This is a genomic window from Sphingomonas sp. 179-I 2A4 NHS (genome assembly GCF_045369135.1).
Lineage (GTDB): Bacteria > Pseudomonadota > Alphaproteobacteria > Sphingomonadales > Sphingomonadaceae > Sphingomonas.
In genome coordinates this window covers 336,250-393,127 of sequence record NZ_JBIQFL010000002.1, presented here as the reverse complement: position 1 = coordinate 393,127, position 56,878 = coordinate 336,250, and the positions used below count along the sequence as shown (strand labels likewise).

The following is a 56,878-nucleotide window of genomic DNA, read 5'->3' as shown; positions in this document are numbered from 1 at the left end:
ATACTGGCTACGGCTGAGAATGGCCGACGCATTTGCGGCCTGCAGCGCGACAGCGAATTGCCGCTCGCGTTCCTCGGCCGTGCGGAGCGCGACCACGGCATTCTCCACATCCTCCAGCGCGGTCAGCACGGTCTGCTTGTACGCCGCCAGCGCGGCATCGGTCGCCGCTTCCGCGCCGCGCACCTGGCTGCGCAGCCGCCCGCCGTTGAAGATCGCCTGCGTCAGCCCGGCGAACAGGCCGCCGGTGATCGTCTCGAACAGGCTGCCGACGGTGCCGGCCCGCGTATCGATGCTGCCGCTGATCGCCAGCGCGGGATAGAGCTGCGCCTTGGCGACACCGATCTGCGCCGTTGCCGCCGCCAGGTTTCGCTCGGCGGAGCGGACGTCCGGTCGCTGCCGCAGCACGTCCGCCGGAATGCCGACGCCCACCGTGTTCGGCCCGCGCGGGATTGGCTTGGTCGCTGCCAGCATCGGCTTCAGCGTGCCGGGCGCCTCGCCCACCAGCACACCCAGCCGCGACACCGCGGCATTATACTGCTGCTCGATCTGCGGCACCGAAGCGGCAGTCTGCGCGCGCTGCACGCGTGCCTGTTCCTCGTCCAGGCTCGATACCAGCCCGGCCTGCACCCGGAAGCCGGCGATCTCCAGATTATCGTCCTGAAGCGCCAGGCTGTCACGCGCATTGGCGAGTTGCAGCTGGTAGAGCCGCGCCAGCACGTAATTGCGCGCGACTTCCGCCTGAACCGACAGCAGCACCGTCGCCTGATCGAACCCGCTCGCCTCATATTGCGCGCGGGACGCCTCCACCGCGCGCCGCACCTCGCCGAACAGGCCCAACTGATACTGGGCATCGAGGCCGAGCGAGAAATTCGATCCCCCGCCGCCGCCGACATTCTGCACCGTGCCGTCCGGCAGTGTGATGGTGGTGCCGCCCCCGCGGAAGGTTTCGGACCTGCTATATCCGCCCGATCCGTTCAGCGACGGAAGCAGGCTCGCGCGGCTTTGCACCAGCGCCTCACGCGCTTGGCGCAGCCGCGCGGTTGCCTGTGCGATGTCGAGATTTGCCGCCGCCGCCCGTTCGACCAGATCGCCAAGCACCGGATCGTCGAACGTCCGCCACCAGCGGGTCAGATCCTCGCGGCGCGGCGGCGCGGTGACGGAAAAGGCGTCCGGCACGCCCAGTTCCGCCGCAGCGCGCGGGCGATAATCCGGGCCGACGGTGCACCCTGCCAGCGCGCCGGCAAGCAGGAGGTGGGCACGTTTGCGCAACATAGACCAGCGAAATGGCTGGAAGGGCCGAAAGGGTCCAGCGCAATTGTGTCGCGAATTGTCGCGAGCCGCCTCCCCCGCCCGCCATCGGGCGAGGGAGGCGCACATGATCACTCGAGTTCGAGGATCACCTGGTCAACCTGCAGGCTCTCGCCGGCGGCCGCATTCAGCACCTTCACCACCGCGACCTTCTCGGCGCGAAGGATGTTCTCCATCTTCATCGCCTCGACCACCGCGAGCGGCTGACCGGCCTCCACGCGGTCGCCCACCTCGACGTGCAAGCGCACCAGCAGGCCCGGCATCGGCGCGATGAGGAACTTCGACAGATCCGGCGGCACCTTCTCGATCAAGTGCTTGGCATAAGGCGCCGCTCGCGCCGGCAGCACACGCGCCTTGTGCGTCGCGCCCAGCGCATTGAGGGTGAAGCCGGTGCGCGTCTTGCCTAGCTTCACGCTCAGCGGCTGCCCGTCCCCGTCGGTCGGCTCTGCAACGACCACGCGGTCACCCGGCGTATATTCGATCGCGACCGGCAGTTCCGTGCCATCCACGATCAGCGCGTCGCGCGAAACGGTGACGTCATGGTCCTTGTCGCCGATGCGCACCACCCATTCGGCCGGGGGTTGCAGGCGATCGCCCAGCTGGCCGTCGACACGGCGCGCACGATCCGCCTCGGCGGTGGCGGCAAAGCCGGCGATGCCCGCCAGCGTACGCACCGTCTCCTCCGATGCCGGCGCGCCGTGGAAGCCGTCGGGATATTCCTCCGCGATGAAGCCGGTCGTGATGTTGCCCGAGCGGAAGCGGGGGTGCTGCATCAGCGCGGATACGAAATCGAGGTTCGTGCCCGGCCCGACGATCTCGAACTGGTCGAGCGCCGCGATCTGCTTGTCGATCGCTTCCTCGCGCGTCTTGCCGTGGGTGATCAGCTTCGCGATCATCGGATCGTAGAACATGCTGACCTCGCCGCCCTCGGCAACGCCATCGTCGACGCGCACGCCCGGCGCGCCTTCATCCTCGCCGAATGGCGCCTGCCGCTTGTCGGCGGCCGGCGTGTTGTAGCGCACCAGCCGGCCGATCGAGGGCAGGAAGCCGCGATAGGGATCCTCGGCATAGACGCGGTTCTCGATCGCCCAGCCGTCGATCTTCACGTCCTTCTGGCTGAACGCCAGCTTCTCACCAGCCGCGACGCGGATCATCTGCTCGACGAGATCGAGCCCGGTGATCTCCTCGGTGACGGGGTGCTCCACCTGCAGGCGGGTGTTCATCTCCAGGAAATAGAAGCTCTCGCCGGTCTTGTCGGCGCCCGAGACGATCAGCTCGACCGTACCGGCGCTATAGTATCCCACCGCCTTGGCGAGCGCGACCGCCTGCTCGCCCATTGCCTTGCGCATCTTGGGCGTGACGAATGGCGACGGCGCTTCCTCCACCACCTTCTGGTGACGGCGCTGCACCGAACATTCGCGCTCGTTGAGGTACACGACATTGCCGTGCTGGTCGCCGAGCACTTGGATCTCGATATGGCGCGGGCTTTCGATGAACTTCTCGATGAACACGCGGTCATCGCCGAAGCTCGCCAGGCCCTCGCGCTTGGTCGCTTCGAAGCCCTCGCGCACGTCCTGCTCGTTCCAGGCAAGCCGCATGCCCTTGCCGCCGCCCCCGGCCGATGCCTTCATCATCACCGGATAGCCGATGTCGGTCGCGATCTTCACCGCTTCCTCGGTATCGGCGATCTCGCCCAGGAAGCCGGGGACGACATTGACGCCGGCTTCCTTGGCGAGCTTCTTCGATTCGATCTTGTCCCCCATCGCCGCGATGGCGTTTGGCGGCGGGCCGACGAAGGCGATGCCCGCTTCGGCACAGGCCTTAGCGAAGCTCTCACGCTCGGAGAGAAAACCATAGCCCGGGTGGATGCAATCCGCGCCGGTCGCCTTGGCCGCGGCCAGGATCAGATCCGCCTTGAGATAGCTTTCCGCCGCCGGCGCCGGCCCGAGCCGCACGGCCTCGTCGGCCATCAGCACGTGCGGTGCCCGCGCGTCGGCATCCGAATAGACCGCGACCGTCGCGATCCCCATCTTCTTCGCGGTGCGGAACACCCGGCACGCGATCTCGCCACGATTGGCGACCAGGATTTTCTTGAACATGACGGCCCCTAACCAGCATGTTCGCGCATCGCGCGAACCCATGTGCCGTCACCCTGAACTTGGCTCAGGGTCCACCGTGCCACGGGCACGGACGGCGATTGTGGATGGATGAATGCTGAAGCGAATTCAGCATGACGGTGTCTGATGACGCTCACTCGGCAGCCTCCATCACGGCCGCGCTGCGGCACGCCCGCGCCGGCTCCTCGCCAGCCATCGGGCGGACGCCCAGTTTCGCGAACAGCGCCGCGTCGGCGCTGTCGCCGCGATTGCCGGTGGTGAGCAGCTTGTCGCCGGTGAAGATCGAGTTCGCGCCAGCCATGAAGCACAAGGCCTGTGTCGCCTCCGACATGCTCTCGCGCCCCGCGGACAGCCGCACCATGCTCATCGGCATGGTGATCCGCGCCACCGCCACGGTCCGGACGAACTCGATGTCGTCGATCTTGGCGAGCGGCGTATCCGCCAGCATGTCGCCCAGCACCGTGCCCTTCACCGGCACCAGCGCGTTGACCGGCACGCTTTCGGGATGGCGCGGCAGGGTGGCGAGCGCATGGACGAAGCCGACGCGATCCTCGCGGGTCTCCCCCATGCCGACGATGCCGCCGCAGCACAGGTTGATGCCCGCGGTACGCACATTCTCCAGCGTCTCGAGCCGCTCGCCGAACGTGCGGGTCGAGATCACCTCGCCATAACGCTCCGGCGAGGTGTCGATATTGTGGTTGTAATAGTCGAGCCCGGCGTCGGCGAGCATGTCGGCCTGGCTGGGCGTCAGCATGCCCAGTGTCATGCAGGTTTCCATCCCCATGGCGCGCACGCCCTTCACCATCTCGACGATGGCGGGCATGTCCTTCTCCTTGGGATTGCGCCACGCCGCACCCATGCAGAAGCGCTGGCTTCCCGCGTCCTTCGCCTCGGCCGCGCGCTGCAGCACGCTGCGCACGTCCATCAGCTTGGTCGCCTTGACGCCGCTGTCGGCGTGCGCGGATTGCGAGCAATAGCCGCAATCCTCGGGGCAGCCGCCGGTCTTGATCGACAGCAATGTGCACAATTGCACCTCGCCCGCCGCATGATGCGCGCGGTGCACCGATTGGGCGCGCCACATCAGCTCGTCGAACGGCAGGTCGAACAGCTCGGCGATCTCGCCGCGCGTCCAGTCCGTGCGGATCACCGGCTCCACATCAGGTTCCTCAGCTGCGTGGTGCGCTCCTGCGTCAGCCGCGCGAGGCATTGCGCGCGGACCAGCGGCTGAAGCGAGCCACCGGCCGCCTCGCCGCTCTCGATCTTGCACTGCGCGTCGCGGAACGCGATCCAGGCGCGCTGGCTGGCCAGCGTCGCCGCGGCATAGCCGAACTTCACCCGCCCACGGTCCTGCGCGTCCCTGCCCTTCATATAGGCATAAGTGCGCTTCCACTGCGCATTCATCGCCGCGTCCGCGCGCTGATAGACGGCACCCGCGCTCGCGTTCATCTGCGCCTGCGTCTGCGCCGCGGCAGGGGCCGCCAGCAGCAACGCCCCGCCGACGGCAGCAACGAACAGGCTGCGCACGCCCGTCACTCCGCCGCCTCCGCTTCGGGCGGCATGTTGTGGCCCAGCAGGCGAAGCACGTCCTCCGCCGCCTTGATCAGGTTCGTGCCCGGCCCGAAGATCGCCTGCACGCCGCTGTCGTACAGCGCCTGATAATCCTGCGCCGGAATGACGCCGCCCGCGATCACCTTGATGTCCGAACGCCCCGCATCGCGCAGATGGCCGATCAGCTCGGGGATCAGCGTCTTGTGCCCCGCGGCAAGGCTCGATGCGCCAACGATGTCGACGTCCTTCTCCAGCGCGACCGCGGCAGATTCCTTCGGCGTCTGGAACAAGGGCCCAGCGACTACCTCGAAGCCGAGGTCACCGAACATGGACGAGACGAGGTTAGCGCCGCGATCGTGCCCGTCCTGGCCCATCTTGGCGACGAACATGCGCGGGCGGCGCCCCAGCCGCCGTTCCACCGCCTCCACGCCGCGCAGCAACCGCGCCCAGCGCTCGTCTTCCTTGTAAGCGCCGCCGTAGATGCCCTTCACCGGCGTCGGGAACGTGCCGAAGCGACCGAACACATCCTCCATCGCCGACGAAATCTCGCCCAGCGTCGCCCGCCGCCTCGCGCATTCCACCGCCAGCTCGAGCAAATTGCCCTTGCCGCGCGCGCCTTCGCGCAGCGCGTCGAGCGCCGCCTGGCAGGCCGCCTCGTCGCGCTCCGCCTTCATCTTGTTGATGCGGCGGATCTGCGCCTCGCGCACGGCATGGTTGTCGACGTCGAGGATCTCGATGGGATCCTCATTGTCCTTGCGATACTTGTTAACGCCGACGATCACGTCCTCGCCGCGATCCACCCGCGCCGCCCGCGCGGCGGAGGCTTCCTCGATCATCGCCTTGGGCCAGCCCGCGGCGACCGCCTTGGCCATGCCGCCCTCGGCCTCGACGCGCTCGATGATCTCCCACGCACGGTCGACCAGGTCCTTGGTAAGCGCCTCGATGTAGTAGCTGCCGCCCAGCGGATCGACGACATTGCACATGCCGGTCTCCTCCTGGATCACCAGCTGCGTATTGCGCGCGATCCGGGCGGAGAAATCGGTCGGCAGCGCGATCGCCTCGTCGAGCGCGTTGGTATGCAGCGACTGGGTGCCGCCCAGCATCGCCGCCATCGCCTCGATCGTGGTGCGCATCACGTTGTTGTACGGGTCCTGCTCGGTCAGCGAGACGCCGCTTGTCTGGCAATGGGTGCGCAGCATCTTCGAGCGCTCGTCCTTCGCGCCCAGGTTCGTCATCACCCGGTGCCACAGCACGCGCGCGGCGCGCAGCTTGGCGATCTCCATGAAGAAGTTCATGCCGATCGCGAAGAAGAACGACAGGCGGCCGGCGAACTTGTCGATGTCGAGGCCCGACGCAACGCCGTATTTCACATATTCCATGCCGTCGGCGATGGTGAAGGCCAGCTCCTGGACCTGCGTCGCGCCGGCTTCCTGCATGTGATAGCCGGAAATCGAGATCGAATTGAACTTCGGCATCTCGCGGCTGGTGTAGCCGAAGATGTCCGAGATGATCCGCATGCTCGGCTCGGGCGGGTAGATGTAGGTGTTGCGGACCATGAACTCCTTGAGGATGTCGTTCTGGATGGTCCCGTCGAGCAGCTTGCGATCAACGCCCTGTTCCTCGCCGGCAACGATGAAGAAGGCGAGGATCGGGATCACCGCGCCGTTCATCGTCATCGACACGCTCATCTGATCGAGCGGGATGCCGTCGAACAGGATCTTCATGTCCTCGACGCTGTCGATCGCAACGCCGGCTTTGCCGACGTCGCCGGTCACGCGCGGATGGTCGCTGTCATAGCCGCGGTGCGTGGCGAGATCGAACGCGACGGACAGGCCCTTCTGCCCCGCCTTCAGGTTGCGGTGGTAGAAAGCGTTCGATTCCTCGGCCGTCGAAAAGCCCGCATATTGCCGGATCGTCCACGGTCGACCGGCGTACATGGACGCGCGCACGCCGCGGGTGAACGGCGCGAAGCCCGGCAGTCCCGGCTCCCAGCCCTCGACGTCAGCGGCGGTGTACAGCGGCTTCACGTCGATGCCCTCGGGCGTGTGCCACGTCAGGTCCTTGCCCTTCACCTCCTTCTCGGCGGCCTTGGCCCACGTGTCGATCGTGGGGGCGGGCGGCGGCGCGGCCACTTCGGTCGGCATCGCCGCCGGCTTGGGGACGCTGCCGGCGTCTTCGCCGAGGTTGGTTTCAGGCTTGTCGGTCATTGCTCAAACTCTCGATCCGTTCGTGCCGGGTGGCGCGGCGCCGGCCGGCACGAACGGGGTTGGATCACTTGCCCGTGAACACCGGCTTGCGCTTCTCGAGGAAGCTCAGCCCGCCCTCGCGGGAATCCTGCGAGCCGCCGGCCAGCCGCTGGCCCTCGGCTTCGGCGCGCAAAACCTGGTCGAACGTGCCGTCCAGCGCGGTCATGATGTTCTTGCGCATCGCCGACAGCGCCACCGTCGGCCCCGCGGCAAGCCGGGTCGCCATCGCCAGCGCCTCGTCCATCAGCGCGGCATCGTCGACCGCCTTGTAGATGAGGCCCCAATTCTCCGCCTGCTCGGCACTGATCCGCTCGCCCAGCATCATCATCTGCGTGGCGCGCGCCTTGCCGATCGTCTTGGCCAGCAGCCAGGTCGAGCCGCCGTCCGGAACCAGGCCGATGTTGACGAACGCCTGCAGGAAATAGGCGCTCTTGCCCGCGAACACGAAGTCGCCGGCCAGGCCCATCGAGCAACCCACGCCTGCCGCCGGGCCGTTCACCGCAGTGACGACCGGGACCGACAGGTTCATGATCTGGCTCATCAGCGGATTGTAGAAGTTCATCAGCGCACGGTGGCTGGTGTCGCCGCCCGTCACCACGCTCTCGCCGCCGCCGCGCGCCTGGAGGTCGGCGCCCGAGCAGAACGCCCGGCCGGCACCCGTGATCAGCACCGCGCGCGCGCCCTGCAGGTCGTACAGCGCAACGGTCAGGTCCTCGGCCAGCTGGATCGAGGCGGCATTCAGCCGCTCCGGCCGATTGAGGGTGAGGACGAGAACATCGCCCTTCTTCTCGGTCAGGATCGTTTCATATTCGGCCATGTTCTTCCCTCTCCTGTCGCGACCGTTCAGTGATCGCCCTTTGGTTCTTCCATCAGCTCGACGAGCATCCCGCCGAAATTCTTCGGGTGGATGAAGACGATCGGCGTGCCATGCGCGCCGATCCGCGGCTCGCCCAGCACGGTCGCGCCATTGTCCTTCATGTGCGCCACCGCTGCGTGGATGTCGGGCACCTCGAAGCACACGTGATGCTGCCCGCCGGCCGGGTTCTTCTGCAGGAAATTGGCGATCGGCGAGGTCGCGTCATACGGCTCGATCAGCTCGATCTGCGTGTTCGGAGCGTCGACGAAGCACACCTTCACGCCCTGCGCCGGCAGATCGAACGGCTCGCCGATCTTATCAGCGCCAAGCAGCGTCCGGTACGTCTCGATGGACTTCGCGATCGACGGCGTCGCCACGCCAACATGGTTCAGGCGGCCAAGCTGCATCGTCGGTCCTTTTCTATTGCTTCAAGGAGTGAACATACCGCCGATCACAGCGGGATGTTGTCATGCTTCTTCCAGGGGTTCTCCAGGCTCTTGTTCTTGAGCTTGCGCAGGCCCAGCGCGATGCGGCGGCGGGTCGAGTGCGGCTGGATCACCTCGTCGATGAAGCCCTTTGACGCGGCGACGAACGGATTGGCGAAGCGGGCCTCATATTCGCGCGTCTTCTCGGCGATGCCCTCCTCGTTCAGGCCGCGGAAGATGATCTCCACCGCGCCCTTCGCGCCCATCACCGCGATCTCGGCGGTCGGCCACGCGTAGTTCAAGTCACCGCGCAGGTGCTTGGAGGCCATCACGTCATACGCGCCGCCATAGGCCTTGCGCGTGATGACGGTGATCTTCGGCACAGTCGCCTCGGCATAAGCGAACAGCAGCTTCGCGCCGTGCTTGATGATGCCGTTATGCTCCTGGCTCGTCCCCGGCAGGAAGCCCGGCACGTCGACGAACGTGATGATCGGAATGTCGAACGCGTCGCAGAAGCGGACGAACCGCGCCGCCTTCTTCGACGAATTGATGTCGAGCACGCCAGCCAGCACCATCGGCTGGTTGGCGACGACGCCCACCGTCTTGCCCTCGATCCGGCCGAAGCCGCAGATGATGTTCGCCGCGTGTGCCGGCTGGATCTCGAAGAAATCGCCCTCGTCGCACACCTTCCGGATCAGCTCGTGCATGTCGTACGGCTGGTTGGCGGACGGCGGGATCAGCGTGTCGAGGCTCGGCTCCAGCCGGTCCCACGGATCGGCGGTGGGGCGCTCTGGAACCGGCGCGCGGTTCGATTCGGGCAGGAAATCGATGAAGTCCCGCGCGGCGAGCAGCGCCTCGATATCGTCCTCGAACGCAACGTCGGCGACGCTCGTCTTGGTGGTGTGCGTGACGGCGCCGCCCAGCGCCTCCTGCGTCACCACTTCGTTTGTCACGGTCTTCACCACATCGGGGCCGGTGACGAACATGTAGCTCGAATCCTTCACCATGAAGATGAAGTCGGTCATCGCCGGGGAGTAGACCGCGCCGCCCGCGCAGGGGCCCATGATGAGGCTCAGCTGCGGCACCACGCCCGATGCGAGCACGTTGCGCTGGAACACCTCGGCATAGCCGCCGAGCGAGGCGACGCCCTCCTGGATGCGGGCGCCGCCCGAATCATTGAGGCCGATGACCGGCGCGCCGACCTTCATCGCCATGTCCATCACCTTGCAGATCTTCTGCGCATGGCGTTCGGACAGCGACCCACCGAACACGGTGAAGTCCTGGCTGAAGACGAAGACGAGGCGGCCGTTGATCGTGCCCGAACCGGTGACCACGCCGTCGCCCGGATACACCTGGTCCGGCATGCCGAAGTCGACGCAATTATGCTCGACGAACATGTCGAGCTCCTCGAACGAGCCCTCGTCGAGCAGCACGTCGAGCCGCTCCCGCGCGGTCAGCTTGCCCTTGGCGTGCTGCGCATCGATTCGCTTCTGCCCGCCACCCAGCCGGGCTGCGGCGCGCTTGCGTTCCAGTTCCTCGATCGTCGACGACATGCATCTCTCCTGACGGTGGCGCTGTGTGCGCTGCCCACGGCGGCGTGGCAAATGTGAATTTGCGAATTTGCGAAAACCCGCATTGCGAACTAGGAATTCGGCACCCGCGAAAGGCTCGAAGGTGAAACCCAGGCTCTATGCCGGCACCCAGCTGCGCACCCTGCGCAGCGCCGCCGGCCTCAACCAGCGCGCCATGGCGCAACGGCTCGGCATTTCGGTGAGCTATCTCTCGCAGCTGGAGACGGGAGAGCGACCGCTGACGGGCGCAGTCACCGCGGCGCTTGCCCGCCACTATCCCCAGGCGCTCGCCGCGATCGAGGGCGAGGCCCCGGCCCGCCGCCTCTCGGCGCTCGGCGCCGCGCTGGCCGATCCCTCGCTCGCCGCGTTCGACACGATGGATGCCGCCCGGCTTGCGGAGACTCAGCCCGAAGTCGCCGATCGCCTGATCGCGCTCCACGCTGCCAAGCGCGCGGCGGAGGACCGGCTTGCGCTGGCCGAGGAATCGCTCGTCGCCGGCAGCGGCGCGCGCCTGCCGTGGGAAGCGGTGCGGGACTGGTTTCACGAAGCCGGCAATTACGTCGATCCGCTTGACCGTGCGGCGGAGGATCTCGCCGAGCACGCGCGCAGCCTCACCCGCGCGCTGGCCGATCACAATATCGTCCTCGCCACCGATCATGACGAAGATGCGCCCCTGTCGCGCTTCGATGGCGTGCGCCTGACGCTGAACGCGGCCCTGCCGCCGGAAACGCAGCGCTTCCTCGTCGCTCACCGCCTCGCCGCCACGGCCTTCGCGTCGGAGATCGAACGGATCGTCGCCGCCGCCGATCTGCCCGGCAGCGAGGCGCGGCGCCTGCTCGGCGTGGGCCTCGCCAATTACGCCGCCGGCGCGCTCGTCATGCCGTACGCGCGCTTCCGCGCCGAGGCGCAGCGCTTGCGGCACGACATCGACCGCCTGTCGCACCGCTTCAACGTCAGTTTCGAACAGGCCTGCCATCGGCTCTCGACGCTGCAGCGCGCCGGGGCGGAGGGTGTCCCCTTCTACTTCTGCCGCGTCGACATGGCCGGCAACATCACCAAGCGCCATTCGGCGACGCGGCTTCAATTCGCCCGCTTCGGCGGTGCCTGCCCCTTGTGGCACGTGCACGAAGCGGTCGCGATTCCGGACCGCATCCTCGTCCAGCATGCCGAGACGCCGGACGGCGCGCGCTACATCTCGATGGCCAAGGGGCTGGTCAAATCCTCCGGTCGCTTCGATCGGCTGGCCCGCCGCTATGCCGTGGTGCTCGGCTGCGAGGCGAGCCATGCGGCGGACTTCGTCTATGCCGATGCGATCGACCGCACCGGCGCGCCCACCCCGATCGGCGTCTCCTGCCGCCTCTGCCCACGCATCGATTGCGACCAGCGCGCCTTTCCGCCCAGCGACCGCGCGATCGCCGTGGAGCCGGCGGTGCGCCGCATCGTCCCCTATCGCGTGCTTTAGCCAGCCGCAGGTCGCCCCGGCGCGCCTGCAACACAGTGCATCGTCTCGCCGCAGCGGCGATTGAACCGCGGTCCCGATTTTCCCATTATGGGGCGATGGCAGAGCCCTGCGACCCACCCGACACGGACGAGGCGGAAGGACCGGCGCTGGCGCCGCGTGCCCCGCGTCATCACGTGTTGCTGAGCGCGGTGGTAGAGCGCTTCGGCGGGACCGCGCCGACACGCCACCGGGTGCGCGATCTCTCAACCGGCGGGGTTCGCCTCGATCAGGCCGCCACCTTGCGGGTCGGCGCGACGGTGCTGGTCACGGTCGGTGCGCTCCAGTCGGTCGGCGCGACGGTCGTCTGGGTGAAGGACGGGCTTGCCGGGCTGAAGTTCGCCGAACCGATCGAGCCGGAGGAAGCGCGCGCCAAGACGATGATCGCCCCCTCCCGCGCCGCCAAGCCGCCGCTGGAAAGCCCCGCGATCGCGCCGCGCGCCGGCTGGATCGGCGATCTGCGCGACGCCTATCGCAAATAAGGGCCCGCGCCGCAGCACGAGCCCTCATCAGACGTGTCGCTAATCTCAAAGAGCGGCGCGTGCCCGGCGCGAATTGTGCCCACCGCCAGCGTAGAGGATGTCTTCCGCCTCTGCGGGCGCCAGCCCGGCCGCCTCGGTGTTGACGGACACGAACACGCCGCCGCTGTTCACCCGCTCGCCATAATAGCGCGCATCATCCTCGCTGACGCCGTGGTCGGTCATCACCTTCTCCAGGCCGCCGGCCGCGCCGCCCAGCGCCGCGCCGGTGATCGCCGCGCCCGGCACTGCCGAAGACGCGATCGCGCCTGCCGCCGCCAGCGGACCGACACCCGGGATGGCCAGCGCGGCAATGCCCAGCAGCGTGCCGATCCCGGCGCCCGCCGCCACCTTGCCGACGAACTCGCGGGTGCCGCCGTCATGGCCTGCGCCATCGGTGGTGGTCGTCTTGCCCTCATGCTGCGCGACGACCGAGATCGCCGTATCGCTGACGCCGGCGCGGCGAAGGTCGCTCACGGCGCGCTCGGCCTCGGCATGGGTATCGAAAATCGCGGAAACGAGGTTGGCGTTCATGTCTCTTCCATCCTGTATTGGTGCTGCGCCACCAATGCGCCTGGATAGAAGCGGCCGGCTGCGTGCCCGTTCCGCGCAATCGTCCCTAACGCGCCGTTAAGCACGTGCCGACAGCGCGATGCGCGCCGGTCAAAGAAGCGCCCGCGCGGCGCGCTCGGCGCCGCGCGGGGATGCTCGTCAGTCGTCCGCGCTCGTCACCGCGCCGACCTGCGTCGGGCCATAGAGCGCCGCATTGAACAGGAACTTGAACGAGGCATAGGCCTGGCCACGCTGCGTCACTTCCGGCGCCAGCAGATAGACATGGCCCTTGCCCAGCGTCCCGTCGATCACCGTCGAGGTGCCGTTCAGCGCCTTCTGCCCCCAGGCCCAGCCGGACCGCAGCGGATCGTCGCTCGCGAACCACGATACGCGCCGCACGCCCGCCTGGCCGGGCGTGAACGAATAGGTCGGGTTGTTATTGTAGAAGACGTCCAGCGTCTCCGGCACGCCGTAGGCGAGCGGATCGGTCGGATCGACCTTCGCCTGCAGCACCGATCCGGGCACGTAGAACTTCGTGCTCGGCAGCGGCGTGCGCTTGCCCGACGCGTCGACGCTGGTCAGCGCATTATAGACCGGCAGGCCAAGCTCCGGCCCAAGCCGCGTCGCATTGCCAACGGCCACCACCGTGCCGCCTGCCTTGGCGAACGACGCGAGCTGCGGCACCGTCTTCTCGCTCGTCACATGGCCAAGCGCCATGCGCCATTCCGCCGGCAGATCGGCCGCGGCCGGCTGCTTCTGCGGCGGCCGCCCCGGTCGGCCCAGCACGTCGGACTGGACCACGATCACGTCATATTTCGCGTTCAGCCCGCCCTTGTCGAGCTCCTGCGGGTAGACCACCGTATAGGGGAATTCGTACTTCTCGAAGATCCAGCGGTTCCAGCCCGACGCCATCGAGCCGCCATAGTGGTCGACCAGCGCGATCCGCACCGGCTTCAGCTTCACCGTGTCGCCCGCAGGCTTCGCCGCCACCGCATGGGCGTCGATCCCAAGCGTACGCACCGCGGTGTCCACGATGCCCTTCGCTGCGCCGCCAGCCGGGATCCACAAGGCGCCCGGCGCCAGCTGCGCGCCGCTGACACTGGTCGCCTGCTTCAGCCAAAACACCGGCACCCCTGCCTTCAGCAGGCGGTTCGTCAGCGTGAAGCTGTTGTTGGTGCCGTGATCGACGACATAGCCGGCAGATCCGGTGCCGATGATGCGCCCGGCGGGCGGCGTCTCGATCACGTCGGGCACCGGCGTGAAGTGCGCCGGCGCGCCGTCCAGCAGCCGGTCGAACGTCACGTTCATCTGGTACGCCAGCGTATAGCCGGTGATGTCGTACGGCCGGATCGGCGGCCCGCCCGGATAGGCGAAGTCCTGCGGGTGATCCTGCGGCTCGAACATGTCGAGCACATGGGGGCGGAAGGCCTGGTCGGCTCGCACGATGTACGATCCGGGGGCATAGCGCTTGCCGCCATAGCTGAAGCCCTGCGGCGCCTGCTCCACCTCGACGCCGGTCTTGATCAGCGAATTGAGGAAGGCGACCGTGGTCGGCATGTCCGCCTGCTTGTCGGCGGGAATGACGAAGGCGCGCGGCGCGCGATACTGCGGATCCTGCAACACCGTCTTGTAGATCGTGCTCGGCACGATATCGCGCGTGTTGTAGCCGGCGAGATCGTCCAGCGCGCTGCCGCCGCCGTCCTTCTTGATGCTCTCGGCCGCGGCCTTGGCCGCCTCGATCCGCTTCGGCGTCAGGACCCAGCTGTCCTCGCTGCCCTTCTGGATCTGGTTACGACCCATGACATAGCGGTTGTAGAGCACGTCCTCGCGGTTGCGCGATGCATAGTCGAGGATCGCCCGCGACATTTCCTTCACGTAATCGATCGACTGCTGGAAATGCCACTTCTGCGGCGCAATTGGCATGTACGCGTCCTGCCCCGCCAGCTGCTTGGCCGGCACCAGCGGGATCTCCATCGGCGTCGGATTGCCGATGATCTCGGTCAGGATGCCGATCTGGTTGTGGAAATAGCCAACCGTGCGGATGCCGCCGTTGAACCAGGTGGAATAGGGCGCGCCCGAACGCGAGACGGAACCGGCCTTGCCCTGCGCGATCAGCCGCGCATGCATCGCCGTGCCGACCGCGTCGGTGCCGTTGATGACCAGCGGCTCGTTGTTGAAATTATACGGGTCGCGGAACGGCGGGATGAACACCACCGTGCCGACCGGCCCGGTCTGGTGCTGGTTGTACAGGATCTGCGGGAACCAGTCGCGATAGGCGAGTCGGTTCATGTTGGTCGTCTCGGGCTGGTTAGAGGCGAAGCTGTCGCGGTTGTTATCGTGCCCGACGTACTTCTGGTACAGCACGGGGATCGTGTTGCTGTCGCGCTTGAGCTTGTCGGCCGGACGCATGTACCAGTTGGCGACAAGGTCCAGTCCGTCCGGATTGGCGAAGACGTACAGCCCGATCGTGTCGTTCAGCAGCCGCGTTGTTTCCGCGTCGTTGCGGGTCAGCATCTCGTGGATCAGCTGGATGTGCGACTGGGCGTTCACCACCTCGGTCGCATGCAGGCCGGCGTCGATCAGCACCACCGCCTTGCCCTCGCGCGACAGCGCCTTGGCCTGATCGTCGGTCAGCCCCTTGGCCAGCGCCAGCTGCTGCGAGATCGCACGATACTTGTCGAGATTGCGGATGTTCTCAGGCGACGAGATGATCGCGACATATTGCTCGCGCCCCTCGGCCGTCTTGCCGATGCTGATCAGCTTCATCCGGTCGCTTTCGGTGGCGACGCGCTGCAGCCAGTCGGAAATCTGCTTGTAGTTGGCGAGGAAATAGTCCGATCCGGGCTTCGCCTTCAGCACCGTCTCGGGATTGGTGATCGGCCGCGATTGCGCGGCGACGTTGGTCGCCAGAACGATCGACAGCCCGGTGGCTGCCAGCATCAATGCACGCATGTGAATCTCTCCCCCGTTATTTCGCGTCGGCCAGCATCAGGACGGTGGCCAGCCCCACCGCCATGCTGGCGACATCCTTTTCCTTGTCCACCACCATCGCTTCTTCCAGCGAATGGGCGCGCATCGTCTCGAAGCCGGAACCCAGCGTCACCGCCGGGATGCCAAGGCTCATCGGGATGTTCGAATCCGTCGATCCGGCGCCGTAACGCGGCGTGAAGCCGCTCGCCTTGGCCACCGCGGTCGCGATCTCGACGATGTCGACAATCTGCGCCGTCTTGCCGACCGGCCGGTCGCCGACCAGCTTCGCCTCATAGGCGATCTTGCCCTTGGCCGTGGAGCGTGCGGCATTCTCCGCCTCCACCGCACGCGGCAGGATGGCGAGGAATTCCTTCTCTTCCGCCTCGAGCTCCGCCTTGCCGGACGATCGCATGTCGATCGTCATCGCGGTCGAGAACGGGATCGAATTGACCGACGTGCCGCCTTCCAGCAGGCCAACGTTGTAGACGGTCTTGGGTTCGGTCGGCACCTTCATCTTGCCAAATTCGACCATCGCGTTGGCCATCGCATAGGCCGGGTTCACGATGCCGAAATCGCCCATCGAATGGCCGCCGGGGCCGGTGAACGTCACCTTGTAGCGCCGCGATCCGACGCCCGCGTTGGTGATCCGCCCGGCGCGGCCCGGCTCGAACGAGATGAAGTATTTGATCCGGTCCTTCAGCGGCCCCTTGGTGAACAGATAGCGCGAACCGCGCAGGTCGCCCGGCCCTTCCTCGCCGACGTTGCCCATGAAGATGATGTCGGCCTTGGTGGTGTATTTCGCCGCGTTCATCGCGCGAATGAAACCGAGCAGCACCGGCAGGCTCGACGTGTCGTCCCCGATGCCCGGCGCGTAGAGCATGTTGCCCTCGCGCCGCACCTTCACGTTGGTCCCTTCCGGGAACACCGTGTCGAGGTGCGCGGTGACGACGATCAGCGGCCCGCCGCCGGTGCCCTTGCGGGTGCCATACACATTGCCTTCCGCATCGGTCGTCAGGTCCGTCAGCCCCTCGGCGCGCAGCATCTCGAGGAAGGCCGCGCCGCGCTTGGCCTCCTTGAACGGCGGCGCTTCGATCTCGGTCAGCGTGATCACGTCCTGCACGATACGGTCATGATCGGCGGCAAGCTTCGCCTTGGCTGCGGCGAACTTTGGGCTGGCAAGCAGCGCCTTCGCCGCCGCGTCACGGTTCTGCGCCGCCGCCATTCCCGGCATCGCCACCGCTGCCGCCAGCACGGCCAGCATCACTCCACGCTTCATGCGCACGCCCCCCATCAACGGAACCCCTTTCGAATGTTGAGGCCAACCGTACGCGGCCGGTTGGAAACATAGAAGTCCGGCACGCCCGTCGCGGAACTGACGCGGTTCAGCCCGCGCTTGTCGAACACGTTGTTGATGAAGATCGCGACGCCCAGGTCCGAATCCGTGTCGATGCCGACACGCGCGTTGAAGATGCTGAAATTGCCGATCTCGCGGTAGAAGGCGTTCACCGGGCGAAGCTCGGTGTTCATCTTGCCGGTATAGGTCCAGTCGAAGCGGAACAGCGCGTCGATCTCGTCCGTCACCGGCGGCGTCCACTCCGCCCCCGCCGACGCCGTCATGCGCGGGATATAGGCCAGCTTGTCGCCGTCCAGGCCCGGCGCGACGATGAAGCCGGTCGCGTCCACCTGGTCACCGCGCAGCCGCGCATTGTTGTAATTGTACGATGCGTTCAGGCGCACGTTCTGCGGCAGACGAAGCGATCCTTCGACCTCCACGCCCTCCACCGTCACGCCGGCAAGGTTGTAGATGAAGCTGAAGTTGCCGCCGCCGTTCTGCAGCGTCGAGACGGACGTCTGCACGTTCTTCCAGTCGGTGCGATACAGCGCGACGTTGAACGTGCCGCGGCGATCCCAGAAGCTGGTCTTCGCACCGATCTCGTAATTCCACAGCGAGTCCGGACCATACACCAGATAGGCTTCCGGCAGGTTCGGGATGTTGTTCGCGCCGCCAGGGCGAAAGCCTTCCGCCGCGGTGCCGTACAGCAGCAGATTGTCCGTCACCTGGAAGTCGACGTTGAACTTGCCGACCCAGCCGGTCGCGTCCGCGCTCGTCTCCTGATACGGGCGCGGCTCCTGCCCGTTGAAGAAGTTGTAGCCGAGATACTCGCCGCCCACCGTCTTGGTGTAGTCATAGTGGCGCAGGCCGACCGTAATCGTCAGCGGATCGAGGACGCGGAAGCCCGCCTCGCCGAAGAAGGCGGTCTGCTTCACCTTGCCCGTGATGTAGCGCCCGCCCAGGTTCTCCACCGGGCTGCGCGGATTGCCCGTCGCCGGCACGCCCGGGAACACGACCGTGTCGACGCGGTCCTCGCGATCTTCCAGGAACATGCCGATCGTCCAGCTGATCGGCCCCTTGCCGGTCGAGCTAAGCCGCGCCTCGTTGGTCCAGTTGGATACGAACCGCGGCTGGAACGCGCCGATCGGCTGCTTGGAATTGGCGTATTCGCGATACGTCGCCTGCTGCGCCGGGGTGCAGGTGGTAGTCGGCGTGCCGAGCGCGATCCGGGTATAGAGCGGGCACCAGGTGCCGCGCGCGATGACATTGGCGTAGGAGCGGACGTTGTCGTTCGTGCTCTCCACGTCCCAGCGGTACTTGGACGTGATCGCCACCAGCGTCGCGAAGCCGAAGTCGACCTCCGCGGTGCCGGTATACAGCTGCAGCTTGTCCTTCCACGGCTGGTTCACCTGGATGTCCGAGAAATACGGCCCCAGCACCGATGAATATTGCGACGTGCCGGCGATGTTCTGCGTCTGGTACAGCGCCATGCCCGAAAGCTTCACGTCCTCCACCGGCTTCCACGACAGCAGGAAGCGGCCACCCTCGAGATCCGCGGTGTTGACGTTCTCGCGGTTCAGCACCGTCATGTCGACGAAGCCGCCCTGCCGCTCCTTGTAGAGCACCAGGCGCGCGGCCAGCTTGTCCTCGATCAGCGGCGCGTTGACGGCGCCTTTCGCGAAATAGCTGTAGGTGCCGTAACGCGTGTTGGCGATCTGCCCCTCGGCCTGCCCTTCGTAGCGGGTCGCGTCCGGCTGGTTGAACAGCACGCGGATCGTGCCGCCCATCGATCCCGAGCCATAAAGCGTCCCCTGCGGCCCGCGCAGCACTTCGACGCGCTGCACGTCGAACAGGTTGAGGTTGGGCGTGGCGCCCGCGGGATCGGAGCTGACGCCGGACGGGCCGGTCAGCGGCGTATCGCCATAATAGAGGCCCACGGTGCTTTCGCCCGCCCCCTGGATGCCGCGGATGGAGACGCGCGTGCGGCCCGAATCGCTCTCCGTCAGCTGAAGGCCCGGCACCTGGCGGATCACGTCGGCGATCGTCGTCGCGCCAAGGTTGGCCAGCGCCCCCTCGCCCAGCGCGGTGATGGCGAGCGGCGTCGACTGGACAGTCGATTCGCGGCGCAGCGCGGTGACCACGATCTCGCCGGTATCCTCGCTGGGGCCGACCGGCGCCGGCCGCACGTCGGTGCCGGGTGCCTGCGAGGCTGCCGTAGCGCCGGCCTCTGCCGGATCGGGTGCAGTCTGCGCCAGGGCTGGCGACATCGCCGCCAGCGAGACGGACAGCATAAGCATGGAACGAGCGATGGTACGCGTCATTATTCGGACCCCCCTGGTCCGACCGTGCAGGTGCCATCGGCTGGTTTTATCTGGCTCGTAGCCCCGCTGGTCGGTTGTGAACCGCCTCTCCCTGGGGTGTCATGCTATCGACACTTGAAGGCGGTACGAGTCCCTTCGTTACGCAAAACCCCTAGCGACTGTTCGTATAAGTATAACTTCAAGCTATATGCGCAACATTGTTGCTTGCGACCTCGACGGTGCGGCGGGCGAGCACATCGGTGGAATCGATCAGCGGCACCGTCACGTCGCCCGGCCCGAGCACCAGCGGCACTTCGGTACAGCCGGCGATGATCACGTCCGCGCCGCGCGCGATCAGCTGTTCCGCCGTGGTCAGCAGCGCGCGTCGGCCGAAGGCGAGGTCACCCGCCTTGATCTTCCACACGCCCTCCATGAAGGCGGCGCGCTCGGCGTTGGTCGGCACCACCGGTTCAAGCCCGCGCGGCTCAAGCGCGCGCTCGTACAGCCGCGCCTGCACCGCGCCGTTCACCGCCAGCACGCCGATCCGCCGCGCCTCGGGATAGGCGCGCGCCACCGCCGCCACCGTTTCCTCGATCAGGTGAAGGAACGGCAGCGGCGTCTCGTTGATCACGGCATCGGCGAAGGCATGGGCGGCGTTGCACGGCATCACCAGCAGCTGCGCGCCCGCACGCTCCAGCCCGAGCGCCATCGCCGCCAGCCCCGGGGCGGGTGACGGCCCGGTGCCGGCAACGGCAGCATTGCGATCCGGCAGTGACGGATTGCTGTCGACGATCAGGCGAACGATGTCCTGCTCGCGCGCCGCTACGCCTTGCGAATGGCGCAGCACCTTGGCCATGAAGTCGATCGTCGCCGCCGGCCCCATGCCGCCGAGCACGCCGACGGTCAGCGGGGCGATCAGCGGCGCGCCCATCAGAGCGGCACGGCCCCGGTCAGGACCGGCTGATACGCGTAGAGCGCGGGCGATCCACCGGTGTGGACGAACAGCACGCGCTCGTCGGCGCCGATCTCGCCCGAACGGACGAGGCCGATCAGCCCCGCCGCCGCCTTGCCGGTATAGACCGGGTCGAGCAGCACGCCTTCGTGCGCGGCGAACAGCCGCACCGCTTCCACCATCTCCGCGGTCGGGAGCGAGTAACCCGGGCCAATCCATTCGTCGCGGCACTCGATCGCCTCGCGCGGCACCGCCACCGACGATCCCGCCAGTTCGGCCGCCGCAACGGCCAGCTTGTGGACATTGCCTTCCTGCTCCGCGCGCGGCCGGCGCACGTTGATTCCGGTCACCGGAATGCCGGCGCTATTGCCGATCAGCCCGGCGACGATGCCCGAGTGCGTGCCGGCACTGCCGCTCGCCACCACGATGCGGTCGAACGCGATTCCCATCCCGAACGATTGCGCCAGGATCTCCTCGGCGCAGGCGACATAGCCGAGCGCGCCCAGCGCGTTCGATCCGCCGCCCGGAATGATATAGCCCTTGCGGCCGGCCGCGGAGAGTTCCGCCGCCACCTTCTCCATCTCGGCCTGCAGGTCGGCGCCGGCGTCGACCACCGTCACCGCCTCGACTCCCAGGAGGTCGAACAGGAAATTGTTGCCCGAGGCCGCGGGGTCGTAGCTCCCCGCCACGCGCTGCTCCAGGACGAGGCGGCACTTCAGCCCCTCGCGCACCGCCGCCGCCAGTGTCAGGCGGCAATGGTTGCTCTGCACCGCGCCGACCGTGATCAGCGTGTCCGCGCCCTGCGCCAGTGCATCGGCGACCAGGAACTCCAGCTTGCGCGTCTTGTTGCCGCCCGCGGTCAGCCCCAGCTGATCGTCGCGCTTGATGTACAGCTCGGCCCCGCCCAGCGCGCGCGTCAGGTGCGGCATGGGCTCGATGGCGGTCGCGCCGGCCGTGTAGCGGCGGCGCGCGAAACGCGCGAGATTCATCGTCGGTTACTCCTGAAGGTGGAACGGCGCGGGCGGTCAGTCGACCCGCGCGTTGTTCCGGTAATCAAGCGCTGGCGGCCGATCGCCGACCATCGCTTCGTAAGTGAAATTGGCTCCACGGCGCCCTTCGAACTCAGTCTTGGCAGCCGCCAGAACATCGGGGCTCGACAGCATCTCGGCAACCGTCAGTGCCAACGTTCGCGCGGCCAGCACCGATCCCTTGGCGCCGATGCTCATGCCGGCGGCGGCGACATTCTGCCAGCTGTGGCCCGGCATCCCCGGCACGAAGGTCGCGGTTCCCAGCCCCACCGTCGGCACCACCCAGGACACGTCGGACATGTCGGTCGAGGCGCCGGCCGCATCGGGATCGGTGCGCACGGCGTAAGGCTGCACCTGCGCGACAGAATCGATCGTGCCGCGTGCATTGGGCACGCTTTCGCGCATCTTGGCGGCGAAGGCCTTTTCCTCCGCGGTCCACTCGATCCCGCCGAGCGTGCGCAGGTTGCGGTCCATCACCTTGCCCAGCGTGTCGTTGGGCAGCATCGAATAGACGCCGCCGATCTGCTCGAACTCGAATTTCGTCTCGGTCGCGATCGCCGCGCCTTCCGCCGCCTTCTTCACCCGCGCCATCACCGAACGGGCGATCTGCGGATCGTGCGAACGCACGTAATAGAAGACCTCGGCATAATCGGGCACCACATTGGGCGCGCCGCCGCCGCTGGTGATCACATAATGAATCCGCGTGCGATCGGGCACATGCTCGCGCAGGTAATTGGTGGCGACGTTCATGATCTCCACCGCGTCCAGCGCCGAGCGGCCGGCGTCCGGGTTTGCGGCGGCATGGGCGGATGTCCCGCGGAAACGGAACTTGCCGTTGGTGTTCGCCATGGTGATCGATTGCGCGGCCGAGTTGGCGCCCGCAGGATGCCAGTGCACCGCCGCGTCCACGTCCTTGAACAGGCCGTCGCGCACCATATAGACCTTGCCCGACCCGCCTTCCTCGGCCGGCGTGCCATAGACGCGAAGCTCGCCCGGCACCTTGGCAGCGGTCATCCACTTCTTCACCGCGATCGCAGCGCCGACGGATGCGGCACCCAGCAAATTGTGGCCGCAGCCATGGCCATGCGCCTGGCCGGCGATCGGCGACTTGGTCGGCGACACATTCTGCGCCAGCCCCGGCAACGCGTCATATTCCGCGGTCACGGCAACGACTGGCCCCGCGCCATTGCGGAAGCTCGCGATGAAGGCGGTCGGCTCCCCGGCAACGCCCATCGTCACCTCGAAGCCTGCATCCTTCAGCGTCTTGGCGAGCAGCGCCGCGCTCTTCTGTTCCTGATATCCGGTCTCGGCGAAGCCCCAGATCGCGCGGCCGTTCGCCTCGACCGATTTGGCATCGACACCGGCCAGCACGCGGGCCCGCGCTGCCTCGTCAAGCGGCCCTGCCTGCGCTGCGACGCTGTTCAGTGCCACCGCGGCGACTGCGGCCATGCCGATCCGATTGATCATGCCAACTCCCCGATTTCGCTGCCAAGTGTGCGACGATGCGGCGGTGGGCACAATGGAAAGGCTATTCAGTGTTGGTTGGCACCCATAGCGTTTGTGCAATCGCTCGCCCGCTGCGCCTCGATCCGCGCCGCGCTCAGCATATCGCGCTTCAGGTCGATGAAGCTGCGCGCCAGCCGCGACGGTGGATGGGTGGCGAGGTACTGCACCGCCAGCTCGAACTCCGCGAGCGGCTCGATCGGCCGGAAGTGCAGCCCGTCGCCGACGAATGCCTGCGCCGTGAATTCGTCCACGATCGCGACGCCCGCGCCGTTCCGCGCCAGCGCCGCGGCAATGTACACCGACCGCACCTGGATTCCCGGCGCGTCGCCCGTGGCCGCGGATATCACGGGGCGCACCATGTCCCCGATCGCGACGCTGGGCGCGAGGCCGATCACCTCATGCTGGCGCAGCAGGTCGAGCGGGATCGCCGCCGCTTCCTCCGGGAACATCCCGTCGACGAACAAGGCCCCGACGCGGCCGGAACCGAGCGGAACGGAGGTGATCTCCAGCGTCGTCGGCCCCGAATGCCCGATCACGAAGTCGCATTCGCGCGACATCAGCGCCTCGCGGAACTGGTCATGGTGCACCGCGGATACCTCGAACGTCACCAGCGGCAGCTTGCGGCGGAAGCGCGCGATCGCGGCCGGCGTCGCGGCCAGCGCCAGCGATGGCAGCACGCCGACGCGGATATGCCCTTCGGAGGTCGATCGCATGTTGCGCGCGGCGCGCTGGAAGGTGTCGATCCGGCTGTGCAGGTCATCGACTTCACGGAACAGGATATGCGCTTCCTCGGTCGGCGTCAGGCGCCCGCGCACCAGCGTGAACAAGGGAAAGCCGAGGCGGCTTTCGGCGTGCTTGACGATCTTGCTCACCGACGGCTGTGACACGTTCAGCAGCCGCGATGCGCCGCTGATCGACCCGACGGTATAGACCGCGTGGAATACCTCGATGTGACGGAGATTCATGGCAACCCCCCGGTTCCGGTGTCCCGTCCTCTCCGCGACTGTTCTATTATTATGACGAAACGATAACACGTCTCACCCGCCTGCCAACCCGCCTTTTCGGACGCCCCTGCCGAAGCTCAGCTATCGCCGGTCGGCGGGGCGCCATGCACAAAGCTTATACCCCTCCCGCATAAATGCTGTTGCGGCGCGGCATAACGTCGTGGTTTGTTACGATTTTCGTGCCAACCGGGGTCGCGCATCCGAACATGCTGGAAAAGGCGATGGCCGCTCGCTGGCTACCTCTGTCGATCGGAAAGGGCGCGGCTCAATCCGTCGCCATCGCTGCCATCTTGCTGGCCGGATGCAACCAGAAGGCGCCATCCAAGCCCAAATCGGCACCATTGGTGCGCGTCGCAGAGCCGGTTTCACGCCACTTTTTGGATGAAATCGAGGCCGTCGGCACCGCCCGCGCCAACGAACAGGTAACGCTCTCCTCCCCGGTGACGGAGCGGATCGAGCGGATCAGCTTCACCGACGGCGGCTTCGTGCGCCGCGGCCAGGTGATCGCCGTCCTCGCCCAGGCACAGGAGCGCGCGGCGCTTGCCGGCGCCCTCGCCGCCGAGCGCCAGGCAGCAGCGCAACTCGATCGCATGAGCGCGCTGAACGCCCGCGGCTTCGTCACCCCGGCGACGCTCGACCAGCAAAGCGCCCTCGCCCAGCGTGCGCGCGCCGACGCCGAAACCGCCCGCGCCCAGATCACCGATCGCATCGTTCGCGCGCCCTTTTCCGGCTTCGCCTCGCAGCGGCTGATGTCGCAAGGCGCGATCATCTCGGCCGGCACGCCGATCGCCACGATCAGCGACATCTCGCGCATCAAGCTCGATTTCACCGTGCCGGAAACCGCGCTCGCCAGCCTGCGCACCGGCGTGCCCGTCACTGCCCGCGCCGCCGCTTACCCGGACATCCCCTTCACCGGGCGCGTGAGCTCGATCGATCCGGTGATCGAGCCCACCACCCGCGCCGCCAGCGTCCGCGCGATCCTGCCCAATCCCGGCAACCGGCTGAAACCCGGCATGCTGCTCACCGTCCGTGTGGTGACGGGGGAGCGCGATTCCCCCGCCGTCCCGGAACTCGCCGTGCTGGGCGAAGGCACCGAACGCTACGTCTATGTCGTCGGCAAGGATGCGGTGGCGCACCGTGCAAAGGTGCAGACCGGCGCGCGCGACGGCGGCTTCATCGAGATCCGAGGCGTTGCTCCCGGCGCGCGCGTCGTCACCGAAGGTGTCGTGAAGATCGATGACGGCGTGAAGGTGAAGCTCGCCAGCGACGGCGACGAACCCGATCGCCTCAGTGCAACGCGGCCCTCGCGGGATCATTTCCGCGAATGATGCTTTCCGATGTTTCGGTCCGCCGCCCGGTCGTCGCGGCGGTCGGGGCGATCCTGATCGTCATCGTCGGCATCGTCGCCTTCCTCAACCTCTCGGTCCGCGAGTTTCCCGAGACCGACCCGCCGGTCGTCTCGGTCTCCACCACTTATGTCGGGGCGGCAGCCGCGGTGGTCGAAAGCCGCGTCACGCAGCCGCTGGAGGAGCGGCTCGCCGGCGTCGAGGGGATCGAAACCATCTCCTCCCGCTCCACCGATGGGCGCTCGGACATCACGATCGAGTTCCGCCCGACGCGCGATGTCGATGCCGCCGCCAATGACGTGCGCGATCGCGTCTCCGGCGCGCTGGCGGACTTGCCCGACGAGGCACTCCCGCCCGAGGTCCGCAAGGTCGACGCCGATGCGCAGCCGATCATGTACATCGTCGTGCAGGCGCCCTCGTGGAACAAGATCGAGCTGTCCGACTATGTCGAGCGCTTCCTGGTCGATCGCTTCTCCACCATCGACGGCGTCGCCCAAATCCAGTTCGTCGGGCAGGCCCGCCCGTCGATGCGCGTGTGGCTCGATCTCGGTCGGCTCGCCGCCTTCCGCCTCACCCCGCGCGACGTCGAGGATGCGCTCCGCCGCCAGAATGTCGAGCTGCCCGCCGGCCGCATCGAATCCTCGGCGCAGAACGTGTCGCTGCGTGTCGACCGCGCCTTCGCCAGTCCCGAGACGTTCCGCAGCCTGGTGATCGGCCGCGGCGGCGACGGCTACCTCGTCCGCCTCGGTGACGTCGCGAAGATCGAACGTGGCGCTGAAAATCCCTACACCGCCTTCCGCTTCCGTCAGCAGACCGCGCTCGGCCTCGGCGTCGTGCGCCAGTCGGGCGCCAACACGCTGGAGGTGGCCAACAACGTCAAGGCGCTGGTCGCCGCGATCCAGCCCGAGCTTCCCGCCGGCGTCTCGCTGACGCTCGGCTCGGACAATTCGCTCTTCATCGATCGCGCGATCCGCGAGGTATGGCGCACCCTTGGCGAGGCGGTGATCCTCGTCGTCATCGTCATCTTCCTGTTTCTCGGCAGCGCGCGCGCCACGATCATCCCCGCGATCACCGTGCCGATCTGCCTGCTCGGCACCTTCGCGGTGCTCTGGGCCTTCGGCTATTCGATCAACCTCCTCACCCTGCTCGCCCTGGTCCTCGCGATCGGCCTCGTCGTCGATGACGCGATCGTCGTCCTGGAGAACATCCACCACCGCATCCTGGCCGGCGAAACGCCGCTCGTCGCCGCCTTCCGCGGTACGCGCGAGGTGGGCTTCGCGGTCGTCGCCACCACCGCGGTCGTCTGCGCGGTGTTCGTGCCGGTGATGTTCATCGCCGGGCAGACGGGCCTGCTGTTTCGGGAACTCGCCGTCGCGATGATCGCCTCGATCGCGCTGTCCGGCGTGCTCGCGCTCACCCTCGTTCCCATGCTGTCGTCGAAGCTGCTCAAGCCCGGGCAGGACGGACGCCTCACCCACGCGATCGAGCGCGTCTTCGGCCGGCTCGAGCGCGGCTACGGCGGTGCGCTGGATCGCGCGCTCGCCCACCCGCTGCCGGTGCTTGGGCTCGTCGCGCTGTTCCTTGCCGGCTGCGCCTTCCTGTTCCTGCAGCTCGACGGCGAACTCGTGCCGCCGGAGGACACCGGCGTCGTCGAGGTGCGCGTCAACGCCCCCGAAGGCACCAGCTTCGCCGAACTCGATCGCTATGCCGGCCAGGTCGAGCAGAAGGTCGCCGCGCTGATGACGGAGGATGGCCCGATCCGTGGCTTCAACACGCGCCTCCCGCTCGCTTACGGCATGGCGGAGGATTTCAACGCGTCGAGCATGAGCGTCTTCCTGAAACCGTGGGAAGATCGCGAGGAGGAATCGCAATCGGTCGCCCGCCGCGTCACGGCGGAGCTGCAGAAGATCCCCGGCATCCGCGGCAATGCGAACGTGCGCTCCTCGCTCGGCCGTGGGCGCGGCCAGCCCGTCGCCTTCGTCATCGCCGGCGCCACCTATGCCGATCTCGCCAGGGCACGCGACCGGATACTCGCCGCGGCGCGCGACAATCCCGGCCTCGTCAACCTCGACGCCGATTACGTCGAATCGAAACCGCAGCTGCTGATCGACGTGGATGCGAACCGCGCCGGCGATCTCGGCGTGTCGGTCGATGATGTCAGTCAGGCGCTGCAGACCGTGATGGGGTCGCGCCGCGTCTCCACCTATGTCGATCGCGGCGAGGAATATCGCGTCATGGTGCAGGCCGGTGCGGCGGATCGCGATCGCGAAGGCCGCCTCGCCAGCGTCTATGTCCGCTCCCGCTCAGGTGAGCTCGTGCCCCTGTCGAACCTCGTCCATGTGCGCGAGGCCGCCTCAGCCCGCGAGCTCGGCCGCTTCAACAAGATGCGCGCGATCACGCTGCAAGGCGGCCTCGCGCCGGGCTACTCGCTCGGCAAGGCGCTCGCCTTCCTCGAAGCCGAAGCCGCCAAATCACCCGAAGTGCAGGCGATCGGCTATCGTGGCGAAAGCCAGTCGCTGAAGCAGACCGGCAATGCCATCTGGCTGGTGTTCGGCATCACCGTGCTGATCATCTACCTGCTGCTCGCCGCGCAGTTCGAAAGCTTCATCCACCCGGCCGTGATCATCGCCACCGTGCCGCTGGCCGCGGGCGGCGGTGTGATAGGGCTCGCGCTGGCCGGAATGACGCTCAACCTCTTCAGCCAGATCGGCATCGTGATGCTCGTCGGCCTCGCGGCAAAGAACGGCATCCTCATCGTCGAATATGCCAATCAGCTGCGCGACACCGGTCAGGCGCTTCGCCCCGCGATCCGCGAAGCCTCGATCCGGCGCCTCCGCCCGATCCTGATGACCTCGATCGCGACCGTCTTCGGCGCGGTGCCGCTCGCGCTCAGCCATGGCGCCGGTGCCGGCGCGCGTAGCGCAATCGGCGTGGTGATCGTCGCCGGCGTGTCGATCGCCACCGCCATCACGCTGTTCCTGATCCCGGTGCTCTACCGCCTGCTCGCCCGCCGCGCCGCCTCGCCGCACATCACCGGCCGCCGCCTCGCAGCCGAGATGGAAGCACTGCCGGCCGAGTAGGACCTAAGCGTCGAAGGTGGGCGTGCGCCCGGTGCGCCGCGTGATCTCGGCCAACCAGTCCGGCCGGCCGGAAATCCGCTCGCGCACCGCTGGCGCCAGGCGGAATCCGTTCGGCGCGCTCGGCGGTGTCCGCTCGATCATGCGCAGCGCAGCGCGTGCGGCGGCACCCACCGGATCGGCGCGCAGTATCTCGGGGAGGGACGCGCGCGGCCGCGGCCGCACGATCTGGAGGAAGCCAAAGCCGTTCACCGCCGTCCGCTCGAACGGCTGCGCAAGCGCCGCATCGATCGCCGCCGCCACCGCCTGCCGCGGCTCGCGGCCATTCAGGGTCGGAAAGTCGATCCCGATCGATCCGCCGATATCCAGCCGCTCGATCGCCTCGGCCACCGCCGTCGCCGCGCGCACCGCCAGCGCCTCCAGCGGCGGATTTCCATCCACGTCGAACAAGGTCATCGCCGGTGTCGGCGACAGCCGCAGCATGCCGCCGGGAAAGCCGATGTCGCCGCCGGTCGCTTCCTCCAGCACCTCGGACCAGCCCGCGGCTTCCAGCGCATCCGCCTCATGCGCGCGCAGCTCGCGCACCGGCGCGCCGGTCAACTGCTCGCGCAAGGTCAGCGCCCGCCGCGGCGGGGCATCGGTCACCCTCCCGCGCGGCGGCTTTGCTCGTCCTTCTTCCGGTATCGCACTGCGCGTGATCTCCACGCGGATCGCCGCACCCAGCGTCACCCCAGGTGCCGGGCGCTCCAGCGTCACCTCGCTGCCATCGTCGAGCCGCGCCAGCAGCCGCTCGATCAGACGGCCGGTCGCGATAAGCCCCGGCTGCGGGCCCGCGTCGTGAACGGCAATTCGCGCGCGGATGATCCGGCCATCATCATCGACAAACCCGGCCCGGTCCTCGCCGAGGCCGTGCTCGTACAGCCATTCAGGCAAGGACGCCCGCCGTCACCAGCAGCGCCCGGGTCTCGAACAGCGGCAGGCCGACCACGCCCGAGTACGATCCGTCGATGCGCCGCACGAACGCTTCGGCACGGCCCTGGATGGCATAGCTGCCCGCCTTGCCCATGCCCTCGCCGCTGGCGATATATTCCGCGATCTCGGCGCCGGTCAGCGGCTTGAACGCCACCATCGTGTCAGACAGCCGCGCGCGCATCTTGCCGGCGGCGTCGATCACCACCACCGCGGACAGGCACCGATGCCGGCGCCCGGAAAGCAAGCCAAGCATGCGCGCAAGGTCCGCCTCATCCTCGGGCTTCCCCAGAATGCGCGGGCCCGCAGCAATGGTGGTATCGGCGGCAAGCACCACTTCGCGGTCGCCGCGTGGCACGGCCTGCGCCTTGGCGGTCGCGACCCGCATCACATAGTCGCGCGGCCGCTCACCCTTCAGCGCCGTCTCGTCGACGTCAGGCGCGACGACGCGCGCCGGCGTAACGCCGATCTGCGCCAGTAACGACAGGCGTCGCGGCGATGCGGATGCAAGGATCAGAGGGGCGGGCATCAGCCCTACCCGGATTATTGCGGGCCGGGGCCGCCGCGGCCGGGCATGAAGCGGTACGTGATCCGCCCCTTAGTTAGGTCGTACGGCGTCAGCTCGACAAGCACTTCGTCGCCGACCAGCACGCGGATGCGGTTCTTGCGCATCTTGCCAGCGGTATGGCCGAGAATCTCGTGATCATTCTCCAGCCTTACGCGGAACATCGCATTGGGCAGGAGCTCGACCACCTGGCCGCGCATCTCGAGGAGTTCTTCTTTCGCCAAACAACCACACTTTCTACGGATGAACGCGCGCGCCCTTAGCCGATGCTGGCCGGCAAGGGAAGCACGCGCATGAATAGGATCGTAGCCGAAATGTGGGATCGTCGCCCCGCCGTTCAAGGGATGCTAGACCAGCATCCCCTGCAACAACCGCGGCAATTGTCCGCTTTCGCCGCGTGCTTCGGCCATGAACCGGTCCTTCAGCGGCGGGATCGCATTCACCGCGGAGATGCCGAACCGCCGCACCGCGCTCGCCGCCCGGCCCGGAATGCCGAACAGCCGCGTCAACGTGTCGGTCGCACCGGCCACCAGCAGCGTATCGAGGCTGCGCCACGCCTGGTAGCGCGCCAGAAGCTGCGCGTCGCCCGCCTCCAGCCCCAGCCGGCGCCCCTCCACCAGCACCTCGACCAGTGCCGCAACATCGCGGAATCCAAGGTTCAGGCCCTGGCCGGCGATCGGGTGGATGCCGTGCGCCGCGTCGCCTACCAGCGCCAGCCTCTCTGCGGTGATCGTGGCGGCATGGTGGAAGCCAAGCGGGTAGCTCGACCGCCGGCTCGGCTCGCTGAGCTTGCCCAGGAAGCCCCCCATCCGCTTCTCCGCCTCGGCCAGGAATGCGCGGTCGCCCAGCTTCAGCATGCCGGCAGCATGATCGCCCTTCACCGTCCACACGATTGCCGAGCGATGCCCGATCGCATCGTCAACCAGCGGCAGCAGCGCGAAGGGGCCAGCGGGATAGAAGATCTCGTAGGCGGTATCCTCGTGCGAGCGCTCATGGTGGAACGCGCCGATGATCGCGGCATGATCATAGCGCCAGTTCGCCGTCACGATCCCGGCCGCCTCGCGCGTCGGCGAGTTGCGCCCCTCGGCCGCCACCAGCAGCGATGCGCTAACGGTCGTGCCGTCGCTCAGCACCGCGCGCACGCCACTAGCGGAACGTTCCACCTCGGTCGCCCGGGTCACGGGGCGGAAGTCCACCTTGCTCTCCGCCAGCTCCTGCGAAAGCGCGATACGGATCGCGCGATTCTCGTACATCGTGCCGAGGGCACCGTCGTTCTCGTCCGGGATGAAGTCCAGCGCGCCGGGTTCCAGCCCGTCGCTCACGCGGATCTGGCGGATGTGGCATCCCTGCCCAATCAACCGGTCGGCCAGCCCGATCGCCTCCAGCATCCGGTGGCTGGCGCTTGCCACCGCAGACGCGCGGCCGTCGAAGCCGGCCGCTAGCGTTACCGCAGGATCGGCCGGGTCGACGACGATCGTGGAAAGGCCATGCTTGTCGAGCGCCAGCGCAAGCGTCGCGCCAACCAGCCCGCCGCCAAGGATAAGGACGTCCGCGTGGTTCATGCCCCGTCCTTAGCGGCCCTTGGCGCCGCGCGCGAGCGCTGATGGCCGGGCGTCCACGGCAGACCGTGCTTCGCGCACCACACTTGGCCCGGAACATACCGGGCCCGGCTTGACGGCAGACTCCGCCCGGCGGATTATCCAGCCTGATCTAATTCCTTCAAATTGAACCGGGGGCGACACGATGGCGAGCAGGGCGCAACCGTCCTTGTGGCGCGAAACGGTGAAGGCAGGCGCGGTGCGCAGCGGCGCGCTTGTGACGGCGATCACGTTGTTCATCGCCACGCTGCTGATGGCGCTCGCGCTCGCCAGCTATCGGCCGGGCGACGGGTCGCTCAACACCGCCGCCGCCAGCACCGCCAATCTCGTCGGTGCGCCGGGTGCGTGGTTCGCGGATCTCGCGCTCACCATCTTCGGACCCGCGGTCGCGCTGCTGCTGCCGATTCCACCGATCATCGCACTTCGCCTGTGGCGTGATCAGCCGGCTGGCGCCTGGAAGCGAATGCTGCGCAATGCCACCTTCGGTGTCGCGCTGATGGCAGTCGCCCTAGGCTGCGTGTCCGATGGCGCGGTGCTCGCGCTCCCCTTCGGCTGGGGCGGCGCGGTCGGCCTCGGCGGTGTCGCCGCGGCGCGCTGGGCGCTCGCTTTCGCCAACAATCCGCAGGTTACCTGGTGGAGCATCGTCGCGCTCGGCGTGGTCAGCGGCCTTGCCGGTGCGATCGTCTGGGGCCGCAGCCTCGATCTCGACGTCCCCCGCGGCTGGCTCGCCCGCCGCCGCGCGCGCCGCGTCACGGATGGTGCCTTCGACGAAAGCGACGAGGACGAGGTCCCGCTCGATCTCGGCGGCAAGCAGGTGCAGCCCCGCGCCGTGGCGCAGCCCGACAATCGACCCGCGCCGGTGATCAACGATCGCACCACCGCCCCCGCGATCGCCGCCAAGCCGCAGCAGCCACGCCAGACCAGCCTTGATCTGCGCGATGATTATCGCCTCCCGACGCTCGACATGCTGACGCCCGCGCCGCCGACGCCGCCCGGCACGATCGACAAGACCGCACTGGAACGCAACGCGCGCCTGCTCGAAACGGTGCTCGACGATTTCAACGTGAAGGGTTCGATCGTCGAGGTGCGCCCCGGCCCGGTCGTGACGATGTACGAGCTCGATCCCGCGCCCGGTATCAAGGCGACGCGCGTGATCAGCCTCGCGGACGATATCGCGCGCAACATGAGCGCGATCTCCGCCCGTGTCGCGACCATCCCCGGCCGCACCGTCATCGGCATCGAGCTTCCCAATGCGAAGCGCGAGACGGTGTCGCTGCACGAGCTGATCGGCAGCCAGGCGTTCGAAGATCAAAACGCCTCGCTCCCCGTCATCCTCGGCAAGAACATCGCCGGTGATCCGGTGATCGCCGATCTCGCGCCGATGCCGCACCTGCTGGTTGCGGGCACCACCGGCTCGGGCAAGTCGGTCGGGCTCAACGCCATGATCCTGTCGCTGCTCTATCGGCTCACGCCCGATCAGTGCCGCATGATCATGATCGATCCCAAGATGCTCGAACTGTCGATGTATGACGACATTCCACATCTCCTCTCCCCCGTCGTCACCGATCCGGCAAAGGCGGTCCGCGCGCTGAAATGGGCGGTCGAGCAAATGGAGGATCGCTATCGGCAGATGTCCTCGCTCGGCGTGCGCAGCCTCGGCGGCTTCAACGAAAAGGTCCGCGCGGCCAAGGCCAAGGGCGCGCCCCTCGGCCGCAAGGTCCAGTCCGGCTGGGACGAGAACGGCCGTCCGGTCTATGAGGAGGAACAGCTCGATTATCAGGTGCTGCCGCAGATCGTCGTGATCGTCGACGAGCTCGCGGACCTGATGATGACCGCGGGCAAGGAAGTCGAATTCCTCATCCAGCGCCTCGCGCAGAAGGCGCGTGCGGCCGGCATCCACCTCATCATGGCGACGCAGCGCCCGTCGGTCGACGTCATCACCGGCGTCATCAAGGCTAACCTGCCGACCCGCATCAGCTTCCACGTCACGTCGAAGATCGATTCGCGCACCATCCTGGGCGAACAGGGCGCCGAGCAGCTGCTCGGCAAGGGCGACATGCTCTACATGCCCGGCGGCAAGGGCATCGTGCGTGTCCACGGCCCGTTCGTCAGCGACGAGGAAGTGCAACGCGTCACCGATCACTGGCGCGCGCAGGGCACGCCCGATTACATCTCCTCCGTCACCGAGGAGCCCGAGCAGAGCTTCGAGCTGGAAGGCGCGCCGACCGGCAACGATTCCGCCGAGGACCAGCAATATCGCGCCGCGATCCAGCTCGTCTGCGGCAGCCAGAAGGCGTCCACCTCCTGGCTCCAGCGCCAGCTGCGTATCGGCTACAATTCCGCCGCCCGCCTCATCGAGCGGATGGAAAAGGACGGCATCGTCGGCCGGCCCGATCACGTCGGCCGCCGCGAAGTGCTCCGCGATACGGACGGCCAGCCGCTCTGACGCCAGTCCCCGCCTTGCTGCCGGCACAAGGCTGATCGGGTGACCGCCGCGCCGCCCCTTCAAGGCAGCGCGGCAGCGAAAAAGTCGTTTCGCCTGCGGCACTTCCGGGAATTTCCCTGGTTGCCGAGGGACTGCCATCAGGCGCAAACGAACGCCATGACCGCAGCGGTATCGGGGGATGGGGGCGCGCGTTATCGAAGTGACAGGGGCACGGCTCCTGGCACGGCGCCACTGGCTGCGCTGCTCGCCGATCGGCCGTCGGGCGCGGTCACCCTGCTTGCGCTCTACACGCTCGGCTTCGCCTTCACCCACGCCGTCGCGGGCTGGTGGGGAGGCGCGGGCTATTATTCCTTGTGGTTCCCCGCCGCCGGTCTCCGCCTGGCGCTCCTGTGGCGCGCCGGCGCGCGGTACACCATCCCGGTCGCGATCATCGAACTGGTGGTGGATGTCACGTCGGGCGCGGTGGTGCTCGATCGCCACGACTGGGCGATCAGCGTGCTGGGCGTGGTTCGGCCCGTGCTCGCCTATGGCCTCGTCGTCGCGGCGATCCGCTGGCTGGTCGCGCGCGGCCAGGCGTCTGGTTCCCCCGTCTGCACCGCCCCCATGCCCTTTGCGCTCGCCAGCGTCCTGGCGCCGATCGTCGCCGCGCTGCTCGCGCTTCCGCAGGCGCTGTGGCACCCGGAGCTTACCGGCGTCAGCACCGCCCGCGACGTTGTCCTGTCGCTGAACGCCTTCATCATCGGCGATCTTCTCGGCGTCCTTCTGCTCGCCCCGCCGTTGTTGTGGCTTGCCGATCACCTCACCGGCCGCAGCCCCGCGCCGATCGTCTGGCCCGCAACCAGCACCCTGGCGGAGGGCGCGCTCGTCCTCGCGCTCGGGATTGGCAGCAGCAGCTTGCTTCACTGGGTGGGCCTCGGGCTCCAGCCGGCCCCGGTCGTGCTCACGATCGCCTGGATCGGCCTTCGCCTCGGCCGGGTCGGGGCGTGGGCGGCCTTGTTCGTCGTCGCCGCGGGGGCACTTCCATTCACCGCCGCCACGACGGGCACGGCCGAGCGGCTGGAGCTTCACCTCGGTCTCGCAACCATCGCGGTCACTGGCTACCTCGCTGGCAGCTTCGCCGATGCGCAGGCCGTCGCGCGTGCCGATCTGCAGCGCCGGGACCGACTGCTGTTCCAGGCGGAGCGGCTGAAGACGCTGCGCGCCATGTCGGTCGCCGTCATCCACGAGATATCGCAGCCGCTCTCTACCCTGTCGATCGAGGCGCATCACCTGCGCGATCTCACCGCCAGCGCCGATCCGGAAGTGGCCGAGGCTGCCGCACTGATCCATGCCAAGGCCACCAACCTCTCCGATCTCGTCCGCCGCTTGCGTCGCTATGGCGGGCGCGCGGTGGACGAACCGACGCCGCTCCCGCTGCACACGCTGATCGAAAGCGTTGCCGAACTCGCGCGCACCGAAATGCGCAACGCCGGCGTCACGCTCGCCGCTGAACCAGTCGATCCCGCGCCGCTCATCATCGGTCAGGAGGTCGAGCTCGCGCAGGCCGTGATGAACCTCGTGCGCAACGCCGCACAGGCTTGCGGCACCGGCGGCACCGTGACGCTGGCGGTGCGATCGAACGATGCCAGTGCACGGATCATCGTCAGCAACCTTTCCGACGGCCGCCGTCAGCCGCCCGCCGGCATGGGCGTCGGCACGCTGATCGCCCGCACCATCGTGGAGGCACACGGCGGCACGCTTACGCGCACCACCGATCGCGACGGCACGGTCCGCGCCACCATCACCCTCCCCCTCGTCGGAGATTCTGGATGAACGACAATCCCAGGGTGTTTGTCGTCGACGATGATCGCGATCTCGGCGCCAGCGTCGCACGGCTTCTGCAGCGCCGCGGCTTCGAGGCGCAGGCGTTCCTCGATCCCGCCGCACTGCTCGAACTCGATCCCAACACTTTCGCACACTGCGTGGTGACGGACATCATGATGGGCGATCTCGACGGTTTCGCCTTCGCCGATCGGCTCCGGCAACGCGACCCCACCGTCGCCATCGTGTTCATGACCGCCTGGCCGACCACCGCGAATGCGGTCGATTCCGTGCGCCGCTACGGAGGGCTCGATTATCTCGAGAAGCCGCTCGACGAGGATCGACTGATCGCCGCCGTTGCCGAAGGCATCGCCTGGAGCAGCACGCGCCGGGCGGTCCTGGCCCGTACCGCGACGCTCACTGCCCGCGAACGACAGGTCTTTGACCTTCTCGTGCAGGGCCACCCCAACAAGGTCGTGGCCGATCGCCTCGGCCTTTCACCCAAGACCGTCGAAGACCACCGCGCCGCCGTTCTCGCCAAGACCGGCGCGAGCGGCCTCGCCCAGCTGATTGCCCTTGCACAATGACCAGGAAAGCCGTCGCAATGCCAGCCCAGGCCCATCCCATGGAAGACATGCTCGTAGAACTGGCGATCCTCGGCGTGCTCGCCGAACGCACGGAGATCTACCCGTCCAGCCTGGTGGGCGAGCTTCGCCGCCGTGCGCCGCTGCTGCCCGCAGTGCGCGTCCGCCCGGTGCTTGAGCGGCTGTGGCAGGAACGCCGCGTCGCTCGCCTGTGGCACCGTTATCTGTTGCCCGATCGCGTGCCGGCGGTGCGCAGCCAGTGGCTGGAGATGATCGATCGCCGCCGCCTTGATCTGGAGGAACTGGAGGATGTGAGCGACGGCTATTCCAGCGGCCGCGCGATCATCACGGCCTGGGACGGCTGGCGCATGGGCTCGGCCGACGCCTGATCGAGGCGCGTGTAAGCGTCAGGCGAGGCCAGCGACGCTGCCCAGCACGATCCGCGTCAGATCCGCCTGTCCCCGTGCGCGCATCTTGGCGAAGGCGCGCTTCGAGTAATTGCGTGCCGTCTCGATCGTGAGGCCAAGCGCCACTGCCGCCTCGGCAAGGCTCGCCCCGCGCGCGACCGCCACGGCCAGCCGCGCCTCGCTCATCGCCAATCCATATAGGTCCCGCAGCACCCCTGCCTGCGTCTCGGCATCGCCGCCGCGCTCCGACAGGAACAGCGCCATCGCTGCTGCATCGCCGCGGCCCGCCACCAACAGCGCCACTCCGGTCGCGAGCCGCACTGCCACTGGCGCAGCAGGTGCCTGGCAGAAGGCAGCGATCAACGCACCCGCCTCGCTACGAACGGGTGCCAGCCGCTCCCCGGCGCGCGCCAAGGCCTCGTCGGACGCCGCAATGACCCGCCCGTCACGCGCCAATGTCGCAAAGCCAAGCCCCGTGCGCGCCAATGCAGCCCCGCTCGCTACCTCCTTATGCCGCGCCCGCTCCAGCATGACATAGGTTCGGAGCGCCACAGCCAGATGCGGGGCCAGCGCCGCCAACAACGCGCCGTCCGCAGCTGAAAAATCCCGCCCTCTCCGCTCGACGATCACCCATGCGCTCGCCCCTTCCGGCTCTTCCGCGCGCACCACTCGGCCAAGGCTCGCCTGCTCGTCCCCCCGCTCCGCCGCCGCATAGACCCGTCCGCGCCGCAAGCCCGCCAGCCACGGATCCAGCTCATCCACCGCCTCGGCGCTAGTTGGGCGGTGCTGCACAATCCTGTCGCCGATCTGCGTAATGATCGCCGCCGATCCCGCCCGCACACGTTGCTCCAGCCGTGACAGGAAAACCCGCCACGGCGGCGTCTCCTGCGCACCTTCATGCAGCGGGATCAGCAGGTCGGTCTCGTCGGAGCGCACCATCGCCATAGCGATATCCTCCCATATGGGAGGTGCCATGTCACCCCTGCCGCGCCATCTTCCCCACGATCAATGGGGACATTATGACCGCGCGCTCACTCACGCATCTCGAACGGCTCGAGGCGGAATCGATCCACATCATGCGAGAGGTCGTCGCCGAGAGCGAGCGGCCGGTGATGCTCTATTCGGTCGGCAAGGACTCGGCCGTGATGCTGCACCTTGCGCGCAAGGCCTTCTACCCCGCGCCGCCGCCCTTCCCGCTGCTGCATGTCGACACGACGTGGAAGTTCAAGGCGATGTACGAACTGCGCGATCGCATGGCACGCGAAAGCGGCATGGAGCTCATCGTCCACAAGAACCCGGAGGCCGAAGCGCGCGGGATCAACCCGTTCGATCACGGTCCCCTCCACACCGATATGTGGAAGACGGAAGGCTTGAAGCAGGCGCTGGATCTCTACGGGTTCGATGTCGCGTTTGGCGGCGCGCGCCGCGACGAGGAGAAGAGCCGCGCCAAGGAGCGCGTCTTCTCCTTCCGCTCGGCCAATCACCGCTGGGATCCGAAGAACCAGCGCCCCGAACTCTGGAACCTCTACAACGCCAGGAAGGCCAAGGGCGAAAGCATCCGCGTCTTCCCGATCTCCAACTGGACCGAGCTCGACATCTGGCAATACATCCAGCTCAACGACATTCCGATCGTCCCGCTCTATTTCTCGCAGCCGCGCCCGACGGTGGAGAGGGACGGCCTGATCCTGATGGTCGATGACGATCGCTTTCCGCTACGCGACGGCGAAGTCCCGGTCGAACGCTCGATCCGCTTCCGCACGCTCGGCTGCTACCCACTCACCGGCGCGGTCGAGAGCGAGGCGAGCACGCTGTCGGACGTGATCCAGGAAATGCTTTTAACCACCACCAGCGAGCGGCAGGGCCGCGCGATCGACAAGGATGCGGGCTCGGCCAGCATGGAGAAGAAGAAGCAGGAGGGGTATTTCTGATGTGGCAAGACGCTCCGTCGCGACCCGCGCATCCGGCCGCACCTGCGCTCCCCTGCCAGCAGCCTGAGGGAGTGAATTGATGGCCAGCTCCGCCCAGGAATCCGTCTACCAGGTCGACGCGTTGATCGCTGAGGACATCGACGCCTATCTCGCGCGTCACCAGCACAAGTCGCTGCTGCGCTTCATCACCTGCGGCTCGGTCGATGACGGCAAGTCCACGCTGATCGGCCGGCTGCTGTACGATTCGAAGATGATCTTCGAGGATCAGCTCGCCGCGCTGGAGAGCGATTCGAAGAAGGTGGGTACGCAGGGGCAGGAGATCGATTTCGCCCTGCTCGTCGATGGCCTCGCCGCGGAGCGCGAACAGGGCATCACGATCGACGTCGCCTATCGCTTCTTCGCGACCGAGAAGCGCAAGTTCATCGTCGCCGACACCCCCGGCCACGAACAATATACCCGCAACATGGTCACCGGCGCGTCCACCGCGGACTTGGCCGTCATCCTCGTCGATGCGCGCAAGGGCGTGCTCACGCAGACGCGGCGCCATTCGTATCTCGCCCACCTCATCGGCATCCGCAATCTGGTGCTGGCGGTGAACAAGATGGATCTCGTCGGCTACGACCAAGGCGTGTTCGACACGATCGTCGCCGATTACCGCGCCTTCGCGGAATCGATCGGGATCAGCGATTTCACCGCGCTGCCGATCTCGGGCTTCAAGGGCGACAACATCACGGCCCCCTCCACCCACACGCCATGGTACACCGGCCCCTCGTTGGTCGAGCATCTCGAAACCGTGAAGATTGACGCCGAAGCCGATCCGGCCAGGCCCTTCCGCTTGCCGGTGCAATGGGTGAATCGCCCCAACCTCGACTTCCGCGGTTTTGCCGGCCTCGTCTCCTCCGGCACGATCAAGCCGGGCGATCCCGTACGCATTCTGCCATCGGGCAAGACGACGACGGTTGCCCGGATCGTCAGTTTCGACGGCGATCTCGATCAGGCCGACGCTGGCCAGTCGGTCACACTCACGCTAGCTGACGAAGTGGATTGCTCGCGCGGCGACGTCATCGCCGCTGCCTCTGCCCCGCCGCAGGTCGCCGACCAGTTCGAGGCGACGATCGTCTGGATGGCCGAGGACGAGATGCTTCCCGGCCGCTCCTATTGGCTGAAGCTCGGCACGCAGACGGCGACCGCGACGATCCAGGCACCGAAATATCAGGTCAACGTCAACACGCTGGAGCAGCTCGCCGCAAAGACGCTCGATCTGAACGCAATCGGCGTAGCCAACCTGTCGACCGACAAGCCCTTGGTGTTCGAGCCCTACGCCGACAACCGATCGCTTGGCGGCTTCATCCTGATCGACAAGCTTACCAATGCCACGGTCGCGGCCGGCATGCTGCACTTCAGCCTGCGCCGCTCGCAGAACATCCACTGGCAGCCGACCGATGTCAGTCGCGATACCCATGCGGCGCTGAAGAACCAGAAGCCGGTCGTCCTGTGGTTCACCGGCCTGTCTGGGGCGGGCAAGTCCACGATCGCCAATATCGTCGAGAAGAAGCTGGTGCGGATGAACCGCCACACCTTCCTCCTCGATGGCGACAATGTGCGGCACGGCCTCAACAAGGACCTCGGCTTCACCGATGCCGATCGCGTCGAGAACATCCGCCGCGTCGGCGAAGTGGCGCGGCTGATGACGGACGCTGGGCTTATCGTCATCACCGCCTTCATCTCCCCCTTCCGTGCCGAGCGCGAGATGGTGCGCCAGATGATGCAGCCGGGCGAGTTCATCGAGGTGCATATCGATACGCCGCTCGCGGAAGCGGAGCGGCGCGACGTGAAGGGCCTCTACGCCAAGGCGCGCAGCGGCCAGCTGGCGAACTTCACCGGCATCGACAGCCCGTACGAGCCGCCCGAGGATCCCGAGATCCGCATCGATACCACCAGCATCACGGCCGACGAGGCGGCGGAGCTGATCATCAAGAGGATCATCCCATGACCGCCAGCATGACCGACGCGGAACTCGCCGCGCATCTCGCGGAGACGGCCGGCCGCATCCTGCTGGAGGTGCGCGAGGCCGGCGTCTTTTCGGAAAAGGCGCTCGGCAAGGCGGGGGATCAGACCGCCAACCAGTTCCTCGTCCACGCGATCCGCGAGGCACGGCCCGATGACGGCCTGCTGTCCGAGGAGATGAAGTGCGACGGCGAGCGGCTCGCCAAGTCCCGCGTCTGGATCGTCGATCCGGTCGACGGTACACGGGAATATGGCGAGAAGCGCGCCGACTGGGCGGTGCATGTCGGCCTCGCGATCGATTGCGTTGCCACGATAGGCGCCGTCGCCCTGCCCGGCGCCGGAATCGTCCTGCGCTCCGATCAGCCGCAGCCGGTGCCCCCACCCGCCAGCCCCCTGCGCATGCTGGTCAGCCGCACGCGCCCCGCAAAGGAAGCGGTCGCGGTCGCGGAGAAGCTCGGCGCGACGCTCGTGCCGATGGGCTCGGCCGGCGCCAAGGCGATGGCTGTGGTGCGCGGGGAGGCGGATATCTACCTCCACTCCGGCGGTCAGTTCGAATGGGATTCCGCCGCCCCGGTCGCGGTGGCGGCGGCATACGGCCTCCACTGCTCACGCATCGACGGCAGCCCGCTCGTCTACAATCAGGAGGACGTGTACCTCCCGGATCTGCTGATCTGCCCGAAAGCGCTCGCGGCAGACGTGCTGGCCCTGATCCGCCAGGTCCGCGCCAGCTGATCCGAAAAAAGGGCGGCTCCGCGAAGCCGCCCCTCTTTTCCTTACGCCAGATGCTCGGCGAAGAACGCCGAGGTGCGCTGATCCGCCAGCTCTGCCGCCGCCGGGGAGCGGCGATCGCCCATCTCGGTCGCGAAGCCGTGGTCCTCGCCCGGATAATCGTACAGCGTCACCTTCGGGTGATCGTCCAGTCCCTCGTGCATCTTCTGCTGCGTTGCCTTGTCGACGAAGCCATCCTCGCCCGCGATATGCAGCAGCACCGGCTTGGCAATGGCATGCTTCTCGCCCAGCAGACCGTCGATGCCGACGCCGTAATAGCCGACCGAGGCATCGATATCCGTACGGCACGCAGTCATGAAGGCCAGCCGCCCGCCGAGGCAGTAACCGACCGCGCCGACCTTGCCTGATCCGCCCAGCAGCTCGCGCGCCTTGTGGATCGTCGCTTCGATATCGCGGATGCCGCCATCCTGGTCGAACTCGCCGAACAGGCTGAGCCCCTTCTGCATCTCTTCCGGCACATCGGGATTGAGCTCGATGCCCGGCGCGATCTTCCAGAACAGGTCGGGCGCGATCGCCAGATAGCCGTCGGCGGCCAGGCGGTCGCACTTCTGGCGGATGCCCGGGTTCACGCCGAAGATCTCCTGGATCACGATGATCGCCGCGGTCGGATTTCCTTCGGGCTCGGCGCAATAGGCCTTGAAGCTGCCCTCGCCCTTCAGCGTGGCGACGTCGATCATCTCACCCATGTCATCTCCCCTTAGCTGCCCGCCGTGCCGGCGCCGCGAGGTTGCGGCGCCACCCATCCAACGGGCATAGACAGTGCCGGGTGACGCTATCGTCCCCCGCCGCACGGCTCAAGGGAGGCCAGGGATGAAGGTCACGATCGAGGTCGAGTGCACGCCCGAAGAGGCACGCCGCATGATGGGCTTGCCCGATCTCACGCCGCTGCATGATCGCTACGTCGCGATGATGCAGGATGCGATGCAGGGCGCCACCATGAAGCCCGAGATGATGGAGGGCATGCTGACCAGCTTCGCACCAATGGGTGAGGCGGGCGCTGCCTTCTGGCGCCGCCTGTTCGAGGCGGGAACGAAGCCCGGCGGCTGATGGACACGATCTTCGCGGTGTCGAGCGGGCGCCCACCCGCCGCGATCGCCGTCCTCCGCATCAGTGGCCCGCAGGCGATGGCCGCTGCCACCGCCCTCGCCACCACCCTCCCCCCGCCGCGCCGCGCTGGCCGTCGCCATCTGCGCGCCGCAGACGGTTCGCTGATCGACCAGGCATTGGTCCTCACCTTCCCCGCCCCCGCCACGGCCACCGGCGAGGATCTGGTGGAGCTTCATCTTCACGGAGGCCGCGCCGTCGTCGCGGCGGCGGAAAAGGCGCTCGGTGCGATGCCCGGCCTACGCCCCGCGCTCGCCGGCGAGTTCACCCGCCGCGCGCTCGCCAACGGCCGCATCGACCTCATCCAGGCACAGGGCATCGCTGACTTGCTCGAGGCGGAGACCGAGCAGCAGCATCGGCTCGCGATCGAGAGCAGTGAAGGCAGGGTCAGCCAGCTCGTCCGTGGCTTGATGGCTGAACTCTCCCGCCTCGCCGCGCTGGTCGAGGCGGCGATCGACTTCGACGATGAAGACGATGTCAGCGACGCCGACAACGAGCTGCTCGATCGCGACACTGAGATCCTACGGGCGCAACTCGCCGCGGTCCTAGCCCGCCCCTCGGTCGAACGCTATCGCGAGGGCATCCGCGTCGTCCTCGTCGGCCCCACCAACGCCGGCAAGTCATCGCTGTTCAACGCGCTGCTCGGTCGCGACGCCGCAATCGTCTCCCCCATCGCCGGCACCACGCGCGACCGGGTCGAGGCCAATGTCACCCGCCGCGGCCAAGCCTACACGCTGGTCGATACCGCCGGTGTCCGTGACGACAGCGCTGATCCGATCGAGCGGATCGGAATCGACCGAGCCCGTCAGGCCCGCGCCGGCGCCGATATCGTTCTTGACCTCGACGAGAATGCTGTCGGAGACGATCGCACGATCGCAGTCCATGCTCGCGCGAATGCCCGCAGTGATGCGCCCCGCCCCGGGACGATCATCACCTCTTGTGATGACCTAGCCTCGATCGACCGGCTGTGGGATGAGATCGACCGGCGGGCGAACATCATCCTGGTTCTGGACGGCGCCCCCACCTTTCACCGGTTCCAGCAGGACCAGATCCGCATCGCTGCTACCGCGCTCGAGGCATCACTGGCCTCGCAAGACTTGTTGTTGCGGGCGGAAGAGCTACGTACCGCGTCAGGCGCACTCGCCTCCCTGCTTGGCTTGGACGCGACCGAGGCAATGCTCGACGCGCTATTCTCCCGCTTCTGTGTCGGAAAGTGATTGTTTCACGTGGAACAGGTGTTCGACGTTATCGTGATCGGCGGCGGACATGCCGGAACTGAGGCGGCAGCGGCCGCCGCAAGGCGGGGCGCCCGCGTGGCACTGGTCAGCCATGATCCGCAAAAGATCGGGGCCATGTCGTGCAACCCGTCGATCGGCGGGCTCGGCAAGGGCCACCTCGTGCGCGAGGTGGATGCCTATGATGGGCTAATGGGCCGCGCGGCGGATGCGGCCGCGATCCATCACCGTATGCTCAACCGCAGCAAGGGCCTCGCGGTTCAGGGCCCGCGCATCCAGGCTGATCGCACGCTCTACGCCGCCGCGATCCGCCAGATGCTCGCTAGCTATCCGAACATCACGATCGTCGCCGGCGAAGCGATCGCGCTACGCCTCGACGGCGGCCGGCTCTCGGGTGTCGAACTTCGCTCCGGCGAGACGCTTGGCGCCCCGGCCGTCGTTCTCGCCACCGGCACCTTCCTGGGCGGCCGCCTCTTCCGCGGTGAGGAACAGGAGGAAGGCGGCCGGGTCAATGAAGCCGCTGCCCTCCCCCTCGCGCGCCAGCTCCGCGACCTTTCGCTCCCCATGGGTCGCCTCAAGACCGGTACCCCTCCCCGGCTCGACGGCCGAACGATCGACTGGGCCCAGCTGGAACCGCAGCCGTCGGACCCCGATGACTGGACCATGTCACCGATGACGAGGACGCGCGCGCTGCCGCAACTCGCCTGCGCGATCACCCGCACGACCAGCGAGGCGCACGCCATCATCGCCGCCAACCTCCATCGCTCCCCATTGCAGACCGGCGCGATCGAAGGGCTCGGCCCGCGCTACTGCCCGTCGATCGAGGACAAGATCCGCCGCTTCGGCGATCGTGACGGGCACCAGATCTTCCTCGAACCGGAAGGATTGGATGACGCCACCATCTACCCGAACGGCATCTCCACCTCCGTTCCCGCCGACGTGCAGGAGGCATTCATTCGCGCCGTGCCGGGCCTCGAGACCTGCCGCATCACCATGCATGGCTATGCCGTCGAATATGATCACATCGATCCGCGCGCGCTCGATGCGACACTGGGCCTCAGCGCCATTCCCGGCCTGTATCTCGCGGGCCAGATCAACGGCACCACCGGCTATGAAGAGGCTGCCGCACAGGGTCTCGTTGCCGGCGCCAATGCAGCGGCCTTCGCACGGGGCCTCGCGCCGCTGCTCCCGGATCGCAGCGCCAGCTACATCGGCGTGATGATCGACGATCTCGTGTTGCAGGGGATCAGCGAGCCCTATCGCATGCTCACCGCCCGCGCCGAGTACCGGCTCGCGTTGCGCGCTGACAATGCCGAAACGCGGCTTTCGGATCACGCGGCCAGCCTGGGTCTCCTGACCCCTGAACGCCGGGACCATGTCGACCGACGCATGACCCAGCGCGCTACTCTCCGCGCTGGCGGAACCACAACCGGCGTGGATGCTGATCTCATCCGCGAACACGAAGAGGATGTCCGCTACGCCCCGTATCTCGCGCGCCAGGCTGCCGAGATCGCGCGGATGAAGCATGACGATCGCGTCGTCATTGCATCGGGCCCTGCCCTCGATTCGATTGCTGGCCTCTCCAACGAGATGCGCGAGCGCCTGCGCGCCGCAGGGCCGCGCACACTGGGCGAGGCGTCCCGCGTCCGCGGTGTCACCCCGGCAGCCCTCACCGCTCTCTGGTTACACGCGAAGGCGAAACGATGAACGAGGAACAGGCGCGCGAGGCCACGCGCGCGATCGTCGGTGATGCAGCTCTGGAACGGATTGAGCGCTTTCTCCATCGGGTCCGCAAAGAAGCTGGCCGCCAAAATCTGGTTTCGCGCCCAACGCTTGATTCCTTGTGGCATCGCCACGCGCTCGACTCTGCCCAGCTGATACCTCTCGCTCCTGCGACTGGCTTGTGGGTGGACGTTGGCACCGGCGCTGGCTTCCCCGGCATCATTGTTGCCCTCGCCACCGAACACCCGATGATCCTGGTCGAACCCCGCCGCATGCGGGCAGACTTTTTGCGCAGCGTGCTTGAGGCAGAACAAATCACCGATCGGGTGTCGGTCCATCAGTCAAAGGTCGAGCGGCTCACCGAAATCACAGCGAGGATCATCTCCGCGCGGGCCGTGGCTGCGCTTTTCGACCTGCTCGGCGGCACCGCGAACATCGCCGATCGCGACACAGTCTACTTGCTCCCCAAGGGACAATCCGCCACGACGGAAGTTGACGACGCGCGCCGACGCTTTGATGGATTGTTCCACGTGGAACAAAGCCTCACCGATCCAGCCTCCGGCATCGTCGTCGCAACAGGGGTAAAGCGGCGATGATTCGGATTGCGGTGGCCAATCAGAAGGGCGGAGTCGGCAAGACCACGTCGGCGATCAACCTCGCGACTGCGCTGGCCGCCACTGGCAAGCGCGTGTTGCTGATCGATCTCGATCCGCAGGGCAACGCCTCGACGGGCCTCGGCATTTCCCACGCCCAGCGCGCCTCTTCCAGCTATCACGTGCTCGTCGATCAGGTTCCGATCGAGGACGGCGTCGTCGCGACCAGTGTCCCGCGGCTGGACGTCCTCCCTGCGACGCCGGATCTGTCGGGTGCGGAGATCGAGCTGGTCGAGCTCGACCAGCGCACGCATCGCCTGCACCGCGCGCTTGATGCTGCACCGCCCCGGTGGGACATCGCCCTGATCGATTGCCCCCCGTCGCTTGGCCTTCTCACCATCAACGCGATGGTTGCGGCGGATTCGCTGCTCGTGCCGCTGCAATGCGAGTTCTTCGCGCTGGAAGGCCTGAGCCAGCTCCTCACCACGGTCGAGCGGATCCGCGCCCGCTTCAATCCGTCCCTCGCCATCATCGGTGTCGCACTCACCATGTACGATCGCCGCAATCGCCTGACCGAACAGGTCTCCGCCGATGTCCGCGCCGTGCTCGGCAAGGTCGTGTTCGACACCGTCATCCCGCGCAACGTGCGACTGTCCGAAGCGCCGAGCCACGGCCTTCCCGCGCTGATCTACGATCACCGCTGCAGCGGCTCGCAGGCCTATATCGCGCTCGCCCGCGAGCTTATCGCGCGCCTGCCGCACAGCAATGAGGTTGCCGCATGAGCGATGCCAACAAGCGCCCCCGCGGTGGTCTCGGCCGCGGTCTGAACGCCCTTCTCGGCGATATCGCGCGTGATGATGCGCCGATCGATTCCAGCCGCGCCCAGTCCGCCGGCGTCCGGCTGATCCCGGTCAGCGCGATCGCGCCGCATCCGGAACAGCCGCGCCGCCATTTCGACGAGGACGCGCTCAACGAGCTTGCCGCCTCGATCGCCGAGCGTGGCATCATCCAGCCGATCGTCGTCCGTCCGCACGGCCATGATTATCAGATCGTCGCCGGTGAGCGCCGCTGGCGTGCCGCCCAGCGTGCGCGGTTGCACGAAGTGCCGGTCGTCGTACGTGAATATACCGACGCGGAAACGCTGCAGATCGCGCTGGTCGAGAATATTCAGCGCCAGGATCTGAATGCGATCGAAGAGGCCGAAGCGTACAGCCGGCTGCTCGACGAATTCGGCCACACGCAGGAAGTACTGGCGAAGACGGTCCACAAGTCGCGCAGCCATGTCGCGAACCTCCTCCGCCTGCTCGATCTGCCCAAGACCGTCCAGGGCCGTGTGATCGACGGTACGCTCAGCATGGGCCATGCCCGTGCGATCATCGGCGCGCCCGATCCGGAGGCACTGGCGGAGCAGGTCGTCAGCAAGGGCTTGTCGGTGCGCCAGACCGAGAAGCTGGCACAAAGCACGAAGCCGACCTCCCGCCGCCATAACAGCCGCACCCAGGAACGCGCCGGCGCGGAAGGTGACGCGGACGTCGCTGCGCTCGAACGCCAGCTGGGGGACCTGCTCGGGCTGAAGGTCCGCATCAGCTACGGCGCCAGCGGCGGATCGCTGACGCTCGAATATTCCACGCTCGATCAACTCGACATGATCTGCCAGCGGTTGAGCGGCGAGCCCATCTAGCGCCATTCGCGCGCCTCATGCGGCCATCGCTCACCATCGCGCGGCACCCGGACCCCAAAGGGGTGCAAAGAACGCCATGGCGCGCCCGCTGATGCCCGCCCAGACAGCCCGCCGCGCCCTGCTCCGAGCGGCATTGGCGGGCTCGCTGGTGGCCGCCTCACCATTCCTCCCGATCACGCTAGTCCTTGCCGTGGGAAGCGTCCCCCGGGCCTTCACCAGCGTCTCCGAGGCGCTGCTGCTTCTTCCCTTCGCCATCCTGCCGCTGCTGGTCACCTTCCCGCTCGTCCTGGCGATCAGCGTCTCGGTCGGCCTCCCGGTCACGCGCCTGCTCCACCGCCACGCACGGGAGAGCCTCCTGTCCTATGGTATCGCCGGCGCCGCCACCGGCGCGCTCGTCGCCGCGCTTTCGGTCGCGCTGCTGGAGATCCAGGACGGCTATTGGCTCATAGTCCCGGCCACTCTCAGCGGCTTGGTGACGGCGACGCTCTGGTGGCGCCACCGCAGGAAGATCGCGGCCTAGCGGCTCAGCTGCGCAGCCGGACGACCAGCGACAGCATCGCCTGGCTCGCCAGCACGTCGCCCGCCGTGGCGCTGGCCATCACCGATCGCTCCGCCCGCCGCACCTCGCCCAGCGCGCGCGCCAGCGCCTCCGGGGACCAGCGGCGCAGTGCGGCGCCCGTGGCGGCCTCTTCCTTCCAGAACACGCGGTGGCGCTTCATCACGCCGGCGACATCACCGCCCGCCAGCACCTCGCCCTTCATCTCGGCAAGTGACGCCAGCCGCCGCGCCAGCGCGCGCAGCCACGGGATCGGGGAAGCGCCCGCCTCGTCCATCCGCCTCAATGCCTCGCCAAGCGCGGCAGGCTTCGCCGCGATCACGCCTTGGATCACGTCGCTCATCTCGGTCTCGCCAAGATCCGCGCCGATCGCATCCAGCGCATCGTCTTCGCACGCCACCGGCCGCTCGGGCGAAGCATCAAGATACAGCGCCAGCTTCTCGATCTCGCGCATCATCACCGCGCGGTCACCGCCACCCGCCTGCGCCAGCCGCCGTGCAACGCCGCCGCCCAGCCGCAGCCCATGGTCACGTGCGATCTGCCCCGCCACCGCCTCCAGCTGCCCCGCATCGGGCACGTAGCAGGCAAGCGCCATGGCAGCCGGTGAATCGAGTGCCAGCTTCGCCAGCTTCGACGTCGCCTTCAGCGATGGCGCGATCATCACCACCGGATTGCCGGCCCGCTCCGCCTCCAGCAGCGCGGTGGTCGCCGCCAGGCTTTCCTCGCCGGCACCGGTAACCCGCACATGCCGGGCGGTGCCGAACAGCGACATCGCCGCCGCCTCGTCCGCCAGCCGCGCCGGATCGCCGCGCAGCGCCGCGCCATCCAGGTCGATCCGCTCCGCCTCGGGGCCCAGCGCACGCGCCAGCCGCTCCGCCAGCGCCATCGCGCCGGCTTCGTCGGGCCCGAACATCAGATAGAAGCGGATATCGGCGGGCGGCTTGTCCAGCGCCGCCTTCATGCGTGCTTCGGTCGCCTTCACGGCGCGACGCTCATGGTGCCGGCGGGTTCTGCCGCATCTCGACGGCGACGCGGGTCACGATCTGGTCGGCGACGATCACCGCCAGCCGCTCCAGCGCGGTCGATTCCGCCGCGATCGTCGCATATTCCGATCCGACCACGTCGATCCCCGCGTCCGATCCAGCCGTGGCGTCGACGAGCACTTCGTCCTTGCCCACTTCGACCAGCTGGTAGCGCGCACGCAGCGTCCGCCGTTCACGCGCCACCGAATCGTCACGCCGGATAGCGAGGCCGGTAATCTGGTCGTCCAGCTTCACCTGCAGCCGATAGCGCGCCGCGCCCGCGGCAGGCGGCGGACCCAGCCGATCGCGGAGCGCATTGTTCACCAGCCAGCCCGCCTTGCCCTCGATCGGCGCGATCTCGACCTCGCTGAGGCCGCGTGCCACCTGCCCCGAACTGCCCCCGCTATAGAGCGGCGTCAGGCCACAGCCGCCGAGGATCGCCAGCGCCGGCAGCAGCGCGATCAGGGCCAGGTGCCGCTTCATGCGACGATGTTCACCAATCGGTCGGGCACGACGATCACCTTCTTCGGGGCCTTGCCTTCCAGCGCACGGATCACCTTCTCGGATGCCATGGCCTGCACCTCGGCAGCGTCCTTCGCGGTCCCCTTGGGCATCACCAGCGTATCACGCAGCTTACCGTTCACCTGCACCGCGACGGTCACTTCATCGTCGACCAGCATCGCCGGATCCACCGTCGGCCACGCGGCATCGGCGATCAGCCCCTCGTGGCCCTGCGCCGCCCACGCTTCCTCGGCGAGATGCGGTACCATCGGCGCGACGATGCGCAGCAGCGTGGCGAGCGCTGCCGTGCGGTCCGCCGACGGCTTTGCCTTCTCCACCGCATTCGCCAGCGTGTAGATCAGCGCCACCGCCTTGTTGAACTGGAGGCCCTCGATGGCCTCGGCCACGCCCTTGACGGTGCGATGCGCCACCTTGCGTAAGCCGATGTCCTCGCCCGCATCGCTGGCGCCCTGATCGCCGACCAGGCGCCACAGCCGCTGGATGAAGCGCCACGCGCCCTCGATGCCGTTCTCGCTCCATTCCAGGTCGCGCTCCGGCGGGGAATCGGACAGCATGAACCAGCGCACCGCGTCCGCGCCGTACTGATCCACGATCGGCTCGGGATCGACCGTGTTCTTCTTCGATTTGGACATCTTCTCGACGCGACCCACCGTCACCGGCTGGCCGGTCGCCGTCTCGATGCCATTCTCGATTTCGCCGGGAGACAGCCAGCGGCCATCGCTCGACTTGTACGTCTCGTGAGTCACCATGCCCTGCGTGAACAGGCCGGCGAACGGCTCCGCCACGCCGATCATGCCGATATGCTGCAGCGCCCGCGTCCAGAAGCGGGCGTACAGCAGGTGAAGGATCGCATGCTCCACGCCGCCGATATATTGCCCCACCGGCAGCCATTGCTCGGCCACCGTCTTGTCGAACGGTTTGTCGTCCGGCTGGCTGGCGAAGCGTATGAAATACCAGGAAGAATCCGCGAACGTGTCGAGCGTGTCGGTCTCGCGCACCGCGGGCTTGCCGCATGACGGGCAATCGACATGTTTCCACGTCGGATGCCGATCGAGCGGGTTGCCCGGCGTCGCGAAGCTTACGTCCTCGGGCAGCTTCACCGGCAGCTGATCGGCCGGCACGGGCACCGCGCCGCAGCCATCGCAATGGATGATCGGGATCGGCGTGCCCCAGTAACGCTGCCGGCTGACGCCCCAGTCGCGCAGGCGGAACACGGTCGTCCCCTCGCCCCAGCCACCGGCCTCGGCGCGGGTGATCACCTCGCGCTTGGCATCCTCCACGTCCATGCCGTCGAGGAAGTGCGAATTCACCAGCGTGCCGGGCCCGGTGTAGGCTTCCGCCTCGTTGAACTCCGGCGCGTCCTTCGTGCCCTCGGACACGACACGGCGGATCGGCAGCTTGTACTTGGTGGCGAATTCGAAGTCGCGCTGGTCGTGCGCCGGTACGCCGAACACCGCGCCGACGCCGTAATCCATCAGCACGAAGTTCGCGATATAGACCGGCAGCTGGATCGACGGATCGAACGGATGCGCCGCCTTCAGCCCGGTGTCGAAGCCCAGCTTCTCCTGCGTCTCCAGCTCGGCCGCCGTGGTGCCGCCACGACGGCATTCCTCGATGAACGCCTGCGCCGCGGGATCGTTCGCTGCCACGCGCTGCGCCAGCGGGTGATCCGCCGCCACCGCGACGAAGCTCGCGCCGAAGATCGTGTCGGGGCGGGTCGTATAGACTTCGACCACGCCCTCGTTCGTGCCCGCCGCATCGTTCAACGCGAAGCGGAACGTCAGGCCCTGGCTCTTCCCGATCCAGTTCTCCTGCATCAGGCGAACCTTGTCGGGCCAGTCCTTCAGCTCGCTGAGGCCCGACAGCAGGTCCTCGGCAAAGGCGGTGATCTTCAGGAACCACTGGTTCAGCTTGCGCTTCTCGACCAGCGCGCCGGAACGCCAGCCGCGCCCGTCGATCACCTGCTCGTTGGCCAGCACGGTCATGTCGACCGGGTCCCAGTTCACCGCGCTCTCGCGGCGATAGACCAGCCCCGCCTCGTAGAATTTCAGGAACAGCGCCTGCTCGTGCCCGTAATATTCCGGGTCGCAGGTGGCGAATTCGCGCGTCCAGTCCAGCGCGAAGCCAAGCCGCTTCAGCTGCGCCCTCATCGTGGCGATATTGTCGCGCGTCCAGCCGCCCGGGTGGACGCCCTTTTCCATCGCCGCATTTTCGGCCGGCATGCCGAACGCGTCCCACCCCATCGGGTGGAGCACTTCCATGCCGTTCATGCGCCGGAAGCGGGCGAGCACGTCGCCCATGGTGTAGTTGCGCACATGGCCCATGTGGATGCGCCCCGAGGGATAGGGGAACATCTCGAGCACGTAGCTCTTGGGCTTGTTCGAATGATCGTCGGCGGCGAAGGTACGGCGCTCGTCCCACACCCGCTGCCAGCGGGCGTCGGCAGAGAGCGCGTTGAAGCGCTGGCTCATGATGGGGCTCAGCTACCCGCCATGGAGGCGCGGCGCAGGTCGCGCGCACGGGTCAGGATGATGTCCTCCAGCTTCTGCGTGGTCGCGGCCGCCACCGGCGCGCTCACCCACTGGCCGCCCTGGTTCACCTCGCGCAGCGCAGCGACGCGCACCGCATCGGCGCGCAGGTCCTGGTCCAGGATCGATACGGTCACCTTCATCCGCTCGGTCGGCGTCTGCGGATTCACATACCAGTCGGTCACGACGACGCCGCCGTTCGAATCGGTCTGCAGCAGCGGCATGAAGCTCAGCGTGTCGAGCGTCGCCCGCCACAGATAGCTGTTCACCCCGATCGTCGTGATGCGGGATGCGGCCAGATCGGCCTTCGGTCTATCCTTACCGCCGCCGCAGCTGGCGACGGCAAGAGCGGCGCAGGCGACCAGCGCGAAACGCAACGGGCGGAACATTGGCATCGTCCTGATGGAAAACAGTCAGCCAAGCTCTACATAGGCCTTCTGATGACGGCAAGTTCGCCCGTGTGGCCAATGCGTCCCATCGGCAGTTGCTCCGGCGCGGGGCCGGGCAGCGCCACATTGCGGCCAGATTGTGGAAACCGTGCAACACTCTCCGGCAAATCGCGTGCGTGTGCATGGCGGTTGGTGAACGAATCGTGTTAGGCGCGTTCCGCAGGGGTTGGAGGGATTCGTGTTCGAACGTCGAGCGCTTCTAGGTGGAATGATCGTGGCGGTTGCCGCGGCGACCGCCGTTGCGCCTGCGTTTGGCGCTGCCGAGGTCGATCGCCAGATGGTGAAGCGCGCCGCTCCGGTGCGCGCAGCCGGCGGGTTCACGCCCTCCGCGGCCGATCCGCGTCTCGCCGCCGCCTTCGCGCGCAGCGGCCTTGGCGCCGATGGATTCCGCTTCACGCCTTCGGAAACGCGGCAGGGCAATCGCCCGGTGACGGTCGCCGTCCGCGCCCGCTCGAACCGCACGGCTGAGGATGCCGGCCGTCTCGCCACCGCCGCCGCGCCGACGGTGGGCCTGGTCCCGGTCGCCTACAACCTCGGCGTTTCGGTCGGCTGGAAGCGATTCGCCGTCTCGGGTGACGTCGCCAAGGTCGATCTCGCCGGCGAGCCTGGCAGCCGCGAAATCGCGGACGTGTCGGTCAGCTATTCACTGCCGCGCTTCACCGGCCGCGTGAAGGCACAGGCCGATCGCCCGCTGCCGGGCACGCCCAAGCTGGTCGAGGATGCGCCGAGCTACTCGCTCGACGTCGGCGGTTCCTATTCGCTCACCCGCAACGTCGATCTCACCGCCGGCGTTCGCTACAAGTCGGAGCGTGAGCGTCTCGCCCGCTTCGCCGACGATCGCCGCGACAGCCAGGCGGTCTATGTGGGCACCGCCTTCCGCTTCTGATCTTTAACCGGGCTCGCGCCGGTCGCGCGGGTCCAGCCAGGCGTCGATTGCCGCCCAGCCATGGAATCCGTGCAGCCGCCGGAAGGCGCGCCGGTCCATGCCCGCAAGCGCGATCCGCACCATCGGCAGATTGCCCGCCAGCGCCGCCGCCCGCCGCGCGCCAAGCGACGGCGCACCGGGATGCGACCTGGTCGCGAAGACGGGCGAGACGAAGGCCACATCCGCCCCCGCCCGGCGCGCCGCCGCAGCCTCGCGCGCATCATGCACCGGCCAGGTGACAATTCCGCCCGCGCGCGCGCCATGCACGCCCATTTCGCCCCGCATCACCGCCGTTCCTGCGCGTACCAGTACGAGATTGCGCGGCCCGGCGATCCGCCGCAGCCGCGCGAACAGCCGCCGCCGCTCCGCCAGCGGCGTCTTGTGATGCCGGAACACCACGCCTGCGCCGCGCGGCAGCCGGGCGACCGCGCGCCACAGCCCCTCCCCCATCCGCTCGTCGGTCATCAGCCACAGGGTCGGGATTGGGTGGCGGCGGCGCATCGCCGTGCTTATAGCCCAGGCGATGCAAGCCGACGACCGCCTCGCCGCCATCCGCGGCCGCATTGCCCATGCCGCCAAGCTCGTCCGCCGCGCCGCCGGAGACGTGACGCTGATCGCCGTCTCAAAGACTCACGGGGCCGATGCGATCGAGCCTTTGCTCCACGCCGGCCAGCGCGATTTCGGCGAAAATCGCGTGCAGGAAGCGCTGGCGAAATGGCCCGCCCTGCGCGAGCAATTCCCGGATACGCGCCTCCACCTCATCGGCCAGCTGCAATCGAACAAGGCGGCCGAGGCCGTCGCCTTTGCGGATGCGATCCACGCCGTCGATCGTAGCTCGCTCGTCACCGCTCTCGCCAAGGCGATGGATGCGCAAGGCAAGCGCCCCACCTGCTTCCTCCAGGTGAACATCGGCGACGAGCCGCAGAAGGGCGGCTGCGCCGTCGATGCCCTCCCCGCTCTGCTCACCGAGGCGCGCGCGGCCGACCTGCCGATCGCTGGGCTGATGTGCATCCCGCCCGCTGGCGTCGAGGCCGCGCCCTATTTCGCGCTCCTCGCGAAGATCGCCCGCGACCACGGCCTCACCGGCCTCAGCATGGGCATGTCGGACGATTTCGAGACCGCGGTGATGATCGGGGCGACGCACGTGCGGATCGGCTCGGCACTGTTCGGCGATCGCCCTCCCGTCCGTACCCCCACCGGATTCAGGAAGCCCAAATGACGATCGACGCACTGCTCTTCGATTTCGATGGCGTGCTGATCGAGAGCGAATATCTCGGCAACAAGCATATCGCTGATTTCCTCACCGCCAGCGGCTATCCCACCACCACCGAAGAGGCGATGGCCCGCTTCATGGGCTATTCGGGGCGTGATTTCGTGTCCCGCCTGGAAGACTGGATCGGTGGCCCGCTGCCGTCCGACTGGGATACCGTGCGCCGCGTGGAGAATGAACGCGTCCTCGCCGAAGGGATCGAGGAGGTCGCCGGCGCCGTCGCCTTCGTTCGCTCGCTGCCCGCCGATCTCCCCAAGGCAGTGGTCTCCTCCAGCTCGACCCGCTGGATCCGCACCCATCTCGATCACCTCGGCCTCACCGACGTCTTCGGCGACCATCTCTATTCCGGCGCGGAGCACGTCACGCACGGCAAGCCCGCGCCCGATCTCTACCTCTACGGCGCCCGCCAGCTCGGCGTTCCGATCGATCGCTGCGCCATTCTCGAGGATTCCGAAGTCGGCGCGACCGGCGCGGTGGCGAGCGGCGGCAAGGTGATCGGCCTGTGCGCCGGCCTGCATTGTGCCCCCGGCCACGAAGCGAAGCTGCGCGCGCTCGGCGTCACCAACGTCGCGCATGACTTCGACGACGTCCGCCGCCTGCTGAACCTCTAGGATTCTCGCCGGCGGGGGCTTCCCCGCTCGGATTCAAAGCTGGTGCCCGGTCCGGTCCCGCTTGGTCGCGAGATAGCGCTCGTTGTGCGGGTTAGTCGGCAGGAAGTGCGGCACGCGCTCCACCACCGTGATGCCGCGCGCCTCCAGCCCCTGCACCTTGCCCGGATTGTTGGTCAGCAGCCGAATTTCGCGCTGGCCCAGCAGGTCCAGCATCCGCGCCGCCACGCCGAAGTCACGCGCGTCGACGGCAAAGCCCAGCCGGGTGTTCGCATCGACCGTGTCGAATCCCTGGTCCTGCAGCGCATAGGCGCGCAGCTTGTTGACGAGGCCGATGCCCCGTCCCTCCTGCCGCAGATACAGCAGGATCCCCCAGCCCGATTGCGAAATCGCCTTCAGCGCCGCGTCCAGCTGCGGCCCGCAATCGCACTTGAGGCTCCCCAGCGCATCACCCGTCAGGCATTCGCTGTGCAGCCGCACCAGCGGCGGCTGGCCATTGGGCGCGCCGATCAGCAGCGCGACATGCTCGCCCGGCCCCTCGGGCGTGCGGAAGGCGACGATCTCCGCGTCCTCCGCATGCGCCACCGGCAGCCGCGCCCGCGCCGCGATCGTCAGCCGGATCGCGTCCTCATGGGCGTCGACGTCACGCGGCGTGATCGCGACATCCGCCGGGCCGTCGGCGCGCACGAAGAACGCCGGCAGCATTCCCGCCACCCGCGCCAGCTTCAGCGCCGCAGCCGCATCCTCGGGCGACTCTAGGGCAATGGCGCGGAACGGCCCCTTCAGCGGCGTCGCCAGGTCAAGCTGCGGATCGGCCAGCGCGGTCGCGGTGGCGAAATCCACCCAGGGCGCCCGGTCCACCAGCACCGGCGCGTCCGGCACCGCTGCTTCCTTCTGATTGGCCAGCTTCAGCGTCTCGGCCCGCCCGGCGGACAGCAGCACCGGCGCCTCGGCCGCCGGGTCGAACGCCTCCAGCCGCACCGGATCGGCCGTCTCGATCGGCAGCAGCGCCAGTGCGCCGATCCGCACCGGCCAGCCACGGCGCAGCGCGTCGATCGCGCGCGCGGCGGCGTGCGCGTCGCCCTGAACGGCGCCGCTCAAAAGTCGAACTCGGTCATGATCGGCACATGGTCGGAAGGTTTCAGCCAGCTGCGGCACGCCTCGAATACCTTGTGATCCGTCGCCGCTTTGGCAACGTCGCCGGTCGCCCACATATGGTCGAGCCGACGCCCGCGATCATTCTTGGTCCAGTCGGGCGAGCGATAGCTCCACCAGGTGTGCAGCCGCGCCGGCGCGGGATAGAAATGCCGCCCCAGGTCCACCCAGTCGTTCGACGCTTTCAACCGGTCCAGCGCCTCCACCTCGATCGGGGTATGGCTGACGACCTTCAGCAGCGCCTTGTGGCTCCACACGTC

At 67.6% G+C, this 56,878-nt stretch carries 50 protein-coding genes (2 of these 50 running past the window's edge); 21 read left to right on the top strand and 29 right to left on the bottom strand.

Annotated features, from left to right (window positions below):
- From ACH0CP_RS05105 to ACH0CP_RS05070, 8 genes are all read right to left on the bottom strand, one after another.
- Positions 1 to 1,272: the 5' portion of an efflux transporter outer membrane subunit gene (locus ACH0CP_RS05105; RefSeq protein ID WP_294444541.1), read on the bottom strand. The gene continues 201 nt to the left of window position 1, outside the view; only the first 1,272 of its 1,473 coding nucleotides appear in the window; its start codon is at positions 1,270 to 1,272; its stop codon lies beyond the left edge, outside the window.
- 107 nt (positions 1,273 to 1,379) lie between these two features.
- On the bottom strand, positions 1,380 to 3,407 hold the full coding sequence (locus ACH0CP_RS05100) for an acetyl/propionyl/methylcrotonyl-CoA carboxylase subunit alpha (protein ID WP_294444540.1): 2,028 nt from the start codon (positions 3,405 to 3,407) through the stop codon (positions 1,380 to 1,382).
- 151 nt (positions 3,408 to 3,558) lie between these two features.
- The gene (gene bioB, locus ACH0CP_RS05095) at positions 3,559 to 4,569 is read right to left on the bottom strand and encodes a biotin synthase BioB (RefSeq protein ID WP_294444557.1); all 1,011 of its coding nucleotides are present in this window, start codon (positions 4,567 to 4,569) and stop codon (positions 3,559 to 3,561) included.
- On the bottom strand, positions 4,569 to 4,949 hold the full coding sequence (locus ACH0CP_RS05090) for a lysozyme inhibitor LprI family protein (protein ID WP_406888357.1): 381 nt from the start codon (positions 4,947 to 4,949) through the stop codon (positions 4,569 to 4,571). The genes bioB and ACH0CP_RS05090 overlap by 1 nt, the downstream gene beginning before the upstream one ends.
- Positions 4,950 to 4,954: 5 nt before the next feature.
- Positions 4,955 to 7,117: a methylmalonyl-CoA mutase gene (gene scpA, locus ACH0CP_RS05085; RefSeq protein ID WP_294444556.1), complete on the bottom strand. Its 2,163-nt coding sequence runs from the start codon at positions 7,115 to 7,117 to the stop codon at positions 4,955 to 4,957.
- A 127-nt stretch (positions 7,118 to 7,244) separates the two neighbouring features.
- Entirely contained in the window at positions 7,245 to 8,036 is a 792-nt protein-coding gene (locus ACH0CP_RS05080) for an enoyl-CoA hydratase-related protein (protein WP_406875837.1), read from the bottom strand.
- 26 nt (positions 8,037 to 8,062) lie between these two features.
- Complete coding sequence (gene mce / locus ACH0CP_RS05075) at positions 8,063 to 8,482, bottom strand: methylmalonyl-CoA epimerase (RefSeq protein ID WP_294445226.1); 420 nt, start codon at positions 8,480 to 8,482, stop codon at positions 8,063 to 8,065.
- Between the two features lie 44 nt (positions 8,483 to 8,526).
- Complete coding sequence (locus ACH0CP_RS05070) at positions 8,527 to 10,053, bottom strand: acyl-CoA carboxylase subunit beta (protein ID WP_406888359.1); 1,527 nt, start codon at positions 10,051 to 10,053, stop codon at positions 8,527 to 8,529.
- 121 nt (positions 10,054 to 10,174) lie between these two features.
- Here ACH0CP_RS05070 and ACH0CP_RS05065 point away from each other — a divergent pair, with 121 nt between their 5' ends.
- Positions 10,175 to 11,533, top strand: a complete 1,359-nt coding sequence (locus ACH0CP_RS05065) for a short-chain fatty acyl-CoA regulator family protein (RefSeq protein WP_406875839.1) — start codon at positions 10,175 to 10,177, stop codon at positions 11,531 to 11,533.
- 95 nt (positions 11,534 to 11,628) lie between these two features.
- Complete coding sequence (locus tag ACH0CP_RS05060; RefSeq protein WP_294445170.1) at positions 11,629 to 12,051, top strand: PilZ domain-containing protein; 423 nt, start codon at positions 11,629 to 11,631, stop codon at positions 12,049 to 12,051.
- 45 nt (positions 12,052 to 12,096) lie between these two features.
- On the opposite strand, the gene ACH0CP_RS05055 is transcribed toward ACH0CP_RS05060, so the two are convergent.
- From ACH0CP_RS05055 to ACH0CP_RS05020, 8 genes are all read right to left on the bottom strand, one after another.
- Positions 12,097 to 12,621 (bottom strand): hypothetical protein, encoded by a 525-nt coding sequence (locus ACH0CP_RS05055; RefSeq protein WP_406875840.1) that lies wholly within the window; start codon positions 12,619 to 12,621, stop codon positions 12,097 to 12,099.
- 177 nt (positions 12,622 to 12,798) lie between these two features.
- Positions 12,799 to 15,591 (bottom strand): M14 metallopeptidase family protein, encoded by a 2,793-nt coding sequence (locus ACH0CP_RS05050; RefSeq protein ID WP_406875841.1) that lies wholly within the window; start codon positions 15,589 to 15,591, stop codon positions 12,799 to 12,801.
- A 16-nt stretch (positions 15,592 to 15,607) separates the two neighbouring features.
- Positions 15,608 to 16,885 carry a M20/M25/M40 family metallo-hydrolase gene (locus tag ACH0CP_RS05045; protein ID WP_294445089.1) on the bottom strand — a complete coding sequence of 426 codons (1,278 nt, stop codon included), beginning with the start codon at positions 16,883 to 16,885 and terminating at the stop codon, positions 15,608 to 15,610.
- 14 nt (positions 16,886 to 16,899) lie between these two features.
- Positions 16,900 to 19,239 (bottom strand): TonB-dependent receptor, encoded by a 2,340-nt coding sequence (locus ACH0CP_RS05040; protein ID WP_294445088.1) that lies wholly within the window; start codon positions 19,237 to 19,239, stop codon positions 16,900 to 16,902.
- Between the two features lie 202 nt (positions 19,240 to 19,441).
- Complete coding sequence (locus ACH0CP_RS05035) at positions 19,442 to 20,173, bottom strand: aspartate/glutamate racemase family protein (protein WP_294445087.1); 732 nt, start codon at positions 20,171 to 20,173, stop codon at positions 19,442 to 19,444.
- The gene (locus ACH0CP_RS05030) at positions 20,173 to 21,183 is read right to left on the bottom strand and encodes a D-cysteine desulfhydrase (RefSeq protein WP_294445086.1); all 1,011 of its coding nucleotides are present in this window, start codon (positions 21,181 to 21,183) and stop codon (positions 20,173 to 20,175) included. The genes ACH0CP_RS05035 and ACH0CP_RS05030 overlap by 1 nt, the downstream gene beginning before the upstream one ends.
- A gap of 36 nt (positions 21,184 to 21,219) precedes the next feature.
- Positions 21,220 to 22,686 (bottom strand): amidohydrolase, encoded by a 1,467-nt coding sequence (locus ACH0CP_RS05025; protein ID WP_406875887.1) that lies wholly within the window; start codon positions 22,684 to 22,686, stop codon positions 21,220 to 21,222.
- Between the two features lie 68 nt (positions 22,687 to 22,754).
- Complete coding sequence (locus tag ACH0CP_RS05020; RefSeq protein WP_294444828.1) at positions 22,755 to 23,693, bottom strand: LysR family transcriptional regulator; 939 nt, start codon at positions 23,691 to 23,693, stop codon at positions 22,755 to 22,757.
- Between the two features lie 260 nt (positions 23,694 to 23,953).
- Here ACH0CP_RS05020 and ACH0CP_RS05015 point away from each other — a divergent pair, with 260 nt between their 5' ends.
- Positions 23,954 to 25,060: an efflux RND transporter periplasmic adaptor subunit gene (locus tag ACH0CP_RS05015; protein ID WP_406875888.1), complete on the top strand. Its 1,107-nt coding sequence runs from the start codon at positions 23,954 to 23,956 to the stop codon at positions 25,058 to 25,060.
- Positions 25,057 to 28,158 (top strand): efflux RND transporter permease subunit, encoded by a 3,102-nt coding sequence (locus ACH0CP_RS05010; protein ID WP_294444830.1) that lies wholly within the window; start codon positions 25,057 to 25,059, stop codon positions 28,156 to 28,158. Before ACH0CP_RS05015 ends, ACH0CP_RS05010 begins: the two co-directional genes overlap by 4 nt.
- Before the next feature lie 3 nt (positions 28,159 to 28,161).
- On the opposite strand, the gene ACH0CP_RS05005 is transcribed toward ACH0CP_RS05010, so the two are convergent.
- From ACH0CP_RS05005 to ACH0CP_RS04990, 4 genes are all read right to left on the bottom strand, one after another.
- The gene (locus ACH0CP_RS05005) at positions 28,162 to 29,088 is read right to left on the bottom strand and encodes a ribonuclease (RefSeq protein ID WP_294444831.1); all 927 of its coding nucleotides are present in this window, start codon (positions 29,086 to 29,088) and stop codon (positions 28,162 to 28,164) included.
- Positions 29,081 to 29,653 (bottom strand): nucleoside triphosphate pyrophosphatase, encoded by a 573-nt coding sequence (locus ACH0CP_RS05000; protein WP_294444832.1) that lies wholly within the window; start codon positions 29,651 to 29,653, stop codon positions 29,081 to 29,083. The genes ACH0CP_RS05005 and ACH0CP_RS05000 overlap by 8 nt, the downstream gene beginning before the upstream one ends.
- Positions 29,654 to 29,667: 14 nt before the next feature.
- Positions 29,668 to 29,913 (bottom strand): translation initiation factor IF-1, encoded by a 246-nt coding sequence (gene infA / locus ACH0CP_RS04995; RefSeq protein WP_026325702.1) that lies wholly within the window; start codon positions 29,911 to 29,913, stop codon positions 29,668 to 29,670.
- A gap of 123 nt (positions 29,914 to 30,036) precedes the next feature.
- A complete protein-coding gene (locus tag ACH0CP_RS04990; RefSeq protein WP_294444833.1) occupies positions 30,037 to 31,251 on the bottom strand; it encodes a UbiH/UbiF/VisC/COQ6 family ubiquinone biosynthesis hydroxylase in 1,215 nt (404 codons plus the stop codon).
- A gap of 181 nt (positions 31,252 to 31,432) precedes the next feature.
- On the opposite strand from ACH0CP_RS04990, the gene ACH0CP_RS04985 reads away from it, so the two are divergent.
- The 4 genes from ACH0CP_RS04985 (at position 31,433) to ACH0CP_RS04970 (ending at position 36,506) form a co-directional block, all read left to right on the top strand.
- Positions 31,433 to 33,733 (top strand): DNA translocase FtsK 4TM domain-containing protein, encoded by a 2,301-nt coding sequence (locus ACH0CP_RS04985; RefSeq protein ID WP_406875843.1) that lies wholly within the window; start codon positions 31,433 to 31,435, stop codon positions 33,731 to 33,733.
- A gap of 156 nt (positions 33,734 to 33,889) precedes the next feature.
- Positions 33,890 to 35,545 carry a HAMP domain-containing sensor histidine kinase gene (locus tag ACH0CP_RS04980; RefSeq protein ID WP_294442618.1) on the top strand — a complete coding sequence of 552 codons (1,656 nt, stop codon included), beginning with the start codon at positions 33,890 to 33,892 and terminating at the stop codon, positions 35,543 to 35,545.
- A complete protein-coding gene (locus ACH0CP_RS04975; protein WP_294442617.1) occupies positions 35,542 to 36,120 on the top strand; it encodes a response regulator transcription factor in 579 nt (192 codons plus the stop codon). The genes ACH0CP_RS04980 and ACH0CP_RS04975 overlap by 4 nt, the downstream gene beginning before the upstream one ends.
- Positions 36,121 to 36,158: 38 nt before the next feature.
- The gene (locus ACH0CP_RS04970) at positions 36,159 to 36,506 is read left to right on the top strand and encodes a hypothetical protein (protein WP_294442616.1); all 348 of its coding nucleotides are present in this window, start codon (positions 36,159 to 36,161) and stop codon (positions 36,504 to 36,506) included.
- Positions 36,507 to 36,524: 18 nt separating this feature from the next.
- Here ACH0CP_RS04970 and ACH0CP_RS04965 read toward each other — a convergent pair whose 3' ends face one another.
- Entirely contained in the window at positions 36,525 to 37,499 is a 975-nt protein-coding gene (locus ACH0CP_RS04965) for a hypothetical protein (protein WP_294442615.1), read from the bottom strand.
- Positions 37,500 to 37,543: 44 nt separating this feature from the next.
- Between ACH0CP_RS04965 and cysD the strand changes: the two genes are divergently transcribed.
- The 3 genes from cysD (at position 37,544) to ACH0CP_RS04950 (ending at position 41,191) form a co-directional block, all read left to right on the top strand.
- A complete protein-coding gene (gene cysD, locus ACH0CP_RS04960) occupies positions 37,544 to 38,452 on the top strand; it encodes a sulfate adenylyltransferase subunit CysD (protein ID WP_294442614.1) in 909 nt (302 codons plus the stop codon).
- A gap of 79 nt (positions 38,453 to 38,531) precedes the next feature.
- Entirely contained in the window at positions 38,532 to 40,445 is a 1,914-nt protein-coding gene (gene cysN / locus ACH0CP_RS04955) for a sulfate adenylyltransferase subunit CysN (RefSeq protein WP_294442613.1), read from the top strand.
- Complete coding sequence (locus ACH0CP_RS04950; protein ID WP_294442612.1) at positions 40,442 to 41,191, top strand: 3'(2'),5'-bisphosphate nucleotidase CysQ; 750 nt, start codon at positions 40,442 to 40,444, stop codon at positions 41,189 to 41,191. Before cysN ends, ACH0CP_RS04950 begins: the two co-directional genes overlap by 4 nt.
- A gap of 41 nt (positions 41,192 to 41,232) precedes the next feature.
- Here the strand turns inward: ACH0CP_RS04950 and ACH0CP_RS04945 are convergent, their stop codons facing one another.
- A complete protein-coding gene (locus ACH0CP_RS04945) occupies positions 41,233 to 41,934 on the bottom strand; it encodes a dienelactone hydrolase family protein (RefSeq protein ID WP_294442611.1) in 702 nt (233 codons plus the stop codon).
- A 124-nt stretch (positions 41,935 to 42,058) separates the two neighbouring features.
- On the opposite strand from ACH0CP_RS04945, the gene ACH0CP_RS04940 reads away from it, so the two are divergent.
- From ACH0CP_RS04940 to ACH0CP_RS04910, 7 genes are all read left to right on the top strand, one after another.
- Entirely contained in the window at positions 42,059 to 42,295 is a 237-nt protein-coding gene (locus tag ACH0CP_RS04940; RefSeq protein ID WP_294442610.1) for a DUF6489 family protein, read from the top strand.
- Complete coding sequence (mnmE, locus tag ACH0CP_RS04935; protein WP_294442609.1) at positions 42,295 to 43,569, top strand: tRNA uridine-5-carboxymethylaminomethyl(34) synthesis GTPase MnmE; 1,275 nt, start codon at positions 42,295 to 42,297, stop codon at positions 43,567 to 43,569. The genes ACH0CP_RS04940 and mnmE overlap by 1 nt, the downstream gene beginning before the upstream one ends.
- A gap of 9 nt (positions 43,570 to 43,578) precedes the next feature.
- Positions 43,579 to 45,294, top strand: a complete 1,716-nt coding sequence (gene mnmG / locus ACH0CP_RS04930) for a tRNA uridine-5-carboxymethylaminomethyl(34) synthesis enzyme MnmG (protein WP_406875845.1) — start codon at positions 43,579 to 43,581, stop codon at positions 45,292 to 45,294.
- Positions 45,291 to 45,905 (top strand): 16S rRNA (guanine(527)-N(7))-methyltransferase RsmG, encoded by a 615-nt coding sequence (locus ACH0CP_RS04925; RefSeq protein WP_406888364.1) that lies wholly within the window; start codon positions 45,291 to 45,293, stop codon positions 45,903 to 45,905. The genes mnmG and ACH0CP_RS04925 overlap by 4 nt, the downstream gene beginning before the upstream one ends.
- A complete protein-coding gene (locus ACH0CP_RS04920) occupies positions 45,902 to 46,684 on the top strand; it encodes a ParA family protein (protein ID WP_294442606.1) in 783 nt (260 codons plus the stop codon). The genes ACH0CP_RS04925 and ACH0CP_RS04920 overlap by 4 nt, the downstream gene beginning before the upstream one ends.
- Positions 46,681 to 47,583: a ParB/RepB/Spo0J family partition protein gene (locus ACH0CP_RS04915; protein WP_294442605.1), complete on the top strand. Its 903-nt coding sequence runs from the start codon at positions 46,681 to 46,683 to the stop codon at positions 47,581 to 47,583. Before ACH0CP_RS04920 ends, ACH0CP_RS04915 begins: the two co-directional genes overlap by 4 nt.
- A gap of 76 nt (positions 47,584 to 47,659) precedes the next feature.
- Positions 47,660 to 48,103: a hypothetical protein gene (locus ACH0CP_RS04910; protein ID WP_406875846.1), complete on the top strand. Its 444-nt coding sequence runs from the start codon at positions 47,660 to 47,662 to the stop codon at positions 48,101 to 48,103.
- 4 nt (positions 48,104 to 48,107) lie between these two features.
- On the opposite strand, the gene holA is transcribed toward ACH0CP_RS04910, so the two are convergent.
- The 4 genes from holA to ACH0CP_RS04890 are packed head-to-tail and all read right to left on the bottom strand — an operon-like array spanning position 48,108 to position 52,600.
- Positions 48,108 to 49,121: a DNA polymerase III subunit delta gene (gene holA / locus ACH0CP_RS04905; RefSeq protein WP_294442604.1), complete on the bottom strand. Its 1,014-nt coding sequence runs from the start codon at positions 49,119 to 49,121 to the stop codon at positions 48,108 to 48,110.
- 10 nt (positions 49,122 to 49,131) lie between these two features.
- The gene (gene lptE / locus ACH0CP_RS04900) at positions 49,132 to 49,644 is read right to left on the bottom strand and encodes an LPS assembly lipoprotein LptE (RefSeq protein ID WP_294442603.1); all 513 of its coding nucleotides are present in this window, start codon (positions 49,642 to 49,644) and stop codon (positions 49,132 to 49,134) included.
- Positions 49,641 to 52,154, bottom strand: coding sequence for a leucine--tRNA ligase (gene leuS / locus ACH0CP_RS04895; protein ID WP_294442602.1), 2,514 nt, complete (start codon positions 52,152 to 52,154; stop codon positions 49,641 to 49,643). Before leuS ends, lptE begins: the two co-directional genes overlap by 4 nt.
- A gap of 8 nt (positions 52,155 to 52,162) precedes the next feature.
- Positions 52,163 to 52,600: a DUF3576 domain-containing protein gene (locus ACH0CP_RS04890; protein ID WP_294442601.1), complete on the bottom strand. Its 438-nt coding sequence runs from the start codon at positions 52,598 to 52,600 to the stop codon at positions 52,163 to 52,165.
- A 268-nt stretch (positions 52,601 to 52,868) separates the two neighbouring features.
- Between ACH0CP_RS04890 and ACH0CP_RS04885 the strand changes: the two genes are divergently transcribed.
- Complete coding sequence (locus ACH0CP_RS04885; protein ID WP_406875889.1) at positions 52,869 to 53,546, top strand: hypothetical protein; 678 nt, start codon at positions 52,869 to 52,871, stop codon at positions 53,544 to 53,546.
- A gap of 3 nt (positions 53,547 to 53,549) precedes the next feature.
- Here ACH0CP_RS04885 and ACH0CP_RS04880 read toward each other — a convergent pair whose 3' ends face one another.
- Positions 53,550 to 54,086 (bottom strand): thiamine phosphate synthase, encoded by a 537-nt coding sequence (locus ACH0CP_RS04880; protein ID WP_294442599.1) that lies wholly within the window; start codon positions 54,084 to 54,086, stop codon positions 53,550 to 53,552.
- Between the two features lie 22 nt (positions 54,087 to 54,108).
- Between ACH0CP_RS04880 and ACH0CP_RS04875 the strand changes: the two genes are divergently transcribed.
- Both ACH0CP_RS04875 and ACH0CP_RS04870 read left to right on the top strand, forming a co-directional pair.
- Positions 54,109 to 54,804, top strand: coding sequence for a YggS family pyridoxal phosphate-dependent enzyme (locus ACH0CP_RS04875; RefSeq protein ID WP_294442598.1), 696 nt, complete (start codon positions 54,109 to 54,111; stop codon positions 54,802 to 54,804).
- A complete protein-coding gene (locus tag ACH0CP_RS04870; protein WP_294442597.1) occupies positions 54,801 to 55,466 on the top strand; it encodes an HAD family phosphatase in 666 nt (221 codons plus the stop codon). The genes ACH0CP_RS04875 and ACH0CP_RS04870 overlap by 4 nt, the downstream gene beginning before the upstream one ends.
- A gap of 33 nt (positions 55,467 to 55,499) precedes the next feature.
- On the opposite strand, the gene ribA is transcribed toward ACH0CP_RS04870, so the two are convergent.
- On the bottom strand, positions 55,500 to 56,564 hold the full coding sequence (gene ribA, locus ACH0CP_RS04865; RefSeq protein WP_294442596.1) for a GTP cyclohydrolase II: 1,065 nt from the start codon (positions 56,562 to 56,564) through the stop codon (positions 55,500 to 55,502).
- Positions 56,561 to 56,878 carry the 3' portion of an exodeoxyribonuclease III gene (locus ACH0CP_RS04860; RefSeq protein WP_294442595.1) on the bottom strand. The gene runs 465 nt beyond the window's last position, so 318 of the gene's 783 nt are visible here — the last part of the coding sequence; its start codon lies beyond the right edge, outside the window; the stop codon is at positions 56,561 to 56,563. Before ACH0CP_RS04860 ends, ribA begins: the two co-directional genes overlap by 4 nt.

Bases quoted from the DNA above. Each gene is read 5' to 3' on its own strand.
- ACH0CP_RS05100 (WP_294444540.1), bottom strand. From the start codon at position 3,407: ATGTTCAAGAAAATCCTGGTCGCCAATCGTGGCGAGATCGCGTGCCGG.
- scpA (WP_294444556.1), bottom strand. From the start codon at position 7,117: ATGCCGACCGAAGTGGCCGCGCCGCCGCCCGCCCCCACGATCGACACG.
- ACH0CP_RS05080 (WP_406875837.1), bottom strand. From the start codon at position 8,036: ATGGCCGAATATGAAACGATCCTGACCGAGAAGAAGGGCGATGTTCTC.
- mce (WP_294445226.1), bottom strand. From the start codon at position 8,482: ATGCAGCTTGGCCGCCTGAACCATGTTGGCGTGGCGACGCCGTCGATC.
- ACH0CP_RS05070 (WP_406888359.1), bottom strand. From the start codon at position 10,053: ATGTCGTCGACGATCGAGGAACTGGAACGCAAGCGCGCCGCAGCCCGG.
- ACH0CP_RS05060 (WP_294445170.1), top strand. From the start codon at position 11,629: ATGGCAGAGCCCTGCGACCCACCCGACACGGACGAGGCGGAAGGACCG.
- ACH0CP_RS05055 (WP_406875840.1), bottom strand. From the start codon at position 12,621: ATGAACGCCAACCTCGTTTCCGCGATTTTCGATACCCATGCCGAGGCC.
- ACH0CP_RS05050 (WP_406875841.1), bottom strand. From the start codon at position 15,591: ATGCGTGCATTGATGCTGGCAGCCACCGGGCTGTCGATCGTTCTGGCG.
- ACH0CP_RS05045 (WP_294445089.1), bottom strand. From the start codon at position 16,885: ATGAAGCGTGGAGTGATGCTGGCCGTGCTGGCGGCAGCGGTGGCGATG.
- ACH0CP_RS05040 (WP_294445088.1), bottom strand. From the start codon at position 19,239: ATGCTTATGCTGTCCGTCTCGCTGGCGGCGATGTCGCCAGCCCTGGCG.
- ACH0CP_RS05035 (WP_294445087.1), bottom strand. From the start codon at position 20,173: ATGGGCGCGCCGCTGATCGCCCCGCTGACCGTCGGCGTGCTCGGCGGC.
- ACH0CP_RS05030 (WP_294445086.1), bottom strand. From the start codon at position 21,183: ATGAATCTCGCGCGTTTCGCGCGCCGCCGCTACACGGCCGGCGCGACC.
- ACH0CP_RS05020 (WP_294444828.1), bottom strand. From the start codon at position 23,693: ATGAATCTCCGTCACATCGAGGTATTCCACGCGGTCTATACCGTCGGG.
- ACH0CP_RS05015 (WP_406875888.1), top strand. From the start codon at position 23,954: ATGGCCGCTCGCTGGCTACCTCTGTCGATCGGAAAGGGCGCGGCTCAA.
- ACH0CP_RS05010 (WP_294444830.1), top strand. From the start codon at position 25,057: ATGATGCTTTCCGATGTTTCGGTCCGCCGCCCGGTCGTCGCGGCGGTC.
- ACH0CP_RS05000 (WP_294444832.1), bottom strand. From the start codon at position 29,653: ATGCCCGCCCCTCTGATCCTTGCATCCGCATCGCCGCGACGCCTGTCG.
- ACH0CP_RS04990 (WP_294444833.1), bottom strand. From the start codon at position 31,251: ATGAACCACGCGGACGTCCTTATCCTTGGCGGCGGGCTGGTTGGCGCG.
- ACH0CP_RS04985 (WP_406875843.1), top strand. From the start codon at position 31,433: ATGGCGAGCAGGGCGCAACCGTCCTTGTGGCGCGAAACGGTGAAGGCA.
- ACH0CP_RS04980 (WP_294442618.1), top strand. From the start codon at position 33,890: ATGACCGCAGCGGTATCGGGGGATGGGGGCGCGCGTTATCGAAGTGAC.
- ACH0CP_RS04975 (WP_294442617.1), top strand. From the start codon at position 35,542: ATGAACGACAATCCCAGGGTGTTTGTCGTCGACGATGATCGCGATCTC.
- ACH0CP_RS04970 (WP_294442616.1), top strand. From the start codon at position 36,159: ATGGAAGACATGCTCGTAGAACTGGCGATCCTCGGCGTGCTCGCCGAA.
- ACH0CP_RS04965 (WP_294442615.1), bottom strand. From the start codon at position 37,499: ATGGCACCTCCCATATGGGAGGATATCGCTATGGCGATGGTGCGCTCC.
- cysD (WP_294442614.1), top strand. From the start codon at position 37,544: ATGACCGCGCGCTCACTCACGCATCTCGAACGGCTCGAGGCGGAATCG.
- cysN (WP_294442613.1), top strand. From the start codon at position 38,532: ATGGCCAGCTCCGCCCAGGAATCCGTCTACCAGGTCGACGCGTTGATC.
- ACH0CP_RS04950 (WP_294442612.1), top strand. From the start codon at position 40,442: ATGACCGCCAGCATGACCGACGCGGAACTCGCCGCGCATCTCGCGGAG.
- ACH0CP_RS04945 (WP_294442611.1), bottom strand. From the start codon at position 41,934: ATGGGTGAGATGATCGACGTCGCCACGCTGAAGGGCGAGGGCAGCTTC.
- ACH0CP_RS04940 (WP_294442610.1), top strand. From the start codon at position 42,059: ATGAAGGTCACGATCGAGGTCGAGTGCACGCCCGAAGAGGCACGCCGC.
- mnmE (WP_294442609.1), top strand. From the start codon at position 42,295: ATGGACACGATCTTCGCGGTGTCGAGCGGGCGCCCACCCGCCGCGATC.
- ACH0CP_RS04925 (WP_406888364.1), top strand. From the start codon at position 45,291: ATGAACGAGGAACAGGCGCGCGAGGCCACGCGCGCGATCGTCGGTGAT.
- ACH0CP_RS04920 (WP_294442606.1), top strand. From the start codon at position 45,902: ATGATTCGGATTGCGGTGGCCAATCAGAAGGGCGGAGTCGGCAAGACC.
- ACH0CP_RS04915 (WP_294442605.1), top strand. From the start codon at position 46,681: ATGAGCGATGCCAACAAGCGCCCCCGCGGTGGTCTCGGCCGCGGTCTG.
- ACH0CP_RS04910 (WP_406875846.1), top strand. From the start codon at position 47,660: ATGGCGCGCCCGCTGATGCCCGCCCAGACAGCCCGCCGCGCCCTGCTC.
- lptE (WP_294442603.1), bottom strand. From the start codon at position 49,644: ATGAAGCGGCACCTGGCCCTGATCGCGCTGCTGCCGGCGCTGGCGATC.
- leuS (WP_294442602.1), bottom strand. From the start codon at position 52,154: ATGAGCCAGCGCTTCAACGCGCTCTCTGCCGACGCCCGCTGGCAGCGG.
- ACH0CP_RS04890 (WP_294442601.1), bottom strand. From the start codon at position 52,600: ATGTTCCGCCCGTTGCGTTTCGCGCTGGTCGCCTGCGCCGCTCTTGCC.
- ACH0CP_RS04885 (WP_406875889.1), top strand. From the start codon at position 52,869: ATGATCGTGGCGGTTGCCGCGGCGACCGCCGTTGCGCCTGCGTTTGGC.
- ACH0CP_RS04880 (WP_294442599.1), bottom strand. From the start codon at position 54,086: ATGCGCCGCCGCCACCCAATCCCGACCCTGTGGCTGATGACCGACGAG.
- ACH0CP_RS04875 (WP_294442598.1), top strand. From the start codon at position 54,109: ATGCAAGCCGACGACCGCCTCGCCGCCATCCGCGGCCGCATTGCCCAT.
- ACH0CP_RS04870 (WP_294442597.1), top strand. From the start codon at position 54,801: ATGACGATCGACGCACTGCTCTTCGATTTCGATGGCGTGCTGATCGAG.